The organism is Poseidonocella sp. HB161398 (assembly GCF_005870025.1).
Classification (GTDB): domain Bacteria; phylum Pseudomonadota; class Alphaproteobacteria; order Rhodobacterales; family Rhodobacteraceae; genus Mangrovicoccus.
This window is the reverse complement of the sequence record NZ_VATA01000004.1, coordinates 1-55,938: the sequence shown is the minus strand read 5'-3', so window position 1 is coordinate 55,938 and position 55,938 is coordinate 1. Positions and strand designations below refer to the sequence as shown.

The window sequence follows — 55,938 nt, the reverse complement described above, 5'->3', positions numbered from 1 at the left end:
CGCGCGTTGGGTGGAGAGCGCAAGAAGGTGGCGGTGCTTGAGGAAGAGCTTGGTCTTGGCGTGTCGGCGAATGGAATGCCGGTGCCCGAGAGCATGCATGTGTACTGAAAAGAGCGCACCCTTGCGTCGGGTGCGCGAGGGGTGATGATGAAACCTAAGCGTGAAGACCTCGAAGGCGAGGAAGAACATCAACGGCACTGCGACGAGCTTGAGGCGGAGCAGTACCCGGAAGATGCCGAGCTTGTCAGCGAGATGCTCCACTACGTGGGCCGCCAGACGAATGGCGTGTTCGGCCTGGAGAGGCTGGATCAAGAGGCCCTGGATGTTCCGCCGAACCATAGGTCGCTGGCGGCCTTCGGGGTGATTTTCCTGCAAGAGAAGACCGAGCTTGAGCTGCATCGGTATCACAGCCGCAAGTTCGGGCGCGAGCGGTGGGTCGTGATCCGGCGCTTGGACGCGGAGCAGTGGGTGCCGCTCTGCTGGCCGAATGAGCCGAGCGACGTGGCCGAATGGCTCTTTCATGTCTTCCAGAGCGTGAAGGGAGCGCTTGCAGAAAACCAGGACGGATAGCAGCCGGGACCGGCAAACGGCTGCGGGGCGGGGCGGGATGACATTCCCGCCCCGCTCTATTTTGCGGGCAGGGCGCGGTTGAGCTTGGCTTCGGTCGAGGCCAGCGCGGCGTCGAACAGAGGATCCTGATCGCGCTGGTTCGTGACCGAACGGACTTGGCGGAGGATCGTGGAGGGCTCGACCTTGGCTGCGCGTGCGATGGCGCGCAGAGACCATGAGAGCGTGGTGTGCATGAGGTAGTGGATCGTGCGGTCGGGGATGTGGATTGCGGCGAGCGTGGAATGGAGAATGGCATAGCTCTCGCGCTTGAGCAGGCGGAGATGCGCGGTCATAGCCAGCCTCCGCCGCTGGAGCCGGTGAGCGCGGAGATGACGGTCGGGGCGAAGGTGAGCGTGGGCTCCTGGTTCGCGGCTTCGTCCTGGTCGGCGGCGGGGTTCTCCTGGTTGCCAGCAGGTGAGCTTGCCGCGGCAAGTTCGCGAAGCATGGAAGAGGCGATCTGGTTGTAGGCGTCGTCGGCCTGGGCGGTTGCGGTGCCGGGCGCTGCGTCCGTGCCCATGCGGGCGAGGAAGCCCGCGGTTGCGTCGTTGGGCTCGATGCCGCCGGGCAGGGAGGTCCACGTGCCGGACAGGGAATTGGCCACGCGCAGCAGGTTCGAGGGCGAGGGGTCTTCGAGGTCGGCGGTGAGGTCGCGGCCCGTGCGGCGGCGGTAGTCGTCGCGGGCGAGCGTGATGGCGGCAGCGTCCTGCGAGCGCGGCGAGAAGTCGGTGACGCCCGCGCGCGGCGCGATGGCGTCCCAGGTGGAGGAAAGGAACTGGTAGCGCCCGGCGGCGGAGGTGCGCTGCCCGGTGTTGGGGCCGTTGGCGATGTCGAAGAACTGCCGGGGGTGGTCCGAGAAATCGGTGAAGCGGGCGCCGCCGTACATGGCGTCGTAGCCGGGGCTCTCCGAGCCCGCGATTGCGTCGAGGAGGCGCTGCTCCATGGGGGTCATGGGGGTGGAGGCCATCACATCATCTCGTCGTCGGAGTAGGCCGTCAGGGCGGCGTCGTTGAGGGCCTCGAAGCCGGAGGCCATGGCGGGGGCGAAGGCGCGCAGGAGGGCGGCGCGTGCGGCGACGCGCGTGCGGCGCTTGTGGGCCTCGGGGTAGTAGCCGGGGCAAGTCTTGGCGATGCGCTCGGCGGATGCCTGGATGTCGGCCATGCGGGTGAGCTTGATGATGCAGATGCCGAGATCGGCGAGAGCCTGGATGCCGGGGATGTCTGCGCAGCGCTTGGCGCTCGGGTGGTAGATGTCGGTCCAGATGCCGAAGTGGTTTCGGCGGCACAGGGTGAGCGTGCCGATGATGTCCTCGAAGGTGAAGAGGTCGAGGGGGATCGCGATGAGGTAGCACTCGTCGTCGAGCGGCGGATCGGTGGCGATCAGATCGGGGATGAGGCCAAGGGAGGTGGCGCGGTAGACGCGCGTGCTGCCGGAGGCCATGGCCTGGGCGGCGAAGGGGCAGGGCGAGATGCCGCCATGGGTGGCAGCGGGGGCAGAGAGCGTGGTCTTGCCCCACGCTTCGAGCATGCGGACGATGGGCGCAAGCTCGCGCGCGAAGTCGCGATCCTCTGCGGTGGTGCCGGGGGAGATGTCGAAGAGGTCTTCGTCGCTGCGGATGAGCGTGGCCTTTGGCATGTCGTCGTCCTCGTCGCTGTCGATGTCGCTGTCGATGATCAGGCTGCGCCCCCGCAAGGGGGGCGCAGCCCTCGGCTCATCGTTCTGGCAGCAAGTGGAGCACGTCAGAGGGGTGCCGGTCGTCCGCCTGCTTGGGGGCGATGATCGGCGGGACGCACGTATCCCTCCTGGATGAGCCAAGCCCGGTAGAGGGTCAGGAAGAAATCGAGCGGAAGCTGCACGCGCGCCTCGCCGATGGGCATGCGGGACTTGCGGGCGACGATGACGGGAGCCTCGGGGGCATTGAGCTTGGTGATCGAGGCCATGCATTGGGCCAGCCAGCTCTCGAACTTGAAGGCTTCGCAGCGCTTGGCTTCGACGTGGATGCCGGGCGTGCCGATGAGGTCCGCGCCGCCAGCGAAGAGGCCAACGACACCGCCGCCCGAGAGAGGCGCACGCTCGCACTGGAGGCCGGTGGCTTCGGCGATGTAGGCGGCCAGCTCTCGCTCGAACTTGTCGCCCTTCTGCTTGGAGCCTCGCGGGCTCAGGCGCTTGCGCTTGGGGGGTACGCTCATGTGTCGAGCCTCTCGCGGCAGCAGTCGCAGAAGTAGAGGTTGCGGGGCCTGGGCTTGCGGTCGCCGCAGCCAAGACAGGCGCGCGTCCACATCTTCACGTGTGTCTTGGGGGTGAGCGCGTACTTCGCGCCCTCGAACTCCTGGAGGCCGAGGCGCACCAGGATGCGCCTGAGCGTATCGGGGTGGCACTTGAGGCGCCGTGCCATGTCGGCATAGCTGGCCGTGGCATGAACGGCAGTGAGCCAGCGCGTGTCCTCGGGGCTGATCGCTATCTTGCGTGGCATCGGGTCGTGACCCCTACATGTTGCCTTGGTTCCTGCATGTAGGTGATACGGAGTGACACCTAAAGATCAAGAAAAGACACCGAAAAGGGATTGATTTTTTTGGAAATGCGCGATTAACATTACACCGTTGGGTGTCTTCACAAACGTCTAGCCGCCCAAGACCTATCCGACCGACCGCAAGGGGGCAAGCCCAGACCGCAAGGCGACGGGCCGCCTCCTCCCCCCTGGGGGGGGTCGTCGTCGGGGACCGCGACTGCACCAAGGCAAGCGCCAAGGACCAAGGACCAAGGACCAAGGGCAAAGGCCAAGGGCCAAGGACCCAACGGTGTAATGTTAACCAGTAATAACTTTCTTTCGTGAACCAAAGGAAGGACCTGGAATGACCCCCATCATCGCTCTGCGCTGCACGTCCAACGGCGGCTTCTTCAATCCCGAGATCGGGCACCGCCCGCTCATGCCCTACGATCCCGTGGACGCGCGGCACGCCTACCTGCGCGCGCTGCACGACAAGCTCGGCCCGTCCCTGTGGCTGATGGAGACCGCCGACCTGCGCATGACGCCGAGCGGCGACCAGCAGAGGGCCGTGATCTGGAACATGTACCGGCGGGGCCGCTGGCAGGACAGCATCGAGGCGACCGGTCATCTGTGGTGCGAGGTTCCGCGCTTCAACTGGACAACCGCGCTGCGCGCCAGCGAAGTGGTGCCCGTGATCAAGCGCGGGCTGGCTGCCGCCGCCAAGCAGCGCGGCGAGAAGCGCTACACGAGCAAGGAGGCCCGCGACCGCGAACAACAGAAGCGCGAGCGTGCAGTGTGCGAGGCCCTGCATCACTTCGGGACCGAGTGCATGACGCCGTACCACCTGACCTTCGGCAACGGCTTCCAGTGCCGTGCCTCCTCCAACTTCGATCCGGGCGAACTCTTCGGCGACATCTTCGCCCCGCCGGGCGGGCATTCCGGCCCGGAGCTGCGGGCATGAGCGTGCGCTGGCTGTCCGTCCGCACCTCGGCCCGTGGCGGTTTCCTGCCTTCGGGTGGCGCGTGGGCCAAGATGCCCGCCATCAAGAAGCACACCGGGCCGGAGCCGCAGGAAGAGGTTGCCGCCGAAATCCGCACGCTCATGGCGCGCCTGCTGAGCGCGGAGACGGTCGTGGTGATGGAGAGCCAGCGCTCGGACAACACGCTCTGGCGGCGCGAGCTGGTGCAGAAGCTTGCCGAGGCCAACGGCGCGGGCTGGATGGAGGTGGACCGCTATGCGTGGCGCAAGGGCGCCCTGGCCAGCATGTTCAGGAGCCGCCGGAAGCTGCGCGCGCTGTCGCCCTCCGGGCGGCACCGCACCCCCGCGGAAGAGCGGCTGCTCGCCGAGGGGATGCTCTGGGCCATGGAGCACGCGCCCACGCTCGACATGGTGGACTGCTACTCGGACGGGCTCGACCTGTCTTCGGTGATCCCGAGCCAGTGATTGACCACGCTCATGGGGCGGTTGAGGTAGGCTGCAATCTCGTGCGGCTCGATCCCCCGCTCCCTGTGCATCTGGACGGCGCGCTGGCGCGTGGACAGCGACGACACAACACGGTGTTCTCCGGTGTCGTCGTTGGCCGCGTAGCCGATCCACTGGACCGGATCGTGATTGTCCGACCACTCGCGCACCTTGCCGTAGCGAACCTCGCAGACCATGAGCAAGCGCCAGCCCCTTCCCAGATCGGATGTCTTGGCCTCCAGCCTCGGCCAGATCGGCTCGGGGTAGGTCTCGTCGTGGATGCCCGCCTTGAGCTTGGCCTCGTCCTCCGACTTGAAGACCTGGGCCACCCTGATCTGCGTCTCCAGCACGGTGAGCTGGTTGGTGTTCCCGGCCTCCCGCCCGACGCCGCTCTCGCCCGGCTTGTTCGCGTGGTGGAGCATGATCACGCTCGCGCCCGCGTTGCGCAGGGCAAGCGCGATCTGGTTCACGCGCGCCCAATCTTCGGAGGCATTCTCCTGCAAGCCGGGGAAGGCCGAGCGGATGGTGTCGATCACCACGACATCGGGCTCGTTCTCGTTGCACAGCTTCTTTAGCCTCGACAGGCCGTCCGCCGAACGCAGGTTGATCCCGGCCTCCCCCGTGAGGAACGGGGTCCAGATGTTGAGCCGGTCCCCGGTGTCGCCGTGCGCGGCCCAGAGCGCGTCGAGCCGCCTGCCGAGCGTGGCCATCCCGTTCTCGAAGTCCAGGTAGAGCACGCGCGCGGGCGTCGTGATCCCGAAGGGGCCGAAGGTCGGCTGGCCCGACGCAAGCGCGGCGAGCGCGTGCTGCACGAAGAGGCTCTTGCCATGGCCGCTATAGCCGTAGACCTGAACGATGGTGCGCGGCGGCAGCCAGGGCTCGATCAGGAAGGTGGTGGCCGCGGCCCGCTCTTGCAGGGCCTTGCGATCCTCCATGCGGATGAGGCGCTGGGGAGCGGGCTCCTCCTCCTCCTCCTCCTCCTCCTCCTCCTCGCTGGCCTCGGGCGCGGGCAGGCTCACGCTCTCCTCGCGGGGGATGTACTTGCCATCGGCGTCGAAGCGCTCGGGGTGGTTCCTCCGCTCGGCTTCCTCCATCGACCGGCAGGTGGCTTCGAACTTCTCGGGCTCCAGGTGGTCTTCGAAGAACTCGTCCATGAACGCGCGCACGCGCACGCGCAGGGGCTCGCCGAAGCACCCGGCCATGACCGCATCGCTGGCCGCGCGCATCACGCGCTCGTTCCGCCCGTTCCCCTGGCCGGTGGGGACGAGGCCAGTTTCGGGGAAGTGCTCGCGGATGTAGGTGCGCGTGCGTTCCCATTCGGTCAGGTACTCTCCGGGCTGGGAAGGTTCGAGGTCGGTGAGGTCGAGTGCGCCAAGGTCGAACTCGCCGGGGGCCAGCTCCTCCACGGGAGGCGTCCAGTCCTCCCACATGGGCGCGTCATCCTCGGCGGCCAGGCCGGATGGAACGTCCCATTCGTAGCCGGTCGAGGGGGGCAGCAGGGCGTAGCTTCCGTCGCCCCTGAAATCGAGCCCCGGCACCTTGGGCCAGCGCACGCCGCGCGTGGTCGAGCCTGCTGCGGGTCCGCGCCATTCGCCGTCGCGCGGGTGCTCGAAGTAGAAGTGCCGCCCGCGCTTGGTCCTGACCTGGATCGGCGAGTGCCAGCCGAGAGCGCGTGCGGCTTCGAGGGCATCGGGGCTGTCGCAGTCCACGACGACGAGGCCGCTGACCGCCCCCGTGATGATGGCCATCTCCGCGTCGGGCCATTTGGTCCACCACGCTTCGAGCTGTTCCTCCGTGGGCGGGCTTGTCTGGTAGTCCTTCCACTTGACCGTGGGCTTCTTCGTCTCCGGGTGAATGGGGATGATCGCCCATCCACGCTCATAGTATTGCAGCGCGGCTTCCAGCCGGTCCATACGCGCCAGCTCCCTCTTGTGGCCGTCTCCTTAGGTGTCCCTCAGGTGTCAGGCAGGCTCGAAGTATGCATCGAGATCGAGCGTGGGGCAGGCGGCCTTGATCGCGGCGAGGTGTTCAGCCGCGAGGTATCCGGTCTTGATCCAGCGATAAGGGGCGGTCCTGGATTTTCCAGTGATAATCGCCACTTGCCGCGGTCCTCCACAATCTTCGATGAGGCGCGCGACATTCAGCTTTACGGCATCGTGCATATTTTTCTCCAAGGGGTCTTTACGCGCCTGTCGCACTTGTGGCACACCTAAAGGTGTCAAATCAAGCACCGGAGAAGGAGGCGGCCTTGAGCGACTTGAAAGACCCCTGGTCCATTCTGGAAGACGGCTCCGAAGCCGAGGATGCCCCCGCTCCCGAGGCGGACACGCTCCCCTTTGAGCCCGCGCCCGCCATCATGCCCGACAGCGAGGCGACGGCGGAACTGAAATCCAAGCTCGGCTACATGGCCGGGCAGATGGAGACGCTCGAAGACGAGCTTGCGGCCACCAAGGCCAAGCTCAAGGACCTGAGCGGCGCGATGCTCCACACCTTCGTCAGCGGCACCGGCTGGGACGAGAAGCCCGGCACGTCCCATAGCATCGACACCGGCACGCACGAGGTCGGCTTCGAGGCGCGCGAGCGCGTGCGCTGGGACGGCGACAAGCTGCGCGAGATTGTGGCCGAGAACTACGGCAGCACCGAGGCCATGCCGCCGTTCATCCGCGAGAAGTACGCTGTGGACAGCGACCTCTACGAAGAAATGCAGCCCGACGTGCGCAGCCTCTTCGAGCCTGCACGCTCGGTCGGCTCGGGCGGGATCAAGATCACCGTCAACCGCACGCACACCGATGACGCCACTGCGGGAGGGACTGCCTGATGCTGCGCATCCGCTCCACCGACGACCCGTCCGAGACCAAGGGCCACAAAGTCCTGCTCTACGCGCACCACGGCTTCGGCAAGACCTACCAGTGCCGCCACTTCCAGGCCCGCTACGGGCGCGGCCTGATCATCTCCGGCGAGAGCGGCCTGCGCTCGGTCGAAGATGTGTCCATCGACTACGTGCCGTTCACGAGCTGGAACGGAAAGGAAGACCCGGACACGGGCGAGTATTCCTTCCGGGGGATCATGCGCGAGATCGGCCAGCCCGGCTATCTGGAGAAGCACGGCTACAACTGGCTCGCCATCGACAGCCTGACCGAGCTTGCCGACCGGCTCGGCGACGAGCTGGAAGAGAAGTATCGCGACGAGAAGAACGGCTTCGCGATGTGGAACGAATACGCGCGGGTGATGATGGGCGCACTCAAGTGGGTCCGCGATCTGCCCGTGCATGTCTACGTGTCGTGCCTCGCCCGCGAGGACACGGACATCAACGACAAGGCGCAATACTGGCCGATGGTGAAGGGCAAGCAGGTCGCGAAGCAGCTTCCGAGCATCTTCGACCACGTGCTCTGCGGCGTGCGCCGCACGGACCCGTCCAAGGACGGCCCGCCCACCGTGAGCCGGTACATCGTCACCGACGAGGTGAGCGGCTGGCACGGCAAGGTGCGCGACCCGCGCGGGCGCGTGGCCGCCTACGAGAAATGTGACGACATCACGTCCCTGCTCGAACGCATGGGCATGTCGGATGAAGAGTGGTCGGCGTTCACGACCAAGCTGAAAACCCCCGAAACGGAAGGCGCAGACGCATGAGCTGGAGTGGATTTGAAGACCTCGACCTGACCGATGTGGAACCCGATGACTTCGCTCCGCTGGAGCTGGGCGAGCATATCGTCACGTCGAGCGGCGCGAAGATCGAGGACGTGGCCGATGGCCGAGGCCGCCGCTTGGTGGTCACGCTCAAGAACGCATCGGGCTCGATCACCACGGGCTTCAACATCAAGCACCCGAGCGATCAGGCGCAGGACATCGCGCGCCGCCAGCTCAAGGCTTTCCTGCTGCACGGCGGCCACCGAAACCCCGACAAGCCCGGCTCCGTGGACACGCTCAACGACCTGCGCGTGGGCATCTACATCGGCAACGGCAAGCCTTTCACGAACAAGGAAGGCAAGAGCATCACGCCCCGCGAGGTGAAGCGCTTCTTCGCGCCTGCCGATGCGAGCAAGGACGGTGGCGGCGGGCGCGGCAAGCTCGATGACCACATCCCTTTCTGAGCGCGCGTGAGCCATTCATGGGCACCTTCCAGCAGAACATCCAGTCGGTCGATGACCCTGCGAGCATCCGTCTCGCGCTGGACGTGATGCGCAAGATGGATGCGCTCAAGGACGGCGACGAGGAGGCAGCGGCCTACCGGATTGCCGAGCTTGAGCGGGACCACGCGCGCCAAAGTACCATGAGATGACCTGGGCCTGCCGCCGCCTCCCGCGCCTGACGCGAGCGGCTGGTTCAGGCCAGAGGAAGCGGACCCTGAATGGTCCCCCCCTGAGCGGGGCCGCTTCCTCGCTTTTTTCGAAAGGAACGAGCGCGTGACCATGGAGCCGACCTTTGTCCTGGACCGGATCGACGCGGGCTACTTCGCAGATCAGGACAAGCGCAAGGCACGCGCATATATCGGGGCCTCGGGCATCGGCTCGCCCTGCGATGCCTATCTGGCCTATTCGCTTCGGGGCTTTCCCGACACGCCGCCCGAGCCCAGGCTCGCCCGGATATTCCAGCTCGGGCACAGGATCGAAACCCTTGTCGTGGCCGATCTCAAGCGCAAGGCGCAGATGACGGTTTGGGACCGCGATCCCGAGACCGGCCAGCAATGGACTTACGAGCTTCTCGGCGGGCACATCAAGACGCACATGGATGGCCAAATTGCGCTGGACGACCGGGACGGCGCGGAGGTGCTGATCCTCGAAGTGAAGTCGATGAACAAGGCGAGCTGGAACAAGTTCGTCAAGCACGGCATCCAGAAGAGCCATCCCGGCTACTACGAACAGTTGCAGATGATGATGGGCATGTCCGGCTTCCGGCGCGCGTACTTCATCGCCTACTGCAAGAATGACAGCAGCTACCACGACGAGATCGTGGAGTTCGACCAGCTCGTGTGGTCGGAGCAGTGCTCGCGCATCGAGCGTGCGCTGAACGGCGACGCCGAGAAGGTCGCCGCGAGCGTGGACGACTGGCGGTGCCGAAGCTGCTTCAAGCGCGATGCGTGCTGGGCCAGCGCGGGCGTCGAGGCCAGATGCATGACCTGCGCGCACGCGTGCCCGACCGAGCGCGGCGGGTGGCACTGTGCCCGGTTCGACCAGCCCGCGCCCGGCGAGGCGTGCAGCGCGTGGCGGGTTTACAAAGCTAAGGAGCGATAGCGGAATTCGAAAAGTCGAAACAGGAACTAGTCTTGAGGATTTTCTTCATCTTGAATTAATTCACAGAATCTTTCCAGGCCGTTTTCGCGAAGTAGATGATCCAGGTCCCTGAGGCCTTGTGATTTATTCTTCTTTATTTCTAGGAGCAGGTTGGGGAATTCGAAACTTTCGGTGACTTGGTCATTCTCTTTAGCCGTCGACAGCAATAAGTCTACATGATCGGCACCGAATGAAAGGGAAAAAACTTGGAGAGTGCGCGCTATTCTATTTGCTTGATGATAATTTCGCGATGAATGATATAGCTTGATCGTTCGATCTATGATTTCTTCCGGAACGGAAAATGGGAATATCTCTTCAATATCATCAATGGCCGCAAATTTCACTCTATTGGTTGCGGAGGCGTTAAGTGGAGGAAAGCTCAGAAGAGAGGGTATCATGACAAATTGATCGGTCGGAATTTTCTCCACGTACCTTTGAATTCTGCTTTTCTGCATCACTTCTAGGAAGTCCCATCCGTCACTGAGTTTTGATATTCTGTACGCCACTCGGTGCAAATCCTTATCTGACACCCGTGAAACGATTGCTGGAAGAATTTCCGCACTCCTATCAGAATATACAGTGCGATGCATTGTATTGATGGAGTTCAGTGACGCTACTAACTTTACCATCTGGTCATGGGTTTCGTTCTCTTTTAAGAAAAGATCTTTCAAAAGAACGGAAATTAGAGCTCGCACCAAAGACGGGCGCGCTCTGCGAATTGGACCATTCTGAAACGTCCGAAGTATATCAGTCCGAGAGCTGGGAAAATATTCTGATTGGATCTGAGAAAGAACGCGATCCAGTGCAAATTTTCCCTGGGCAGGTTCATGCTGTAAAAGGTGTGTTACGGCCGAGTGGATATGTAGGCGCGCCAGTTCCGCAGGGGGCGAATACTGTTCGCCTTCAGCATTAAGAGATGGATGTGCGCACCGATGACGATCTTGAAGTATCCGCTTCAAGTCTTCGCATTCAATCGCGGAGATTATCTCAATCTTGTCACGTGCAAACTCCAAAATTTCCTTCTCGAATTTAAGTGATTGCGGTAAGTCGTTGGTGCGGTGTATGCGATCCAAAACCTCTATTTTGTCAGTTGCTTGCTTGTCTCCTGCCAGTGAAAGTTCGCGGAGCTTTTCAATAAGGTCATAGCAAACCGCTACCCAGCACGAGACAATGGATGAGCGGTATGCTTCCGCGCGATAACTCGCAACGGCTTCACGAATGTACTCTCTCGCGCTTCTATTTCGGCATTTTAGAATGAGTTCGTCCAGATCTTCGAGATATCCAGCCACAATTTTCTCTCTTGAAAGGATGAGTTAGTCTAGCACAGCTCTGGCGCGGCAGCATGTTCATTGGTGACCGAAGATTTCCAATACTGCAACTCGAAATGTTCAGAGGTCTATTTTTCGTCGCGGGAGGATGTAGTTTGGGTGGCGATCGGTGGCCCGGTGCATTCTGGGATCTGTTCTGATCTTTGCGGGGCTGGCGCCGCCCTCAATGCTCCAAGCTAACGTCTAGTCGGCGCATTTCCGTTCCACTTGGAGAGCGCTGGAATCCAAGCTTCCATTTCCAATGATCGGTCTTCTCTTTGAGCTTTCTGTAGAGGAACCTAGTTCCTTGCATCAATCCCGCCCTCCAAGCCTGTCCACGATGTTCTCGCGCACGTCGCGGAGGCCACCGAGGACAGGGATGCGCTGCGCGACCGCGCGCACGGCGGCACGCTCCTTCGCGTTGCCGTCCGCCTCGAAGTCCTCGCCCCAGCCCTGGCCGATGCTGCCGATCACGGTGGCCGTGTCGTTCACGAGGCCCACGCTCGGGCCGAGGAGCGTGGACATGATCCGGGTCTGGCCGTAGGCGCCGTGCTCGGCCTGCGTGCCGACCGAGTGCATGGTGTCGGCGATCAGGCCGAAGCCGCCCATGGCCAGCATGCCTTCGAGATACCAGCCGGTCAGGTCGCCCCGGTCGCGCACGCTGCGCGTGGGGTTGCCCTGTTCGTCCTCGCCGCGCGACTGCACGATGTCCTTGAGCGTGAGGGACGCCATGCCGAGCGCCGGGCCGAGCATGGCCAGGTAGACCAGCGGCTTGACGTTGCCGTGGTCGGCCTCGTGCAGAATGTCGCCCGCGAGGCGCTGCATCATCAGCGGGTAGCTCTTGAGCTGGAAGACCATCGCGCCGACCGGCGTCTGCGCCCAGAGCGGCACGTCATTGGGGTTCGGCGCGAAGATCGCGTGGTCGGTGAAGCGGATCACCGCCGTGCGCACGGTGTCGTCGTCGCGCAGGAGCGCCGGGTTGTTCAGGCTCTCGTGCTCGCGCTGCCCGCCGGGCAGGAAGTCCTTGAGGCCGTAGGCGTTCAGGAAGCGCATGGCGCGGCGGTGCTCGCGGGTGCCGGGCTTCGAGGTGGTCAGCTTGCGCTGCATGGCCTTGAGGCTCTCGTAGCCCACGGCAGAGGCCATGGAGCGGTTCATGTCCGTCCAGGGGGTGAGCAGCGTGGCGTGGAAGAAGGCGTTGGTGGTCTTCGAATGGAAGCGCCCGAAGGTGTTGGTGAGCCGGTCGGAGACCACGCTCTCGATGGCGCCGCCCACGCCCCGGATCATGTCGCGGTAGACCGGATCGCCTGTGTACTGCGCCATGGCCTTCGCGTAGGTGCGAAGGGAGCCGGAGCGGATCACCGGCAGCGCGAGGTCGCCCAGCGAAGAGAGCGTGGTGAAGGCCAGCAGGCTGATGCTGTTCACCGAGCGGATGGCCTGCGAAGTCTTGTAGGCCCGGTCGGTGTTCATGCCGCTCTTGATGCGGCGCTTGGAGGCGACGGCCAGAGCGTTCTCCACGAAGGAGAGCTGGTCGGGCTTCACGCCCGCACGCTCGCCGCCGAAGTCCCGCAGCGCGGCCAGGATCGCGTCGGCCCGGCGGATGTAGGGCTCGCCGATGCGGCCACGCAGATCGCGCGGCGCGATGTCCATCAGCGCCTTGCGCGCGGCTGCCTCGCCCTCGTCGGCATAGGTGGCAGCGAGACCCTCGGCGAAGTCGCGCGCGGCATGCGCGTTCGGGAAGGGCATGCGCGTGGCCAGCTCGTACTCGACCATCTTGAGCGCGCCGGTCTTCTCCATGGCCGTCTTGGTCTGGGTGTAGACCCGATCCGTCGAGAGGAGATCAGCGATGCCCTCGGTGCCCTGGTCCACCACGCGCAGGTAGTCATAGGCCCCGTGGCGGTTGAGGCCATGCGCCTTGACCTGGAGGCTGCGGCGCGTGGAGGCGTCGAGGTACTTCGCGACGAGGCCGCCCAGATCGTTTTCGAGGTACTTCTCCAGCGCCGCGAGCTGGTCGCGGTAGGCGGGATTGTCGAGCTGGATCATGCGCGAGAAGTCCGCCTCCTCGAAGGCGGCGCTGCGCGAGCCGCCGCCCGCCGGGACGAACGCGCCCTCGGTGTCCTCGCCCACGAGGCGCGCGTACATGCGGTTTGCGAAGCCGTCCGCCGTGTTGTCGGGATCGGGCGCGCGCCCGGTGTGCAGCTCCTCGGCCCGGTGGTAGTCCGCCATGGCCGCGAGGAAGCCCTGCTTGTCCTTCTCGATGCGCTTCTGGTTCCAGACCTGCGGCACGTAGTTGTCGCGCTTGCCGATGCGCACGCCCGTGGCGCGCAGCTCGGCCAGCTCGTCGGCGAAGAGGCGGCGGAGCTGGTCGAAGACCTTGCGCTCCTCGTGCGAGAGCACCTTGTAGGCGCGGTCGTCCTCGCCCCGGCGCAGCGCGCGGATGATGCGCGTATGGCTGTCGGGCTGCTTGGCGTCGATGCCCTCCACGCCCACGGCGCGGACCTTGCGCGTGTAGCGCTTGAGCCAGTTGCCCGCGTCGGGCAGGGCGGCGAGGGACTTCTCGACCGGCAGGAGCTTCCTGGCGAGGAGCTGCTGCTGCTCGGCGAAGAACGTCTCGAACCAGTCGCCCAGCCAGTGCATGCCCACGCGCTTCATGGCCGCGCTCTGCGAGGAGAGGGCGAGCGTGACCATGTTGCCGAGCAAGCGCTCCTGGTCCTTCGTGGGCCAGCGCTTGCGCAGGATGTTGCGGAGCCCGTCCGTGAGGCGCGGATCGGGCTCGCCGCCGACTTCGAGGATCGAGGCCATGCGCATCGGCTCGATGTCGGCGAGGCTCTGCACGCGGCCCGAGGCCACGAGGTTGGCCAGGCCGGAGAGCGCGCCGGGGGCCAGCTCCGAGGCGTCGGCGGGCGATGCGTCCTGGAAGCGGTCGCTGCCCAGGTGGCGCAGCGCGGTGTCGTTCCACACGACCACGCGCGACTTGCCCACGCGCCCCTCGCCGAAGGGCGCGCGGATGCCGTCATAGCCGAGATCGGCGAGCACGCTGTTGACGAGACCATGCGCGCCCGCCTCGCCGTGCTTGGCGGCCAGCAGATCGGCCAGCTCCGCGCGGAAGTCGGCGCCGGTCATCGTGTCGTTGACGCGCGTGTCGAGCGCGCGGCCCTGCGCGTCGGTGAGCGAGCGGCGCTCGACCAGCTTTTCGAGGAGCATGCGCGGCCAGATCGCGGTGTCGTCCAGCAGGGTCTCGTCCATGGGGACGAGCTTCGCGTTGTGGCGCAGGACCACCGGGGCCACCTTCGCATCGCTCGGCAGCGCGTGCACGGCGAGCGTGTCGGAGATGCGCGCCTCCTGCGCGGCCAGCGCGTTGACCGTGTCGATCATGGCCGGGCGCTCGGCGGCTCCGGCGGTCTCGATCCGCAGGCGGAGCTGCGAGATGTCCCGGCGCAGCCGGTGCAGGTTCACCGCGTCTTCGAGGAGGTCGGCCTTGGCCGCGTCGGTCAGGCCGAGCCCGGCGATGTCGCCCGCAAGCGCATCGCGCGTGGGGCGGGCAAGGCCCGAGGGCGTGTCCTGGATGTAGGTGCCGGGGCCGAGGTCGCCGGGCTGGCGGCCCACCACGGCGTCGGGGTTGCGGCGCTCGCGGTGGGCGAGCGTGTTCGGCACGCGCGCATAGAGCACGTCGATCCGCTCGGCATCGGGGTTGCCGGTGGACCATGCCGCGATGGCCCGGCGGTGCTGGGGCGAGATGTTCCGCAGCAGGTCGTCGGCATGGCTGGCGGCCAGCTCGGGGGAGATGGTGGCGCGGTTGGCGAAGGCCAGCGGGCGCTCCTCGGCGAACATGTCGCCGTAGGTCAGCAGCCGGACAAATTCCTCCTGGCCCCGGCCCGAGGCGATCAGGCCGTTCGTCAGGTAGGCGAGGTGGTCTTCGAGCTGGTCGAGGGCCGGGTCGATGATGCCGCGCGTGCCCAGCTCGGAGAGCCGCGCGGGCTCCACGCCTTGCCAGATGCGGTCCCGGCGGCGGCGGCCAGCGAGGTGGTCCACGTAGCGCTGCGCGATCCAGCGCTCGGCGATTTCGGCGACCGGCGTGCCCGGCGCGTGCTGCTCGATCCACGGCTTCTGCGCGCCCGGCTTCATGGCCTCGAAGGCGGCGGCGATGGCCGCGCGCTGCTCGTCGGACCACGTGCCCCGGATCGTCATGTGCGCGAGGTCGCGCAGCGCGACGGCGGGCGAGTGGCGACCGCTGGAGAGGCCGGTGCCGATGGCGCGCAGGCGCGTGCGCACCGCGTTGAAGGCCGCGCCGCCCAGGTCGAGAGGATCGTCGGCCCCCTCCATCCCGGCGAGCCGGGCGAAGAGGCCATCGGAGAGGAGCGCGGCGGGCGCGTCGTCGGTGCCCTTGGCGGTCGCGCCCATGAGGGCGAGGAGCCGGTAGCCCACGGTGCGCGTGGCGTAGGTCTGGCGCTGCGTGCGGCTCGACATGGCGGCCAGCGCCTCGCGGATCGGCGCGCGGGCGAGGGCGGGCACGCCGAGCTGGCCCGACACTGCGTCGTGGTCGCCCTTCTCGATCTCGATCAGGTCGATGATCTGGGGCGAGCGCGTGGCCTTGCGCTGGCTCGCGGAGAGCGCGCGGACGGCCAGCTCGTAGTTGATCTTCTGGAGGGCCACCGGGTCTTCGCTCGCGGCGTCCTTGGCCTTCTCCAGATCGGCCTTGCCCATCTTCCAATAGGTCCGGTCGCGGACCTTGTTCAGCTTCTTGAGGTCGGTCTCTCCGCCGAGCGCGTGCAGGATCGCCGCCTCCTCGGGAGTGCCCTTCCTGGCCTTCAGCGCTTCCTTCAGCTCGCGCTTGCTGGCCTTGCGCGTGTTGACCGGCGCGCCCTTGGCGGGCTTGACCGGCTCGGGCGCGGAGGCGTTCTCCACGCGCCGCGCGATGGCCGCATCCTCGCGCGCGGCGCGCTTGGCGGCGCGCCATGCCGCCGTCACCTTGGAGCTGTAGCTCTCCCGGCCAGAGGCGCGGAAGTCGTCCAGCCGCTCGGCGGCGGAGGCAGGCACGTCGAAGGGGGGGTAGCCGCCCTCGCGTTTGAGGTAGGCCGCGCTCATGGCGTTGAACACCATGTCCAGCATGGCCTCGGTCGAGGACGCGCCCGTGTCCTTGATCTTCGAGATGTCTCGGTTGGCCGGTTTGAAGCCGGAGGCGTAGCCGTCATAGTACATGTCGGCCAGGATGTCGGCGCGCGCGTGCTGCTGCTCGGCGTCGAAGACGAGGCCAAGGCCATCCTCCTCCGGCGGCAGGTCGGCGAGCTGCTTGTCGGTCTTGAGGCCCAGCACCTCGAACACGTCGCGGCGGCGGTAGGTGATGATCGTGAGCGGCTTGCGCCCGCCCTTCTTCGTCGGCGCGGTCAGCGGCGAGAAGGGCTGCGAGCCTTCCTTCTTCGGCGTGGTCAGCGCGCCCAGCCAGCGCATCAGCTCCACATGGCTGCGCAGGATCAGGTTCGGATCGCCGGAGATCACGGCGGTTTCGATTGCGCTGCGAAGATCGGCGAGCTGGCCCATGCGCGTGACGATGGCCGTGCCGAGTTCGGTCTTGGGGGACTTCACGATACCGGGGCCGGAGACCGCGATCTTGTCCCGGTCGGGGAGGATGCGCTCGAAGAGCGGCTCCAGCTCGGGGTCGATAGGGGCCGTCTTCACGTAGCGCGTGAAGATGGCCTTCACGAAGGTGGCGATGCGCTTCCAGTAGCTCTCGTCCTGGATGATCGAGCCCTCGCGGCGGCCTGCCCACATCTGGAACTGGTTGGCGAAAAGCTCCTGCGGCGAGGCGAGCGCATTCGAGACGGTGGTGCCGCCCGGCACCTTCACGCCCGGCGGCACGGCCACGCGCTGCATGAGCGCCTTCTCGTCGCCCTCGTACTTGGCCACCGCGTTCCAGAAGGTGATCCGGTCGTCGGGCGTGAGGATGTTGAAGTACCCCCAATGCGCCATCTCGTGGTAGAGCGTGGCGATGCGCGGCTGCACCGGCTGGTGCTCGCCCGTGAGCCTGACATTCGCCGAGCCGTCCCGCGCCACCTCGTACTCATTGCCCTGGCCGCGCTGGAAGGCGGGACCGCTGCCCCCGGCAAGCTGGTCCATCAGGCGCGTGGCCTCGGCCTTTTCCTCGGGCGTGTAGCCGTCGATGATGTCGTGGAGCTGCGCGGCGGATTTCTCGCGCGTGATGTTGTCGGGGATGAGGCCAGCGGGGTGGTGCTCGGCGATGGCCGCGTAGAGGCCAGCCATGGCGTCGGCATAGGCGCGCACGCCGCCGCCCGCGGCGACGTTCTTCCAGCCCGCGGTTTCGAGATTGGTAGTGATGGCCACAAGCTCGCGCGGCGAGACTTCGGTGGAGCCGTCGAGCAGGCCCTTCGCGTGCCTGCCCATGGAGCCCACGACCGCCTCGATGGTGGCGCGGTGCTGGTCGGAGACCTTGATGGCCACCGGCTTTGCGCGGGAGACGGAGGTCGGCAGGCGCGGGTCGCGCACGTCCTTCTCGGGGGCAAGGCTGTCCCAGAGCTTGGCGGCCTGGGCGTCGGTGCCGGGGCGCTTGTTCGCGGGCGCGTAGCGGATTTCAAAGTCGGCGAGGTCCGCCTTGCCGAGCACCTGGGCGAGCGTCTGGCCGGGCTTGGCCATGCGGAAGAGGCGCACCTTGCGCGTGCCGCCCTGCGAGCGGCGCTGCCACGCCTCGTCCTTCATGCGCAGGATCGCCACGCGCGGGCCGTCATGGCCCGTCTTCTCGGCGGGCACATCCAGTGCCAGTGTCTTCTGCGCGCGCTTGTCCTTGAGCGCCTTGGCCACCAGCTCCGGGTTGCCGCCGGTCGCGCCGATAGCGCGCGCGGAGGTGGGCATGGTCTCGTCGGCCTCGGGCGCGGAGGTGTCGACGATGTCGGTCTCCGGGGCCTCGTCCTTCGGCGGCGGGGTCTCCTCGATCTCGATCTCCACGCGCTCGGTCGCGTCGAGCTGGTCGCGGATCGCCTCGTCGGCCTGCTCCTCCACGGTCATCTTCGCGAGCTGGTCGCGGCGGATGCCGTCCTCGGTGAAGTATTTCTGCTTGGCCGCCTCGGTCGCGTCGTCGGCATAGGTGGCCGCCTGCTTCTCGGAGACCATGACGCGCGCGCGAGGGATTTTCGTCTTGTCCAGCTCGTGCTGCGGCAACCGGGCGGCCATCGCGTCGAAGCTCGCGAAGGCGCGCGGCGCGCCGTGGCGGTTGGTGAGCGTGCCGGAGACATAGACGGTCTGGCCCGGCTGGGCGAGCACCAGCTTGCCGTCCGCGTCCTCGATCTTCTCGCCGCCGATGGCCTTGAACCACACGGCAGGCTTCTTCGCCTGCTGCGCCATGAAGCCCGCCTGATGGACGGAGAGCTGCTTGGCGTCCACGTCCACGCGCGACCGGCGCGTGGCACGGTTGAGCGTCTCGTCCACGAAGATGGCCGCGCGCTCCAGCATGCCGGAGTTGCTCGACATCCAGAAATTGCGGGCGTCGTCCAGGTACTTGTTCCGCCACTTGCCCGCGAGCACGGCAGCCATGAAGCGGTCGCTGTCGTAGCCGGACAGGCGGGTCGCACCCGCGTCGGTCATGGCCTTGAAGGCGGCATTGGAAGCCTGGGCCATTTCCTCGGGGGTGAAGAGGTCGCTCTCGCCCCGGATCACGGCATCGGCGATCACGCGCGATGCTGCCTCCATGCCGGTGCGGGAGGTGCGCGTGAGTTCGCCATCGGTCGAGAAATCGGGCGTCAGGAGCTTCTGGATGTCGAGGTCGATGGCGTCCCGGCGGAGGGTCTGCTCGCCGTCGAGCGGCAGGCGGCGGGCGGAAGACGGCGCTTCGAGAGTGCCGGTCTTCGCCGCTTCCTCAATCGTGGCATCGAAGAAGTGCAGCAGGTCCGTGCCGTACTGCGAGTAGTCGGGGTGCTGCGACTGGTTCTCGATCAGCGCGCGGAGGTCGGCCAGCGAGGTGGCCTCGTCGTCCTCGGCGATGATGCGCGTGGCCGCGTCCGCCACCCGGTCGGTATAGGCGCGGTCGTTCTCGGGGGCCTTCTCGCGGGCGGTCACGCGCCGGTCGATGGCGGCCACCATGTTCTCGGGGCTGCGGTGGCCGGAGCGCTCGGCGACGGCGCGCCAGTTCACGCCCGCCTTCACGGCGCGCTTCTGGAGATCGGCGGGCACGGCGGCGAACTTGTCGGCGAGCGTGGCGTTCGCCCATGCGTCCTGCTCGGGCGCGAGCGGCTTCTGCTCGGGCGAGGGCGTGGCCTTCGGGATTTCGCCGGCGGTGGCATCGCCCTCCATGTCGAGGCCGGGGCGCTCGGCGGTGGCCTCGGGCTCGGGGAGAGGGTTGGCCTTGATCCAGTCCTGCGCCTGCTTCTTGCCCACGTAGCCGGTGCCGCTGCGCGGCAGCTCGGCCACGTCGCCATCCCAGCCCGCGTCTATCAGCGCCTCGCGCGCGGCCTTGCCGACCTTCGCCTCCTTGGCCGAGAGGCGCGCCAGCGCGTCCGCCTTGCGTGCCTCGGGATTGGGGGGCTCGACCGGATCGGGGGTCTCGGGGGCCGGTGCGCGTGCCTCGGGATCGGGGGCATCGCCCCGCGCCTTGGCAAGCGCGGCGTCGAGATCGGCGCGGATCGAGGCCAGCTCCTCGGGGGTCGTGCTGGCCGGGTCCTGCGCGGCCTTCGCGAAGCGCTCGGTGGCAGAGGCCAGCTCGGCCTGCGCGGCTTTCAGGGATGCGAGCTGGTCTTCGGCGGGGGCAGGGGCTTCGGGCGCGGCGGCGGGCGCAGCGGGCGCGGCGGGTTCTTGGCCGGTCCCTTCCGGCTTTGCCGCCTGCGCACCCGCATCAGGGGCGGCGGCATCTTCCGACGCGGCGCGGGCCTCGTAGTCGGCCAGCATGGCCTTGAGCTTGTCGAGGGCTTCGAGGTCGTTCTCGGTGTCGTCGTCGGCAACGGCTCGGGCTGCACTGTCGATGGCCTCCTGTTCGGCTGCGGCTGCATCGGCGGCGGCTTGGTCTCCCGCCTCGGCGGCGCGTGCGGCCTGCTTCGAGATGCGCGCGCTCACGCGCCCGAGCGTGGTCTCGGCTTCGGCAAGGCTGGCGTCATGCGCCCTCATCTCGTCGGTGGAAACGCCGTCCGCCTCGGCGTCCGAGATCGCCGCCCTGAGTTCGCCGCGCAGCTTGGCCAGCGGCGGTTCCTCGGCCTCAATGATGACGGCGGGAGCCGCGCCCGGCGTGGCAGGATCGCCGGGCGCGGCAGGCGCACCGGAGGGGCCGGTGGAAGCCGCCATGCCCGCGCGCATCTGCTCCAGCATGCGCGCCGTGTTCGACGGGTCGAGCGCGCTGGTGATGTCTTCGTTCGACATGCGCTGGAGGTCCTCGGGCTGGAAGCCGTAGGATTTCAGGCGGGCGATGTCGTTCTGCCCCAGCCGCGCGCCGACAAGCGCGGAGGGAATGTTCATGAGGCCACCGGCAGCGCCGCCGATGGCACCGCCGAGTGCGGCAGCACCGCCGAGCTGGCCCACGGAGAAGCCGTCCTGCCGCCCCAGCTCGATGTCGCGGGTCTGCTCCAGCGCGTTGGCCACGCCCTCGGTGGCGGCGGAGACCGCGCCCTCGGTCACGGCGGCCTTGGCCACGCCCGCCTTGAGGCCAGCGGTGACGGCCTTGCGCGCGGAGACCTGCGCGCCCTTGGCGGCTGCGCGTGCGGCTGCCTGTCCGCCCACCTTGCCCGCCACGCCTCCGAGGAGGTTGGCCGGGTCAAGGATCAGCGCCGCGCCGTAGTCGGACACTACGTCGCCAAGGGACCGGTCGGGATTCGAGGTGAAGCCGGGCAGCGCGTCGTAGACATCCGTAAGGCGGGCGAGGCGCTGCTTGCGTTCGAGGTCGGCGTTCGTCGCGCGTGCGGCGGAGATGCCGATGGAGACCGTGTTCGTCGCCTCCCATGCGCCCCGGTTGTAGAACTGCTCGCGCAGCTCGTCGTCGCTCATGCCGGAGGTGGCGACGCCTCGATCCTCAAGCTCCTGCCGCCAGTCGTTCAGGAAGCGCGGATCGTGGAGGGTGTCGAGGCCAGCCCCCTGGGTGTAGCCGGTCTCGCCCCACTTCTCGTCAAGGGCCGCGATGTTCGAGGTGCTGCTCTGGAGGCTGTCGAGTAGGCGGCCCAAGGGTCATCTCCTGTTGTCTCTGGCCACCATAGGCGCGTGCGCGTGCGCGGTCGTCCTCACGGAGAGAGGTGGCAGGGAACAGTGCAGAACCATGTGGGAGGACTGGCCGCGCGGCTGCGGGTTGGGCTGCGCTTGGAGGCCGTTCCGCGAGGGACAGAAAGACGATCCTTCGGGGAGCGCTGCAACCGGACCTTCACGCCCACTCGCGCGAAGTATCGACTAGAGCGGGCAGCGGTCCACTTGGCGATTGCAGGTTGAATTACAACTCAACTTGATCTCAGTTTTCAGAAAGACGCATGACATGGAAAGGCAGTTTGAAAAGATATGTCTCATCAAAGTCGGAAGGGATTGGTTTCGTTACGGTGACTTTTCCAAAGTTGGTCGCGAAAGACGGTAAAGCTAGTTCGGGAAGCTCCTCGTCAGGGCTGTGCCCCTCAAATCTCGACACTCCAGAAACGATCACTAGCCAGGACTGATCGCAGGTCTCATATCGCTTCAGTCGCTTGTTCTTACTTTCCAGGATTGGCAAAAGAACACTATCGTCGAAGTCGGGCAGTATACCGCCTCGACCGCCCAATACCTTGATGCCGGACACATTGTCCCTAATGACACAAACGTTCTGGATAAACTCGGGCAACGGAGCGGAAGTTTCGCGTTTACCTTGCCCCATTTTCGCGTCTTTTCGCCTCCGCGCAACTTCTTCTGCCCAGATCGTAATCGAACCTGGGTCTGGAAGCGAAGCGGCTATATTAAAGACACACTGCGCCAGCTCCGGCAGTGTAGCCGTGTCTTTTTTTTCAACGGGAACCCCGTCTTCGAAGGCAAAGCATATCGCCATCCCCACGCCACTGTCTTTTGCTTGGTATTCGAGACATTTTTTAAGTCCTCTCGCATACATGCTTTGAGCGTGCTCGATCTGAATTGCCCCGAATTTTACTACTTCGTGCCGAGCAGTCGTCAATTCGATGCCGATAGTCTTTCCTTCAATGACGGCAATGAAGTCCGGGCACTCGTGGGGATCGAGCGCTTGCGGAGCGATTTTTGCGGCTCGAAAAAATTCCAAGAGTTGATTGCGCTCTATATCTTTGGGATTATTCATCGTTCAGTTTTCGCTCCTTCGGAATCGGGATCATGTGAATACACTTTCGCAAGACAAGGTATGCAAGTCTTCTTAGATGTGAACAGAATATTCCGATAGAGACCTGATTTTATCTCTTCCTGGCGCCGCGAGAACCCGGTTTTGCGTCGCCAATCTCGCCCGTATCACAACTAGATTGACTGCCGCCTGCATCACGGGTGCTGGTGGCGCTTGCCGGGACCAGTCGGCGGTGCCCACGGGTCTTTGACTTGCGGTGCGTCCCGCTGCCGCCTGCCGCTTTGCGTGACCGGCGTGGTGGGCGCGGCAGGAGCCGAAGCGGCAGGAGAGGCGGCAGGCGCGGCCTGCGAAGCCTGGGCGGCCTGTGCCTGCTGCGCGGCGGTGCGGAGCTTGCCGATCTGCTGGAGCCGCTGCTTCACCTCGCGCTCGGCCTGCGCGATCACGCGCTGCATGCCCACATCGTCGTAGGTCTCGCCGATCTTGAGGAAGCTGTAGGGGTCTGCCTTGTCGCCCGCATAGAGGGTGCGCATGCCTTCGAGGAGCTGCATCGCCTGCGCCTCGGCTGCGTCGAGATATTCGAGCGTGGCCTCGGGCTGCTGCTGCCCGGTGGCCTTGGCGATAGTGGCGTCCACGCCGCTCTTGCCGGTCAGCACTTCGGTCACGTCGCTCTGGTAGCCGGTCAGCACGTCCGCCATGATCATGGGCTTGCCCGCATCGCGCGGCAGGCGGTCGTTGACGAAGCTCTCCTGCGCTTCCGACTGCGACACGAGGCCGAACTGCGTGACCATGGCGTCCATGGCCTCGCGCACGTTGTCGAAGCCGCCCGTGCGCAGAGCGTCCGCCACGCGCACGATCTGGTCGGGCGTCATCGCGTGAGTGCTGCCGAGCATGGTGAGCGCGGCCTTCGACACCTCGTCCTTCCCGAGACTGTCGGCGACGGCGCGGACATTGGCGTCCTGCTCTTCCTGCCGCTTGGTCCAGAGAGCTTGGCTGTCGGTTTTCGTCTTGTCGTAGGTGGCCTTGCGCTGGTCGGCCTGGGCAAGCTGCGCGCTGCGGAGCTGCCCGCCGATCAGCTCATCCACCGTCGTGCCGGGGCGGAAGGCTTGGGGCACCGCGTCGAGCATCTGCTGCACCAGCCTGCGCGCGCCGTCGATGTCGCCAGCCTTGAGGAGCGCCGCGACGGCAGGGTCCTGGTCGATCCTGCCGCGCAGCTCGGTGAGATGCTTCTGCTTCTGGCCCGCCTCATGGCGATTCACGTGCTCGTCCAGCACGCTCTGCGGCAGAATGGTGTCGGCGTCTGCGGGTTCGATCCCGAGCACGGTGATCGCGGCCTCGCGCATGTCGATGCCGTTCGACTGCGCATAGTCATAGACGGTCTGGATGTTCTTGAAGAGATCGGACTGCGCTTGCCGGGCGCGGGCGGACTTCGCGGCCTCGCGGTCCTCCGCCTCGCGCGCCTGCTCGGTCTCCACGCGCTTGAGCAGGGCTTCGGCCACCGGCTTGGGCACCCCGAGATAGCCGGACAGGTCGTCGGCGGTCAGGCCCTCCTGCACTCCGGCCAGCTCCATGGCTTCGCCCAGGTGCTCCTGCGTCTTCTTCTGGAGCGTGCGCTGGTAGTTGCCCTCCGTGAAGATGCCCGACACGTCGAAGCCGTCCAGGTTCTCCATGCCGAGATCAGAGGCGAAGCCCTTCATGGCCTTGCCCATGTCGCCGCCGCTGTCGAGGATGTAGCTCTCCGCGCTCTCGCGCAGGCGGCCAGCGAGCGAGTTGCGCGCGTCGAGGTCTTCGATGGCTTGGCGGCTCTGGTCGCGCTGCTTGCGCTTGGCGTTCTCGTCGGCGATGCCTTGCAGCACCGAGCCGGAGGGAGCCCCCGCGGCGATGTAGTTCCGGCCACCGGCACGGGTGTCGATCCAGCTCTGCATTTCGGCGAGCGTGGCGTGCGGGTTGGCCTGCTTGTACTGCTCCCACGCCTGCGCCAGCTCCACGCGCTTGCGCCGGTTGTTCTCGATGCCTTCGTTGAAGCCGGAGACGGCGCTGCCCCAGGGGATGTACATTCAGGTTCTCCTCACGCCCACATGTGCTGCCACAGGTTCTTCGTGGCCACGCCATCGTTCCCGGCCTTGTCGGCCTGCCACGCGCTCCAGCCCGTGTCGAAGGTGTCTGCCAGCCCGGCCACGTTGTTCTTCATGAAGCTGCCCCACGCGCCCTGCGCCTGGCCCTCGTAGGAGTTTGCCCGGTCCTGCGCGCTCGCATAGTTCGACTGCGCCATGTTCGCGGAGTTCTGGAAGAAGCCCGACGGGTCGAGCTGCTTGGTCGCCTGGTAGCCGGTGATCGCCGTGTCCACGCCGGAGCCGAAGGCGTAGGGGTTCGCCACGCTCGTGCTGACCTGGTAGTCCGAGAGGCGCGACGCGGGCGCGTAGGCGGCATTGTCGTAGATCGCCGAGACGCCGAGCGGCACGTACCCGAGGTTCCCGCTCTGGATGCTGCGCTGGACATTCGCGGAGGGCGCGGCGGAGGCGAGCTGCGAGAGGCCAGCCAGGGTGGTCACGTCAGGCATTCCCATGAGCGTGTCGAGGCCAGCGGATGCGACGCTGCCGATCTCGTTCAGCACGTTCTGGCGGTGCCCCATCTGCGCATTGTAGTCGGTCAGGAAGGCACCCTGCTTGCCGGTGATGAAGGCCAGCGCGTCGTCATAGGCGCGGTCGCGCGCGCTCTGGTACTCGTCGGCGATCCGGCGCGTGATGTCGCTGCGCTTGGCCGTGCCCGTGGTCGAGGCGTCGAGGCCAGCACGGATGAGGTTGGCCTCGTTCTGCGAGGCCACGCGCGTGGCGGCGCGGTCCACGTCCGACTGGTAGCGCTCCACGCGCCCGGCGATCTCGGCGTCAAGCTCCTCGCGGGAGATGGTGGGCACGTCCGGCACCGAGCCAAGCTCGACCTGCGCGCGCTTGAGGGAGCGCTGGAGCTGGTCGGTCTGGCCGAGGATGCGCTCGTTGAGCTGGAGGTCGCGCATGCGGTCCTCCTCCATCGAGCGGCGGGCGGTGCTGTACTCGCCCAGCACGAAGTCGCGCTCCTGCTGCGCGATGGACTTCTCCTCGTAGTAGCGGCGCATGTCGTCGTCACGCTCGCCCTGCGCAAGCGCCTGTGCCTGCGCGAGCTGCTGCTCGGCATACTTGCGCTCCTGCGCCGTGAGCCGCTGGTTCTGGAGGAGCTGCTGGTATCGCATGGCCTCCACGCGCGCGGCCTCCCGGTCCATCTCGACCTGCCGGTCGATCTCGTACTGGCGCTCGGAGGTGAGCGTGTCGCGGAACTGGCCCATCTGTCCGATCTGCCACTCGCGTTCCTGCTCGGCGAGGAGCTGGTCGTTCTGGCGCTTCTGCCGGATATAGGCGTTCTCGGCGTTCATCTGGTTCATGGCCTGCATGCCCATGAACTGCTGGTGCTGCATCTGCTGGCGCATCAGCCCGTATTGCTGCGCGGCCTGCGCCTGCGCAGCGCTGGCCTGCTGGCCGGATTGCCATGCGCCGAGCGCGCCCATTCCGAGACCGATGATCTGGCTCCACATGTCAGGCCACCCCGAGAAGCTGCGAGAAGGTGCCAACTTCGCCATTCGCGGACTTGGCCGCGTCGCGGAAGCTGGTGATGAGCGCAAGGATCTGATCTTCCGTCAGCGTATCGCTCTTGAGCATGCTCTGGAGCTGCTGGCTGTTCGCGCTGGCGGTTGCCTGATCGCGCGCGGCAACGTTGGCCGCGTCGTTCTTGATCCGGTTCGACTGCTCGGCGAGATAGCTCTGGATGGAGGCCACCTCGTCGTCGGCCTGTGCGGCTCCGTATAGATCGCGCTTGCCGGTGATCTGGTCGAGGAGCGCCTGCTGCGCGTCCACGTCCGAGGCCGAGAAATAGGTGCCGGTCTTCACCGCGTCGAGGAGCGATTGCGCGTCGGTCTCCACGCCCGCACGCTCGGTGCCGAGCTTTTCGGTGTTGGCGTCGAGCGATTCATAGAGGCTGGAAAGCTGAGCGCGCGCGGCGTCGGCGTCGCTGCCGGCGAAAAGTCCGAGATCGCCGTAAAGCTCGTCCAGCGCGGAGGTCGCCGTGCCGGAGCCTTCGGTGTCGTAGAAGTCGAGGCCATTGACGGTTCCGCCGAGCGTGGCGAGCTGGGCAAGGTAGGGCGACATCGCGGCTGCGCGGTCGGAGCGGAGCTTGTCGATCTGCGTCTGGACCGAGCCGAGCGTGGTGTCCACGCCTCCGAAGTCGGGGTTCAGCGCGGAGGAGAAGCTGCCCATGTCGCCCTGGAGCGCCGCGAGCTGTTCTTCGAGCGAGGTCAGGCCGTCGAGGCTGTAGATGTTGCCGCCCTTGGCCGCGCCGAGAAGCTCCGCGGCGGCGGTCGAGAAGCTCTTGGACGCGGTGTCCACGCGCGACTGTTCCGCCTCCCGCTGCGACTGGAGCTGCGAGAGGCGCGACCCCAGCGAATTGAGATAGGAGGTCTCGCCCGAGAAGTCGTGGGGCATGTCGCTTTTGAAGCGGGAGATTTCGAGGAGCCGGTCGGCGATGGCCTGATCGGCAGCTTCGATCCCCGCCTCGTCGGCGATCCCCAGGCCGCGCACCTGTTCGGCGATCCCGTCCGAGGAGGACTGGAGGCCGGAAAGGAAGCTGTCGATCCGGGCCTGTTCGCCCGTGCGCGCGTCGCGCAGGGCGGTGAGCTGGCCTTGCAGGTCGTCGATCCCGAGCCCCTGCTTCCAGCCCGCAGCGACTTGGCCCATGATCGGCGAACTGAAATTCCCGATGTCGGTCTGGAGCTGGCGCAGAGCCCTGTCGTTCGAGTTGATCGAGGCGAGGTCCGACATTTCGGTGGTGTCCAGGTTCCAGCCCAGATCGGAGAGCTGGGACATCACGTCATCGCGGAAGGCGTTGATGCGCTTCACCTCGTCGGAGCGCTTGGCCGTGAGGTTCTTGACCTTCTGCTGCTGCGCGGCCAGCTCGCGGGAGATGCGCGCGTAAAGCTCCTTCTCCGCATTCAGCGAAACCTGCGGCGCGGCGAGCGACTGGTAGCCCGCCGGAGAATAGGCGCTGGTCGCGTAGCCGGGCGTCTTCACGCTGCTGCGGTCGAGCGTGGCGAACTTGTCGGCGAAGCCGCGCACGGCGGCGGAGTAGTCCGCGAAGCGGTTCTCGTTAACGTCCTCGGTCGCGGGGTCGTCCCACAGGTCGCGGATGTCGAGGCCGTTCTCGCCGGTCCAGGTGCTCTTGAAGTCCTCCCATTCGCCCGCGAGGCCGCCGCCCGTGACCAGCTCCTCGGAGTTGTCCCAGGTCGTGTCGCTGGGATCGAAGGTGGTCATGGTCTGGGAGAACGGGGACTTGATGTCCCCCGAGGTCCAGCCGTCCCCGAGAAGCTGGTTGTTGAACACGCTCACATCATTGTTGAACTGATACCATTTGTCCTGGTTCGAGGAGATCGCATCGGCTCGGGCCTGCGCCGCTTCGGCGGTGTAGCTGGGGGTCTTGGGTGCCTTGGCTCCGTAGCCCATGTCATTCGCCTTTCGTCTCTGCCATCGGCGGGCGGGCCTTCGCTCCGCGCATCCTGATCCTCGCGGTTTCCTCCTCGAAGTCGGCGAAGGTCTCGCTGTTCGTCTGGTCGTTCCTGATGTGCGCCAGGGTCATCGCATGGAGCATGTGATCGAAGCCGCCCGTGATGCGTGCGACCGTGGCCAGCACCAGATGGGTGTGCTCGCGCATGACGAAGCTGAACATGCGCGTCTTCTCGTTCGGATGAGTGCGCCACGTGTCGCCGAGGGTCCAGCCTGCGAGGGCCAGCGCGTGGGCATTCGAGAGCGCCAGCGCGTGCTCGCGGAAGAAGGGGTTCTGCGGCATGTCCACCGAGAGCGCGGTGGCGATTTTCAGCATGTCGCCGGGCACGTCCGTGCTGTCGCCGTCTGCGATGTCGTCGATCAGGCGGGCCACGCGCATGAACAATGCGAGGTAAGCTCCAGCCTCCGCGTTGCCGTTGGCGATCCTCTCTGCAAGGGCGTCCAGCTCGTGTTCGGGAATGGACATGGCTCAGCTCTTGATCTTGACGGCCAGCGAGACTTCCAGCCCCGCAAGCGAAGACGGCGAGGAGACGATAACGCCCACCCCGATGGAGGCGAGCGTGGCGTCGGCGGCGACGGGGGAACCGATGGTGATCTCGTAAGGGGCCGTGGCGGCAGAATAGACCGGGCCGGTGCCAACGCCGTTCAGGGCGAGCTGCACGTTGCAGGTGCCGGAGGTGGTGCGGATGGCAATGCCGGTGATCGTGACCGATTGCTGGAAGATGCGGTTGAGCGAGTAGCTGCCCGCAGCAGCCGTGCCCAGGTCCCGGTAGTAGGTCGCGGAGCCCAGCAGCTCGGGGAGCTGCGAAGAGGGCAGGCGGCCCGAGGCGTCGAGCGCGGCCACGCCATTGGCCGCGCCGCGTTCGGCCCGCGGGATGACGGCGGAGAGGTCGGGCGTCACGAACTCAAGCGCGGTGCCGGTGCCGTTCACGCGCAGGTACTGCTCGGCGTTCGAGGTGGAGTACGAGGGGAGCGTGTTCTCCGGGCTGGTCATCAGCCACTCGATGCCGTTCCAGACCTTCACGAGATTGGGGTTGGACGCGATGTCGAACCAGAAATCGCCCGTGGCCGGTTCGACCGGCGAGGTGGTGGAGACGGTGAGGTTGCCCTTCTTGGCGAGCGTGCTGGCGAGGTCGATCACCTTGGCCTGCGGGAAAGAGCCGTCGGGAATGCCGATGCGGTCGAGCCGGATCAGTCCGGTGTCGGGCGAGCAATAGCTGGCCTCGGTCATCAGGCCGGAGACCACCTGCGCGGCGGTGGATTCCACGGTGATGATCGTGACGATGTTGCCCGCCGGTACGCTCGTGTTGAAGGAGACCTGTCCGACCGAAGGCGTGGACGTGTAGTCGTAGGTCAGGCCCTCGCGCTGGAGGATGCCGTTGAGGTAGACGTTGAGCTTGTCGCCGCTCTCGTGCGCGAAGGCGAAGTTGAAGGTGTCCCCGATGGTCTCGTGGTCCACGCGCACGTAGTTCGAGATGGCGTTCGCGCGCACCCGGTAGAGCGTCAGCGTCTCCGTGCCGGTGAAGGGCGTGACGAAGGTCACGCTCCCGTTGCCTGCGACGCCGCCCGTGTTCTCGAAGGTGTAATCGGCGTCGGGCACCGCGAGCACACCGTCCACGAAGACAAGCAGGTCTTCGTCGGCCTCGTGGGCATACTCGATTTCGGTGGCGCCGTTGCCGGGCACGATGTCGTAGCGGCCATAGATGACGGGAGCGTCCACTTCGCCCAGGTTCGCGCCGGGCACGCCCTTGATGTCCTCGGCGGAGGCGAGCGTGACCCAGCCGTCGGTGTCGAGCGCGTACTCTCCCACGCGGTACTTGATCGAGCCGTCCAGATCGCGGGTGAACTCGATGGGGCCATGCCACTGGCCGTTGTCGTCGAAGAGCTGGCCGACCAGCTCGCCCAGCGTCTTGTTCCCCAGCTCGGCGGCGTTCATGTACCTGATGACGTTCTCGAACTCCGCCGAGATGTTGGGCGAGGCGCGGTAGTTGCCGGGATATTGCTGGCGAAGTCGGGCCATCAGTCTTGCCTCGTGGTCACGGCGAAGCCCGAGATGCGGACCAGCCCGTCGGATTGGGTGATGCGGAAGTGGTATTGGGCCGCGAGGTAGCGAACCTGCCACATGCGCTCGTACTGGCGGGAGAGTGGCACGGCGAAACTGTCGGTGTCGTCCGCATCGGGCGCGATCTCGAAGGCCATCGAGCCAAGCACGCGCCCCTCCAGATCGGTGGCCCACATCTCGACGATCCCCGAGCCGCTGGCCTGGAGCGTGAAGCTATGGGTTCGCTTCGCCTCGACCAGCGAGCCGTGCCAGAGGAAGGGCGTGACGATGTAGGCTTCGGGGGCTACCGCAGTTGCAGGCAGGCCGTCGCGGTTGCGGTCGCGCACGATTTCGTAGAGGCCGCCATTGGTCCCGTAGACGAGGCGGCCCGCAAGCGCGTCGCCGCAGCGCGCGTCGAGGAACGTGCCGCCCGAGTAGCGCGCGCTGTCCTCCTCGCCGGGAACGGGCGAGAGAGTGAGCGTGAGGCGGCGCGCTGTCCTGTTGCCGGGCTGCGGGAAGAACACGTGATACTGGTTCGCGTCCTGGTCGTAGACGGCGGACATGGCCGCGGGGTCCGACATGTTCTCGAAGCAGTGCCGGTAGAGCGTGTCGATCTTGAAGGAAAGCGAGACAGTCCCGAGCAGGATGCCGTTCTGCGAACTGCGGCGGATCGAGTGCACGCCCTGCCGCGAGCAGAAGAGGAGATCGGTGCCCGCGGGGCAGATCGTGTTGTGCGACACGCAGCCCACGCGCAGGTTGGCCTGCGCGTCGATGGTCCAGGCGTCGATGTCGGGGTCCAGCCGGTAGACCACCGCGCGGTCGGAGGTGAACACGACAAGGCCATCCTGTTCGAGCTGGCCCAGCCCGGTGATCTGGTCGGCGGTGCCGATCAGGTTGGCCACGTCGATGATGCCCGCGCGCAGCACGCTCTCCTCGGCGGGGTCCTCGTCGCCGGGAAAGACGGCGGGGCTGTCCACGCGCGAGATGTGCACCTCTGTCTCGAAGCCGGTGATCCCCGCCACGCACAGGCGGCGCTGCACGGTCGTGATCATGCTGGGGCGCAGCAGCGACATGGAGGGCGAGCTGTTCTGGTGGAAGAGCGCGCCGTCGTAGTAGCGCATGCGCGCGCCCTTCGCGGCCACGTGCACATTGCGGTTGAAGATGGTCGAGGAAAGGACCGCATCCTGGGGATAGCGGAAGGCATCCTCATGGCCTTCGGTCGAGGTCAGCCGGATGCCGTCGCCGCGGCGCTCGCCATATACCACGCGGTCGGTGTCGAAATGGCGCGCGTGGACGACCTGGAGAGAGCCGTGCACGGGCCGGGCGGCGGGGCCGCGCACGACCTGGCCGCGCCAGTCGCAGTAGGCATTCTCGATGGTGGCGAAATGCTGTTCCCGTCCCGTGTCCATCGCCGTGATGTGGCGCGATCCGTCGAGCCCCATGAACGTGTCGTAGGCGTGCGTCTTGAGCTTGAGCTGGGCGGAGGAGCGGATGCCGGACATGGCGGATCAGTCGAGCCTCTTGCCGGTGATCGGGTCGGTGCGGTGCGAGCGCGAAGGGCCTTCGTCCAGCGCGCTCAGCGAGATCGGGCCGGAGCCCGAGAGGTCGTGCCAGAGCGTGCGGTTGAGGAGCGACTGGTAGCGCGGGACGTGCAGCCCCATCTTCTGCGAGCCCTGCTGCACGCAGTAGTAGGCCAGGAGGCCCTGCGTCATCACCCGGTCATGGACCGGGCGCGCATCGTCGATCTGCGTGTAGTCGTGAAGGACGGGGGCGTCGGCGAGAGAAGTCCAGTAGGGGTGCGTGCGGTAGTCGTCCAGCACCGTGTTCCCGAGCCCGAGCATCATGAGCGCAAGGTCGCTGTCGATGGTCGAGGGATGGTACTCGCCATAGACGCGAAGCGCGTCGATCACCAGCTTCGAGAGGGGCGAGCTGCCGTCGCGGATATGGGGGTTGCTGCTGACCAGCGCGGGCATGGGATCAGTCCCGCTTGCGGATCACGCGCCCGATGGTCACGTGATGGTGCTTGGCGAAGCGGTCGGCGTCGTCTTCGGGGACGTGCCACTCCAGCTTGCCATTCCCGAAATTGCGGATCGAAGTGTAGCCAGCGATGGCGAACTGCTTGGGCTCCTTCTCGCGGCTTTCGAAGACAGCGATCTCGCCCGTCGCGGCGGTCTTGGCGGTGGCGGTCTCGTTCTTCGCGGCAGTCTTGGCGGTGGCGATGGGGGAGCGTGCCATGGGTTTCTCCTGAGCGTGGGGCGGATGCGAGAGGGGCGCGCCCTGACGACGCGCCCCCATCATGACCCCTCGGGCGGTGCCGGTCGTCCCGGCCCGGATCACGACGCGATGCGCGTGTTCCAGCCCTTGATGAACGTGTGCACCTTGTCCTGGAGGAGTTCGAGACCGCACTCGGTCAGGTACTCGTCCTTGCGGCCATCGGTGCCGGGAGCCTGCACGTTCTCGCGCAGGCCGGTGTCCCGGTTCTGCATGTGCCGGTAGGTGATGTAGGGCATGTCGAGCACCAGCATGGCGTTCTTCATGTTCGGGATTTGGCGGAACTGCGGATGCAGGTGGACCATGAGCGTGCCCGCGAAGGTCTTGTAGCCGGTCAGGGCCACGCCGTAGGTGCCGTCCACGCTCTCCGGGCTCCAGCGGTCCTTGCCGATGGCCTGGAGCTGGGCGGCCACGGTCTCGCCGACGAAGGCGATCTTCTGCTTCGAGCCGTACTTGAAGACGTTCGAGATCAGCAGGCTGTCAAAGCCCTCCTCGGTCATCTCGCCCGCGGCAGTGCCGCCATGGCTCGCGAAGTCCGTGCCGAGGTCCACGACATTCGAGAGCGTGGTGGTCAGGCCCCCGGTGTAGCGGCGCGGCTGCGCGGAAGTCCCGTTCTCCTCGGCCTTGATGCCGAAGAAGAAGGCCCGCTCGATGTCACTCATGTGCATCTTGAGGCCCTTCTCGCGCTGCTCCTGGAGCTTGTTCCCGGTGCGCAGGTAGGTCTGGTCCATGGTGCCAGTGACCGCGAAGCTGTTGCGGAAAATCTGGCAGTAGTTCGAGACGACGGTCGGGTCGAACGCGACGGGGGTCGGGGTGCCCGCACCTTCCTCGTGGGCCGTGCCAGCGATGAACAGGTCATCGTCGTCGGCGATCACGTGCGCGGTGCCGCCGATGTTGCGGACAACGGTGAGCGTGGTGCCGGTCGTGTCGGCGGTCACGCGCATCACCTCGCCGGTCGCGCCGTTGATGATGATGGTGCCCGCGACCGCGAACTTGGCCTCGTCGGAGGCGTCGATCACCAGCGAGGTGGCCACGGCGGTGTAGCCCGCGCCGTTGTTGATCTTGAGCACGCGATCCGGCAGCTCGTCGCGGAAGTTCTTGTACTCGGGATCGTCGGTCGGCGAGCTGGAGCCCATCGACAGGAGCGCGTTGAGCGGCGCGTCCCCGTTGGGTTCGAGCATCGTGTAAAGCTCGCGGTAGTTTTTCGGGCGGAAGTCTACGCCGAACTCGCCGGAACCGCGAAGACCCTGGATGGCAACAGGCATGGTCCTGTCCTCTCATGTGCGCGCGTGGGCAAGGCCCCGGCGCGGGGGATGTCTTGGGGGTTTTCGGGGTCGCGGAATTGCCGTCGCGACCGTAGGGGGGGCGGACTTGCGGGCCGTAGCGCGCTGCCGATGTTGACGAAACTACCACCCGCCTTGCCGGTTTTCGTCCGCATGCCGGCAAAAAACTTGCGACCTGAACTGCCTGGGTGATGGTGCGGGGGAAGCTGGTACTGAAAGGAAGACGCGATGCCCGAGCTTTTTCACCCCGACGTGCGGCAGATACTCGAGAGCGAGATGGCGCTATGGGTCTGCAAACGGATCGAGGCGCTACCGGAAGAGGCCCGCTATTCCGCGGCAAACGCAGTACGAAACCTCAACTGGGCCGGAGGCATCGCCACTTTCGAGGACTCAATATACCGCGAGGGCGAGTGGGGTTTTCGCGTGCCCGCCACGTTCCTTGCGATGCATGCAATGGAGGAGGCCGTGACCGCACTTGTCATGAGCGCGAAATGTGCAGGTTTCGGGAGGCTCGCGAGGGACGTTAACATCCACGATCACTATCACAAGACTACGCTCGCGTGGGTGTGCGGCCAGGTGGTCGAGATGGTGAGGGAGCCGATCCCTCCCAAACTTGGGTACGACCCGGCCCGTGACGCGATCATTCTGCTAATTGAGGAAGACGAGAAGAAATTTCACCAGATCGCCACGCTCAGTCTTCTGGGGTGGCTTGACGAGGACGGGAACCCGGTGCCCTCGCTTGCGGAGAGGCTTTACGAGCGGAATGGGGGCAAGGACAAGGTTGCAGAGATCGTGAAGTTCAATGGGTCCGCGCGGAACAAGCTCATGTACGCCAGCAAGCACGGGTTTAATCGCGGTCCAGACGACCTTGTGCGGAATCTTGTGGGAATGAGTACAAGCATCATGGGCGTACTCTGGGCGGCTGTGGACATTACTGAGAATGCCGAAAAGGCTGGGAAGCGTGCGCAGATTGCCGAGGTGGTGCTGAGAACAACCGCCGAGCTGAAAAGGGCGGCATTCCCGCCGCGCCAGAAGGTTGAATGCCCTGCCGGAAAAGACTGCCCCGCCGCAGCGGGGCAGTAGGGAGGTCGTCGAGCGGATGCGGCGGCAGGCAAGCCGGGAACCAATCGGACTGCTGGCCGGGCGAAGGAGCCCCGGTCAGCCGCCCTGCCGCCGCGACATGATACTGGCAGCCATCTGGTCGAGGGTCGTCCCCTCCGGTGCAGGAGCGCCAGCCCCGCCGCTGGGCGTCTGGCCCATGGTGCCCGTGAAGGCTTGGCGGCGCTGCGCCATCTGGCGCATGCGCTCCATCTCCGGCGAGGCGCGCTGGTTGCGGAAGTCGGTCATCACGCGCAGCGTCATGTTCGGGTCCACGAAGTCTTCGAGCGTGAAGCCGCGCTCGGCAGCGAAGATCATGAAGTCGTTCGCCGCGTCGTCCGGCAGCCCGAGATGCTGCTGCACCCGGTCGATGTTGTTCGCGATCTGGCCCTGGATGGCCTGCACGCGCTGCGCCTGCGCGTCCTGCATGCCCTGGCGCGAGGCGTCGGCAGTGCCCCCGGCGGTGGCAAGCACCTGGCCGAGCATCCGCTGCATCTGCTGGAGCTGCTGCTGGAGGCCAGTGATCGTGTCTTGGCCGCTGGCGCGAGAGGACATGAGGTCAGCGTAGCCCGGCGGGAGCGTGGCCGCATTGTCCTCCTCCCACTTCTTGAGAGCGGCGGAGATGTCCTCCGCGGACTGCTGCGGCGCTGTCGCGTTCTGCGGGCGCGTGCCCGCGTTGTCGCGGCCATCATCGCCCATGGTCGGGTTGTGCTGGTTGGCCTGCGCGAGCAGCGTGGCCTTGAGGGCTTCGGCCATCTTCGCGGGGTCGGCCAGGTCGGGGTTCGACTGAGCGTACTGCTGGAGCACATGCGCCACGGGCGTGAGCTGCGCGTGCTGGTGGTTGAGCGCGGCGTAGCGCTGGAGCGTGCCCGCGATCTGCTGGGGCGTCATCTTGCGCGTGCTGTTGCCCATCGGGATGTCGTAGACCACCGCGTCCGCCTTGGCCGCGTCGCCCTCCGTTTCCGGCGATCCCTTCTCCGCGGCAATGTCCTGCTGCGTGTCCTTGGGCGCAGCGGGGGCGGCCTGCTGCGGAGCGGCCTGCTGCGGAGGCGCGGCCTGGGGCGGAGCCGCCTGCTGGCCCTGCACGGCGTCGGTCATCTGCGAGAGGATTTCGTCACTGGTGGGAGGCATGGGGCGGTTCCTTGGTTTGGGCCACGCGCTTCTCGAAGGCGTCTTCGGATTCGAGCTTGGAGGCCAGTTTCTCGGGGAGCGAGAGCAGGGAGATCGCGGCATGGAGCTGGCCGCGCTTGTAGTGGATGTCGTCCGGCGTCACCGGGCCGGGGGACGCGAGCTGCTGCATGACCGTCTGGATTTCGGCCTGCATGACATCGCAGAGCACGCGCCAGCCGCGCGTGCGCTGGAGCGTGTTGAGCGCCTTGATTTGCTCGGCGCGTTCGCGGGGATCGGGTTCGGTGGTCATGTTGCGGATATTGGACCGATCGTTCCCGGTTTTCGTCCCTGTCGCGCCCGCGCATCGGGGAGACTGGGCCAGCATGCGCGCGAGGCCGACATGAACCGCATGTCACGCGATCCTGCGCGCGCGCAGCACGAACTCGGCGGCGCTGTCCGATCCCTGGCTGGAGGCGGAAAGCTGGAGAGTGAGCGTGCCGTTGGCCGTGCACGTGAAGTAGCCCTTGCCCACGTCGTTCCACTGGTGCGTGGCCTGGTGGTTGTCGTCGAAAATCTTGAGGTTCGAGCCGATGTCGGTGCTGGCCGACACGCCGGTCATGACGATGGAGATGCGCGTCTTGCCCGAGGTCGCCCCCTTGGTGATCTGGAAGATGGCCTCGGCGGCGAAGACCATGCCCCGCTGGACGGGGATGTCCATCGAAAGCTGCGCGGTATTGGCCGCCGGGACCATGACGGCACCCGTCGAGACGGTGATGCCGTTGCCGACCGGCGTGTAGGTGCGCACCTCGGATTCCGGCGCGGTGGTGATCGTGACGAGGTTCGAGACCGGATCGCTGGTCATCGAAGGCGTCTGGATCGCGAGGTCTTTCGTGTTCGTGCCGGAGACTTCGAGCGGCTGCTCGCAGTTGATCGCGTTGGTGGGGCCGATCTGGCCGCGCTTGCAGTCGATCAATGCGCCGTGCCTGTAGGTCTGCGATCCCGCGGAGAGCTGGCCGTTGACGTTGATGTCGCTGAGCATGAACCGGTCCACGCCCGACAGGTAGAAGCCCGTGAAATCCACGTCCGTCGCATCATTGAAGCGGTAGAGCAGCATCTTGGAGATGTGCACATGGGCCGCGCGCGTGACCTTGAGCGGATAGCGCGAGCAGTTGGAATGGCCGTTCGAGATGTTGACCCAGGGGTCGATGGGGTCGGGCGTCTCGATGAGGTCGGTGAGGTCCACGTCGATCCCGTCGCGGCAGGCCACGATGATCGGGTGTTCGACCAGGATGCCCTCCATCCGGCCCCGCACCTTGATCGCGGTCTCGGTGTGCTTCACCTGCACATGGCGCAGGCGGATGTTCACGGGAGAACCGTCGTCGGTCGAGGTGATGTGGATCGCGGTCGTGCCAGTGCGGAAGATGCGCGCGTCGGTGCCGATGGCCTGCCCGAGATCGCGCTTGCCGACGAGGTGGAGCGCCCCGATGAGCGCGTTCTGCGGGTTGTCGAGGTAGAGCGCCGTCGCCCAGGAGCCGGTCTCGATGCCGACACCGCCGATAGTCACGTTGTCGCCCAGGCGGATGAAGACCGAGCCGCGGAACGCAGCCACCACATCGGCGGTCCACGTGGCGCGGATTCCGTGGCCGGTCGTGTTGACCGACTGGAGCACGTCGATCTCGTCGATGTCGATGGTGGTCAGGGCCGTGGTCGATACGTTCGCGAAGTTGAGGCCATGGGTGGCGCCAGTGAAGCGGTGGATGCCGCCGCGCAGGTAGACCGAGCCCGCGTCGGGGACGGCCACGACGCCCGTGCACTGGTAGATCGCATTGCGCGGGTTCATGATCGGGTGCCCGGACTTGAGCGCGTTCGTGATCGCAGGCGCGTCATTGGTCGCGCCGTTGCCCGCCGCCCCGAAATGGCCGTAGGTCGCGGGCCAGACGGGAACCAGATTGTTCACGGCAAGGTCGTTCGTGCAGCACCGGACAGTGGCGCCAGCGGTCGTGTCCACGCGGTACGCGAGGCCAGCCATGATGCCGGTGGCGCCGTTGCCCAGGGCGGCGATGGCAGCGGCGTTCGCGGCATCGCGGGTCTGGTAGACGGGCGGGATCGCGGACGGGAGCGCATAGCGCGCGTCGCCCCGCGCGCGCGTGACGATGGAGGAGGCAGAGGGCAGATCGGTCGCGGTCGTGTAGTCCAGATCGGCAGCATGCGTGGCGTCGGCGGGACCGATGCGGCGGAAGCTGACGGCGCCCGAGGGATCGAAGGCCATGCGGGAGCGCAGAGTGGCCGAGGCGGCGACCGGCCCGTCGATGATGAAACTGTTCGAGCCGTCGATGACGGCGCGGCCGATGATCGTGTCCGAGGCGTTGGCGAGCGCGAGGCCCTTCTCGCCGGAGGTGCGCTTGACGGTGAGGTCGGCGTCGGTGATCGCGAGAGGGCCGGTGAGCGTGCCGCCGGAGAGCGGCAGGTAGGTGGCCGCGGCATCTGCCTGCGCGAGATAGAGCGAAGAGGCGTCGGCCTGCGTGAGATAGGTGGAAGCCGCGAGGGCGGACTGGAGATAGCGCGCGTCGCCGCGCTCGCGCGTGACGATGGAGGACGTGGAGGGAAGGTCCGTGGCCGTCGTGTAGTCGAGCCACGCGCTCCATAGATCGTCGGCCGTGCCGATGCGCCGCATCTTCACGATGCCCGAAGGCTCGAAGAGAATGCGCGAGGAGAGCGTGGCGGAGGGCGTGACCGGGCCGTCCATGTAGAGCTGGTTGGCGGAGGACAGGAGGAGCTTGCCCTGGAAGACGCCGCCGCTGTCCTCGAAGTAGACGCCGCGCGGCGTGCCGGTATCCACCGTGACGTTGATGTCGCCGCCGCTCAGGTCGATGTCCGCGTCCGTGATGTCGAGCTGGCCCGTCATCTCGCCGCCCGCGAGCGGCAGGTACGTGCCCGCGCCTGCGGCGCCTGCGGCGGCCTCTGCGGCAGCCTGCGCTTCCTCGGCGGCGGTCTGGGCGGCCTCGGCATCGGTGGCACTGGAGGCCGCGCCAGAGGCGCTGTCGGCGGCGGAGGTCTCGGATGCGGCGGCATCGGCGGCAGCCGCTTCCGCGTCGTCCTTCGCGGCAATCGCGCCGAGCCTCGCGGCCTCCGCGCCCTCCTTCATGATGATGGCGGTTATCGAGGAGGCTTGCGCCGTGTCCTTGAGGGCCTCCACGCTCGTGTAGTCGAGGATGAGCTGCTGCCCGGCGGCGACGTAGGCGGTCTCGTCCGCGAAGCTGCCCGCGGTGTTCGTGAAGTAGAGGTTGCCGTTGGAGAGCTTCACCATGTCGTGGATGGCGTAGGGCGTGCCCGCGACGAAGGTGCCCTTGGGGCGGAAGAAGTAGTGGATGTCAGTCCAGCCCGCCTCGGGGTCCACGAAGTCGCCCGCGCGTGCCTGGAGCATGTAGTCCGCGGTGTAGCGGTGCTGGATGATCTCGCCGCGGAACTGGCCCGTGGCCGCGTCCCAGACGTCGGTGAGGATGTCGGGGAGCGTGCGCCCGCCACGCTCGCAGGCTTCGAGGTACGTGTCGAGAACGTGCTCGCCCGTGGCCTGCGAAAGAAACCGGAGCTGGTCGGTGATGGGGCGCGTGCGGGCCATGGCGTGTCAGCCTTCTTCCTTGGAAATCTTGAGGAGAGCGCGCTTGAGAGCGGCGCGCGAGAGCGTGAGGTTCGCGGCGTCCTTGAGATTGTCGATCTCGGCTTCGAGCGCGTTCACCCGGCGGTTCAGGCTGCGGATCACGGTGCGCTGCTCGCTGATCGCAGTGCGGAGCTGCGCAGGAGACAGCCCTTCGTCGAGCTGGCTGCGCCGGTCCTGCTCGCGTGCCTCTTCGATGAGGCCAGCGATGTAGTCGCGGAGCTGGGGGGGAAGGGACTTGGCGAGGGCGGCTATGCGGCGGCGGCTCATTTTCGGTTCGATCCTCCTGCGGTCTGTGCCCCCCGGCGGCCATCGACGGCGCGCATGGGCACGAGGTTGCCTTTCTCCACTTCGGACATGACCTGCTCCTGCGGCTGCACCGATGCGCCGCGCGCACGCTCCATCATGGAGAGCTGCTGCTGCGGGGAGAGCTGCTGCTGGCGCTCGGGAGAGATGCGGAAGCGGTCGAGGTCCGAGACGCCCATGGCGCGGATGGCCTCCTCGGCCATCTGTCCGAGGTCGTACTCCATGTTGAGCCCGGTCTGGTTCGCGATCTGGAGCATGTTCATCCACGTCTCGGCGTTGCGCGTGGGCTCCAAGGGGAGCGTGCCGTCGATCACGAGGTAGTCGATGTCGCCCTGGAGGGCGGACACATCGAAGTCGAGGTAGCCGTCCTGGATGGACGAGGCGAGCGGGTTCGGGGTGTTGTCGTCCTCGATGCGGATCGAGCCGTCGTAGGAAAGCGCGTCCTGGATGTTCGTGACCATCATGCGCACGAGGGGGCGGATCGTGGTCGCCGACATGACGCGGGAAAGAACGCCGAGGCGCTGCGAGCCGAGCTGGGTGAGCCGCTGGATTTCGGTGGCGGTGCGGATGCCGTCCGAGGTCGGCATGCCCTGCTGCGCGTCCGAGGCGGCAGACACGCGCTGCTTGAGTTCGGAGAGGGCCTGGATGTCCTGGAGGTGGCCGCGCGTGACATCGGGAACCTGGGCGATGAAGACGCCCTCGCGCGGGTTGCCGCCGGGGAGCGTGCGCACGACGCCCCAAGGGTTCCGGTCGATGAGGTCGGGGATCATGATCTGCGAGGGGTCGGCGAAGATCAGGTTGTTGAGGGCGGCGCTGATGTTGTCAATGCGCGCGCGCATCAGGTAGGTGGCGATGTCGTGCATCGGCAGGAGGAGGTCGTAGAGGCCCTGCCCGAAGGTCTTGTGGAGGTCCTGATGCAGCGCGCCGGTCACGACCGGGAACTGCTGGCCGTAGGGGTTGAGGGACAGGCGGATGATCGTGTCTTCGTCAAGGACCGTAGCCACGAGGTAGATTTGCCGGATTTGCGGTACGCCGATCTCGTGGCCCGCGAGCGTGAGCCAGGTCTCGTCCACTACGCGCGCCGGGCCGAGCGTGAAGAGCTCGGCGGAGTTGGAGCCCGCGCCTGAGGCCATGCCGGTGTCGGAGCTGGTCGGGTCGATGCTGTGGCCGCGCCCGGCCTCCTGATGCCAGCGGTGGCCGCTCCAGCCGATCTTGGGGGGAGCGGAGCGATAGGCGAGCTGGGGGAAATGGTCGAGCTTCGGGTAGAGGCCGGAGCGGCGGAGGGCCGAGAAGCTGGAGAAGTCGGTGAACTGGATGAACTGCATGGAGGTCCAGTCGCCGAAGGACACGCGCGGGTCGGGGAAGACGCGGCGCGGGTCGAAATTGACGATGTGGTTCTGGTTGGTCTTCGGGTGCCAGATGAGCTTGGTCGGCGCGTAGCCGTAGCGGACGGAATCGAGGAGGAGCTGCGCGAGGCGGGCCTCGCCTGCGGTGCGCCGGAGTTGCTGGTGGAGCACGCGCTCCAGGATCAGGGCGGGCTTGCGGGAAGTGCGGTTGAGCCCTTCGAGCTGGAACATCGGATTGCGGCCAGCGAGGGCCGCCATGAGATAGGTGATCGTGGTGTCGGCGATGGCGCGCGTGTCGGGGATGACCGCCTTCTCGCGGAAGGACGTGGCGTCCGGCGGCACGTAGACATCGTGGGCACGGTCGGCCTCGCGCCAGTGGTCGTAGCGCCGGGAGATGGCCGAGTAGGACATCTCGTGCGCGGCCTTGAGCCAGGAGACGAGGCGGCGCTCCTGCTCTTCGGTCAGGAGATGGGAAATGTCCTGGTAGTCGAGGAGACGCTCGACGTGCTCGGACAGGTCCACGATCACGCCGTCATGCGTGGGCGGCGTGTCCTGCGCGTACCATTGGGAGAGGCCAGCGTTTTTCATGTGCGGAGCTTACGGCCAGGGCGGGGTGCCGGTCGTCCGCGTCAGGCCGGTGACGCGGGACAGGAGAGCGTGCGGGATGAGGCGCGCGGCGACGGAGGGAGGAATGCCCTTCGCGGTCGCCTGCAAGTAGGCGAGCTGGGCCGTCTCGAAGACGTGGCGCTGCGCGTCGAGGAACCACGCGCGCAGCTCCTCGTCGGCATCGGGGAGGTCGAGCGGGTCGATGTCGGGGGGCAGCAGAAGCGCCGCGCGGAAGGGATCGCCGGTCATTGGCCCCAGCCCTTCCATTGCGACGCGGGGAACAGCTCGGTGCGGAGGCTCTTGCCGTAGCTGGCGGCAAGCCCGCCGAAGCTGTCGTGGCCGATGGAACGGTTCAGGGAGAGCGCGGGGTCGAGCGAGGCGGCCCAATCGCCGGGCGTGAGCGCAGTGCGCGAGAGGGCGTCGAGCACGATGACAAGGGCGTCCACCTGATCGTCATGGGCGCCGGAGGGAAAGGTGATGATCTCGTCGATCAGGGCGTCGAGCCAGGGGGCGGCGTCGGGAAGGTACACGCGCCCGCCTTCGATGAGGGGCGTGACGGCAGTCGCGCGGGCGAGCTTGTCGGTGACGGCAGGGTGAGGGATGACGGAGATGCCGGAGTGGCGGCGGAGCGCCTGGATGAGCGGCGTGCCGGAGGCTTTGTCCTCGATGTAGAAGCCCCGGAGGCCCCGCCCGCGCCACGTGTTGTTCAGGTAGATCATCCGCTGGCGCAGGTCGGGAAACTCGTATTTCCCGCGCAGCACGTCGAGGATGTAGATGTCGCCCTCGCGCGTCATGCCCGCAGTGATGGCAACCGAGTAGTCGGACTGCTCGCGGGTCTTGAACGCGGTGTCCACGCCGATCACGACCATGGCGAACTGCGGCGGCAGGAGGTCCGGCGTGTACTGGCGGAACCAGTCGAACTTGATGCGGTTGCCGCCCTCCACATAGGGGGACTGCTGGTAGAGAGAGGCGAACTCGCGCGGGTTCAGGCGGCGGCGGCGCTGGAGATCGTCGAGCGGAAAGCGCTTGGGCCAGAGAGAGGCTTCCTCGTCTTCGACGATGTGGCGCTTGGCAGGCGTCACCTTCCTGATGTCGGGGATGTAGAGCGGGTGGTCGGCAGGAAGGGAGGAGCGCGGGATGCGCTTGCCGGGGCGCGTGACGATGCCCTTGTAGTTGACGTGGTGCCAGTGGCCCTCCTCCCAATCCTCGGAGCGCATCAGGCGGCCCGCCACGTCGTCGGGGTGCCAGCGCGTGAGCACGACAACCTGGATGGGAGGATTGCCGTTCTCGTCGGGCTGGAGGCGCATCGCGAGGGCCGAGGTGTAGTAGTTCCAGACCGAGTTGCGCTTGACCATGCTCTCGGCTTCGTCGCGCGCCTTGATGGGGTCGTCGAGCACCAGGAGGTTGGCGGGGCGGCCCGAGGTCGTTCCGCCGAGGCCAACGGCGAAGTAGGCGCCGCCCATGGTGGTGTGGAAGGTCTCGGTGCCGCCCGAGGAGATGGAGAAATCGGGGAAGACCGGCGGGATGCGCGGGTCGGTGGCGAGGGCGTTGACCTGATGGCCGAACCCGATGGCCAGCTTCGCGTTGTAGCTGCACGACATGGTGAAGCGCGACGCGAGGCGGCCCATGAAGTACGTGGGGAAGAACACCGTGCAGTAGGTGGACTTGGCCATGCGCGGCGGCATGGTCACGAGGACATTGCGGGGGCCGAGCGTGTTCTTTTCGAGCGCGTCGAGCGTGTCGATCAGCTCGCCCTGGAAGTAGGGGATTTCCCACGCGGGCTGGAGATAGCGCACGTAGCCGCCAAAGGATTCGGATGCGTCCCGGAGCTGGAGCAGGCGCCGCGCCGCGTCCGCCCGCGACACGCCGTGGGGCGGCGCGGCGGGGCGGCGGTGGGTGCCTGACGTGAGCGTGCGGGGAGGCATGCGCAAATGACCGTCAAATGTCGCGCGGCGGGCCGTCGAGAACCACGCGCGTGAGCGCGTGCCGGTCGAGGATCGTGGTCGCCATGATGCGGGCGAGATGCTCGCGGATCGCGGCGGGGCGCTTGTGGGGAGGGATCGAGGCGAGATCGAGCGCGGACATCGCGTCGGCGAGCTGCTCGGGCGTGATCGAGCTGCGGAGCGCGTGGGTGTCGCGATGGCGCTGGCTGTTAAGAATGAGGGTCATTTGCAAGTGGCCTCAAGCGAAAAGGCCACCATGATTGCGGCCCAGGTGATCCACGAGACGGCGGAGACGATCAGGCCGAAGGTGGCGAGGAGGGCGGTGGTGGCAGGATCGGGGGTGATGCCGAAAACGCCCGAGCGGCGCGTGGAGAAGAGCGCCGGAAGGAAGGCGAGGAGAGTGGCGGCGAGGGGGACGAGATAGGTCATTCGGCAGCTACCGGCTTGGCGGAGGAAGCGCGGCGCTCGTCCTCGGCGGAGATGATGGCCTCCAGCTCCTCGCGGGAGAGATCGGCCAGGGGGCGGTCTTCCGGCTGGTGGTGGAGATGCTCGGAGGCGGAGAGGTTGGGGAGAACCTTGTCGATCAGCTTGCCGAACAGGCGGACCTGCGTGGAGGTCCAGACGCGCGTGCCGCGGATGACTTCGTGGGCGTCGGCGAGGTGCTGCTCCACTTCGGTGATGAGGCCAGCGCGGAGCGCGTTGACCTGCTCGTGCGTGAAGGGCGTGGTGCCCGCAGGGGTCTCGGAGGCCGGAGGCGCCGCGGTGGCAGAGGCCACGGCGGTGGTGAGGGACGCCTCGGAAGCGGCGGTCTCGGGATCGGCCAGCTCGGCCTCGCGCGCCCGCGCCATGCGCTTGCGGTGGAAGCGCGTGCGCTTGGGCGGCGCGCCGGAGGCACGCGCCGCGGCCTCCTCGACGGTCTTCTGGCGCTTGGCCTCGCGCGCGGCCTGGCGCTCCTCGAACTCGGCGAGCGTGCCCGTCTCGATGGCGTATTCGCGGGTGAGCGTGCGGGAGCGGCACGCGCGCGAGCAGAAGCGCACCGTGGACTGGTGCTTGTCGCGGAAGGTGGTCTTGCACACCTTGCACTCGAACAGGGACGTGCCGCCATCGCGGGACTTGTTCGGCAGGAAAGTGTCGGGGACGCGGGCCATTCGTGGGTTTGCCTTGGATTTGGTTCTGAGCTTGCGGAACTCTCGCACGTAGGGAGGTGACGGGTCGTCCCACGCGCGCGCGGCGGGATGGCCTCCCGCCCCCCATCCGGGCAAATTCCGGGCAAATTCCGTGGCAAACAGGGGTGGTGGGATTGATTTTAAACGAAAAAATCGGGACGATTATGTTTCTGCCGGGGAATGCAACTGCGGGATTTGCGCGTTTTGCGCGTGTGCGAGAAATCACGCGCGTGTGCCGAAGGACCTTAGAGCCGATGCCCCAAGACAAGGCTCGGCAAGGTGCCGGGCTCGGACGCGGCGCGGTGAGCGTGCGCAGTCCGAAGGACCTTAGGGGTGCTGCCAACCAAAGGAGATTACCATGGCAAACGCACAAGCAACCGCACCCGTCACCCTGAAAGAAACCGCCAGCGCACTGCTCTCGCGCACGAAGGCGACGCGCGAAGCCGCGGAGGCGCGCCTCGCGTCGTACACGGGCAAGAAGCGCACGTGGGAGCGCCTGCGCGAAGCACACGCCGCGGGCGACCGCGAGACCATCGCCAGCATCGCCGAGAACGGCCTCAAGAGCGCCATCGTGCACCTCGCGAGCGAGGGCAAGCTGCGCGGCCAGCAGGCGGACGCGCCCGCGAAGCCCGCGCCCAAGCGCACCGCCGCGAAGGCGAAGCCCGCGGCCGCGAAGAAGCCCGCGGGCGGGTTCGCGACCACGCGCAGGAAGCCGCAGGCGGGCGGCGCGCTGGACGACCAGTTCGGCGACCTCGCGGCCATGTTCGTGCAGGTCACGAGCGTGCTGGAGCACCTCGGCGACCGCATCGCCAAGCTCGAAGGCCAGCCCGCGCCCAAGCGCGCCCGCAAATGACCCGCAAGCGCGCGTCACTCCCGCGAGGGGGCGGCGCGCCTATCGGCAGTTCCGCGCCCGCATGATGGAGACACGTATGAGGCCACGACGCATGTGGGCCTAGACTATCGATGAGCTGCAGATGCCGGAAGTTTCCGTATTTTTCTTTTCGTATCCGAAGACTGGTGCGATCCGCGTAGCTGTTGGTCCAATCGCCTGCGGAAGCTCACTGCGTCTGCGAAAAAAATGTTGGCGCCGCTGCACCATCAATTGGCACATCCCGGACTGGATTTAGTATCTGAAGCCTTAGTATTTATTGTCATCTTCGTCCTCATCGGCGCGGGCCTCAAAGTCTTCCCTTATCTGATCTATTAGGTCTTCCGTAATCCATTGGGAGCCATACGGATGAACGTTTTTGAAGTGTCGTCTCTTGAACGATTCCAAGGCAGATTCAAATTGAACCATCACAAGCACAGCGTCGCTGACCTGAGGCAGTTCATCGTCGTCAAGAATTTCAAGGTACTTAGCGTCGGGCTGCCCCTCCAGTATCGTCAGCAAGTTTTGAAGAACGCGGTTCACGATCTTTACCTTGCCTGCACTCATGCATGCGTCTGGCTTCTTCCTCGATAACTCCTTTACTTCCCGGAGCAGAGAAGCGAATATGTCTTGGCTTGCCTCGTATTCCTTCGTCTTTTCATAGGTCGTGATGTTTTGGAAGTTGTGCAACTCCTCAAACGTCATCGCTTTCTCCCGATTTTTGTCGGTGGTCCCGAGCGAACGTCGCTTTCTTCACCCTGAACTACATAGTACCAGCCGCCGTATCCACTTTTGACGTTGTCAGACCGGAAGCGTTCTGCTTCTTCCATGTACTGAGAAATTAACATCGTTACATCACTAGTCGAGGGCGTGTCATCTGCATCAAATTGATCGAACTCATCAAATGGCTTATATTTTTTGCCGAGAACATCGTTTCCCAAAGCGAGAACTTTGTTTATGAGTTTGAGCTTGAAAGGGTTTACCGCATCGTTGGGGCTCTTTTTCGCAAGCGCCCCTATCTCCGTATGAAGTCCTTGGAGCTGACCAACTAACTTTTCAAGGCGCTCGACGTCTTCTTTGCTATCCACGCTAGTCTCCTATGGGCACGCGCGCTGAAATTCGCGGTACTTTTTGTTGACGATATCCAGCGGGTCGCGCTGTCCGCTGACAAATACTTCGACCATCTGCTCAAGGTCGGAATCTGTAAGCGCAATTACTGTTTTTCGTTGGCCCGCCCAGAGATTTACCGTGCGAGTAAACTCTGCTCTCTTCAGCGGATTCCGGGTAACGAATAAGCCGAACTTACCTAACTCATCGGTCAAGTAGCGGTTCAATTGATCAACGTGCGTCCGACCGATTGAATCTACATTCTTCATTTCGAACGTGATTTGGCGAGACGAATAGTCGTCCATTAGTTCCTGAAGTAGGGGGGTCGAGCGGGTGTTGTAGAATATGAGGTCGCGAATGGAGACGCCATCGTCTGTGCGTGCTTGCTCCTGAGCAAAGTCGAGCTTTGGATAGAAGAGCGATGGCAGCAACCGGCCCACGAGTTTTTCGTACTTGGAATCAGATCCATTATCCTTGCCAGATGGTAACTTTTTGATCTGAGCAATCACTCGCTTGGCGGACGTCACTGGAATCTGCGAAAATAAGGGGTCATTCACGCAGTCTTCGAAGGTCAGTTCCTTCGCTTGAACGTAACGGTCCACCGCTCCATAGTTGTGCCGATTGTAGGCGAGAACCTTAATTCTTGTTAGGTCGTCGGGGTTGTGGGAAATCTCGTCCTGCGGGCAGTGCTTTTCGAAGTAATCATCATAGTTGATCCATGGCGCGAACCTCAACCATCGCTTTGGTACAAGAATAATAGGATCACCGTTCTCTGGATTTACAGGTAGTCGGATATTATCTTCAGTAGTGAACTTGTTAGCGCGGTAGTCATAGATATATTTCACTTGGCACGGCTGCGTTGGTATGCCGTGTTTCTCACACTGGTCTATGGTGAAGTCTATCAGGAAAGACTTCAGAAAATTGCAACTAATGTCTGAGATGCGATCTTTGGAGATGCCTTCAACAAAGAATTGAATCTCTTCAAAATGTCGGAAGCCATTCTGCTGATACTGCGGTATGATCTGGAAAAGATCTAGAATTTCCTTGGCTTTGTCGCGGCCAATCCGCTTCCCTTTTCTGGTTAGTGATGTTCCGAGACCAACCTCTTCGCATTCGGAGGCGATTACAAGCGTTTCAGTTGCTTCTGCCAGCCGTCCCTGTGACGCCAGATACCCTAGATGGTTGAAGGCGTTAACGAGGCCAGTATGCAGCATTTGGTCTTGTTGAGACGGTGACCGCCAGAGCATGAATGGATCAAGGTAAAGGGGGATGTCTTCATCCAAGAACGGGATAGCGAAGTCTAGATCGACTTGCGCGGCATGTATTCCGTGATAGTCGGTAAGTCTAGGACGTATGAGCAAACAAGAACCGCCGAAAGCTGTGGGACGCTGCTTGATGGATACCAAATATAGTACCAGCTTGGCAATCTACCGTTTTGATACGATCTGCCTCCTAACCCAGGCTAGAACGGAAGCCTTGGCGTGTCGGAGATGGTGTTCAGGACTACGATTTTTACTCCCTGAACGTCGCAGTTCAGCGAAGAAAGTCGTGGCGACCGGCAGCTACAGGTCGGTCACTCCGGTCCAGACGGTTGCTGGACCAGGCCTTGCGAAGTCAACTTTCGGTGCTGAGCAGTAGCAAAGGGAAAAGATGTTCAAGGGTTCATGTTGCTAGCTCAGCTTATCCGGCATCATCATCTCTGATCCAGGTGGCGAGCGTGGATCCGACCCATACCAAGCGAAACCGAAAGATTAGGCCATCCATTGACCGCGTGCGGGAAAGCGCGCGCAGTCCGAAGGACCTTAGAGAGATAGCCCGGCGGTAGTTTCCCGTCTGCTGGGCAGTGCCCCGTCGCCGCAAGGCGGCGGGGCCTTTTCGTTTGGGAACATCAATCACGTACATGAATGGAGAAAGACCATGGCGAAGCTCATACTTGCGAGCCAGATGAAGAAGCTCTTGGCGAATGGGGCCAAGACGGTAGAGGCGGACGAGCGTGGCGCTGACACGCCCGATCACGTGCCGGTGGTGAAGATTTTCAATCCCTATGGGTCGCAGACATGGCTGCTGTCGGAGATTGATCCGCTCGACCCGGTCCGTGCCTTCGGGCTGGCCGACCTGGGCATGGGCGAGCCCGAGCTGGGGTGGATTTGCCTGCCCGAGCTGGTGAGCTGGAAGAACCGCATGGGCTTGGGCTTCGAGCGGGACATGTACGTCACGCTCGACAAGCGCATCAGCGAGTACGCCGGGGCCGCCCGCAAGGCAGGGAGGATCGAGGCATGACGTTTCCCCTGCGAGTTCTGGTCGGCTGCGAGCGCAGCGGCACGGTGCGCGATGCGTTCCTGCGGTTGGGCCATGATGCATGGAGCTGCGATCTTGCGGCGGACGAGCGGCGGAGCAACAGGCACATCCGCGATGACGTGCGGCGCGTGATGCATGACCATCCTTGGGACATCGTGTGCGTGATGCACCCGCCTTGCACGAGGCTCTGCGGATCGGGCGTGCGCTGGCTGAGCGTGCCGCCTCCGGGGCGCACGCGCGAGGAGATGTGGCGGGAGCTGGACGAGGGCTGCGCTCTCTTCCAGGACTGCCTCGATGCGCCTGCGCCTTTCGTGGCCGTGGAGAACCCGGTCATGCACGGCCATGCGAAGGAGCGCATCAACTTCGAGGGCACGGAGAACTTCTACGTGCAGCCGTGGTGGTTCGCCGACAGCGACGACAGCCTCGACAACGAGAAGAAGCGCACGGGTTTCTGGGTGAGGAACCTGCCGAAGCTGGAGGCCACCGGGAGCGTGGACGGCACGACAGCGAGGAACCGCGTGCACTTTGCCCGCCCCGGCAAGGACCGGGCGGTCGAGCGCAGCCGGTTCTTCACGGGCATGGCCGAGGCCATGGCGGAGCAATGGAGCGCGCATGTGCTGGCGTGCATGGGACATGCGGGGATTGCGGCATGATCCTGAAGGCGGGCGCGCCAGATAGTCACGTATTTCAAAGGTTAATGTGGCAAGGTGGTGTCATGGGGGCGCTCAGAAGGAGCGCAGGATCATGAGCGAAACTGGCGACAAGAGACCGAGCTGGGCGGTGCTGGTGGGGGCGTTCACCGCCATCATGGCCACCATCCTGGGCGTGGGCACCGTGTTCGTTGCCGCCGTCAGGAGCTACACCTCGCTGGAGCTGCTGCTCCACAAGCTGGACAGCGACATGGGCGCGCTCGAAACGCGCATCAAGTCCATCGAGGTCCGCAATGCCACTGTGGGTTTCGACAAGGGCGATCTTGCCGCGCTTGAGCGGGACATCGGCAGGCTCCTGGCAGCGGAGCGGGCATATAGCCGGTCTCTTTGCTACGCCTTGACCACCGTGCAGGAAGAGCTGACCATGCCGGTAACGAACGACTGCGACCGCCCGTGAGGGCGGCGCTTGCGATGGAGAGGATACCCCATGACAGAGACGGACGATCAGGGCGCGATGGACGAGGCCATCCGGGGGGCCGACCGGGTGCTGGCGTCGATAAAGGGGCAGGGCGGAACGCCCGCCTTTGACGATGGGCTGGCGCTGGAGAGGGCGCTCAAGCTGCTGGAGAGGGTGCCCGAACGCCTCCCCGATGTGCTGGCCATCTGCGACCGCTTCCAAGAGGCGACGGGAGACGCGATGCCGAGGGTACGGGACGAGGCGGTCTACTATGCCCAGCGAGGCACGGATGGAGCTTGACTACCTCGTCTGGAGCAATGAGCACCGGCGGTGGTGGGGCAAGCGCAAGCGCGGCTACGTGACCGAGCTTGCGGAGGCCGGGCGGTTCACGCGCGCCGAGGCCCTGCTGAAATGCGCTGACGCCATGGGCGGGATGGCGCTGGACGCTCCGCTCGCAGAGGTGCCCGTCAGGATCGAGGATGTCGAGGCCATCCAGGCGGAGTTGCGCGCCCGGCGCAAGGGGTGGCAGGGCGTCGTGCCGTGAGCGTGGGCTCGCGGATCGGGGCAGCGCTGCGGCCTGCGCAGGCAGGCAGGCGCGCGGGGTCCGAAGGACCTTAGGACAAGCGGCAGAAGGCTGCATCGGAAGACAGGGAAGCCCCGGCGAGAGCCGGGGCTTTTTCTTTTCGTACTATCAACAACATAGGAGAACGCAATGAGCGTGATGTTCGTGAGCAGGGACAGCATCGACAACATGGTGACGTGGCTGGTCGATGCGGGCCAGATCGTGGGCGGCGATGCCGTCTCGATGGGGCGGCGGCTGTGGCAGTTGAACCTGGACGTGTTCGTCTGGCGGTACGGCCCGGCGGACGACGAGCAGCAGGACATGCAGAGGGCGGTCGATGCCTATGCGTGGAAGCCCCAGAGGGACGACACCGAGGGCAGCGTCAAGAGCTGGGTCTACCAGTGCTGCGAGAACACCTTCGACCGGCACCCCCTGTTCATCTGGATTGCCGGGCTGGCCGAGAACGAATGGCCGAGCGCGGCCACGAAGATGGCGAGGGAGCGTGCCGGGGCCGAGGCTGGCGGGGCGGTGGACGTGATGGGTTTCGCCTCCCGGCTAGGAAAATGACTGGCATGTGTGTGCCAGATGTGAGACACCTAAAGGTGTCGATCAGATAACCCGGAGGCCATGCAGGCTGCGCGCGTGAAAGCGGGCGCAGTCCGAAGGACCTTATGCGGAAAGGCTCTGCTTCGGCAGGGCCTTTTTCTTTTTGGCGAAAGGACGGATCAATGAAGAAGGAAGACATGAGACAGGCGCTCGCCGATGCGCTGGCGGTGATGCCTGCGAAGGTGAGGCGCAGCGAGGTGAGGCGGCTGGCGACGATCCGGCTGCGCAAGCTCACCAGCGATGGCGATGTGGCCATGCTGCTGGCGGCAAGCCCGCTGGTGGGCGAGCGCGAGGGGCAGTTCGACATCAAGCGCAGGACGATCAGCGCGCTGCGGGACTACCTGAGCGAGATCGCTCTGGCGAGCTTGGTGATCGGGGACGAGGAAGCATGGCGGCTGATGCAGGAGGCCATCGTGGACCCTGCGGAGCACGGCGTGCCGGTGCCCGGCAGCAAGTGCGGCTATGCGTTCGGCCAGCACAAGGCGGTGATGCACCTGGACGAGATGCGCGCCGTGCTGCCGAGCCCGGATGCGGCGGCGGTCGAGGCCATCCAGGCGGCGGCCAAGGGCCGGGCAGGCAGCAAGCCGAGGAGCGGCGAGCCCGAGGGCGAGCGTGAGCGTGAGCCCGTGGCGCGTGGCGTGCGGCTGCCGCCCCTCAAGGACGACTTCGATCACGAGGGACTGGCGGCGAGCCTGAACACCGACAGCCTGATGATGGCGGTGAGCCTGTGCCGGAGGGCGCTGGCCGAGGGGCTGGCCCACCGGGTGAACGCGCTCGACGTGCTGCGCTGCGGGATCGCCGAGTGCGAGACCGAGGCGGGCAAGGCCCGGCTCAGGAGCGGCGTGACCATGCTGGAGACCATGAGCCCGGCGGACGTGGACGCGCTCAGGGAGAAGGCCAGCGCCGTGGCCGAGGCCGATGGCTGGTCGATGGCGGAGAGGCACATGGCGGCTTGGCTGCACCGTGCCGTGATGAACGAACAAGCAGAGAAGGAAGAGGCCAGCATGGCGACTGCGAAGACTGAAGACACGGCGGCCATCCCGGCGGACAAGAAGATGATGCTCGATCTGGCGCTTGCGGGGATCGGCATGCCCAAGCTCGATGACATCATGTCGGACATGCTCAAGGGCGAGCTGGCCAAGGCGCGCTCGAAGTACACGGCGGAAGCCGGGCGCGAAATCGCCGTGCTGCGGACGGAGCGTAACGAGGAGCGCGCCGAGGTCGAAAGGCTGCGCGCCGAGCTGGATGCGAGCAAGCTGGTGGCAAGCGCCACGATGGCGGCGGCCAGCGGCCATGGCATGGAGGACTGGCCGAAGGGGAAGGTTGATCTGCGGCCTGCGCATGAGGTGTTCGGATTGAAGCGTGCGCACGACACCTTCGGCTTCAAGGTGCCGGTGTGGACGTGGGATAACGAGCACCCGCATGTGCCCGAGGCAGACGAGGGGTACATCTTCCGGCCCATCGAGCTGCTGATGGTGCTGGTGAGCTTGGCCGAGGGCAAGGCGAGCTGGCTCTATGGCCATACCGGGACGGGCAAGACCACGCTCCTGGAGCAAGTGGCGGCGCGGCTGCGGTGGCCGTGCTTCCGGCTGAACTTCGACAGCGAGATTACGAGGGCCGACCTGATCGGGCGGGACGTGCTGCGCACGGACCCGGAGACGGGCCAGACGGTGAGCTTCTTCGAGGAAGGGGTGCTGCCGATGGTGATGCAGCGGCCCTTCATCCTGATCCTGGACGAGCTGGATTTCGTTCGGAGCGACGTGGCCTACGTGATGCAGCGGGCGCTGGAGCAGGCCGGGCTGGTGCTGACCGAGGATGGCGGGCGGATCATCAATCCGCATCCCATGTTCAGGATGTTCGCCACGGGCAACACCAAGGGGCAGGGCGATGACAGCGGGCTGTACCAGGGGGCGCGCGTGCAGAGCGTGGCCCTGCTGAACCGCTTCTCCTACTGGATCGGCGTGGACTACCTGGAAGCGGGCCAGCGGCGCGAGCTGATGGAGGCCGCCAAGGGCAAGCTCGCGAATGGCGAGGTGCTGACGCTTGCGAACTACGTGACCGAGCACATGGAGGCGTTCAAGGCGGCGAAGGTCGTGCAGCCGATCAGCCCGAGGGACTACCTGAGCTTGGTCGGGCTGGCGAGCACGTTCGTGCAGACCTTCCCGGCCAGCAAGCGGAAGCACGCCATCTGGCAGGCGCTTGAGGCCACCGTGCTGAACCGTGCGAACGATCAGGACAGGGCGGTGCTGGTGGGCATCGCGGATCGCTGCGTGCCGAAGGCGTGAGCCCGAGGCACGTGGAACTGTGAGACAAGCCGGGTCATTTGGCCCGGCTTCTTCGTTCATATGAAGGAGCAATGCGATGAGAAGCGAACTGTTTCAGCACGAGATGGCGCAGACGAGTGCGGTGTTCGGACGGGAGAGCGGCGTGCGCGTGGTCTTCCGGGGCGAAAGCGCCGGGACAGACGGGAAGGTTGTCTTCCTGCCCGCCCTGCCTGCGGGGCGGGAGGTGAGCGTGGACACCGCGAAGTACATGCGCGGCTTCGTCGATCACGAGGCCGGGCACCTGCGGCACAGCGATATGCCGCTGATCATGGAGAAGTACCAGCAGTACGGGCGGGAGCGGCGGCCCTTCGCCAAGATGATGCACAACGCGCTTGAGGACGTGTGGCTGGAGCGGCGCGTGATCCGGGAATATCCGGGGGCCGAGGCCAACCTGCACGCCACGGCGGACATGCTGGCGCAGAAGCTCAAGCGCAACCTCAAGAGCGATCCCGAGACACGCGCGCGGCTGGCGAAGCCGGAGGTGATTCTGCCGCTGGCGTGCACGTGGGTCGGGCGGCTCGGGTATGGCGGCGACGGCAACGCCGAGCTGGTGGCGGGGCTCGATCCGAGCTTGCGCAAGATGTGCGACGAGCTGGTGGCCGAGGTGCTCAAGGCCAGGAACTCGGCGGACGTGTTCAGGATCAGCGAGCGTGTCGAGCGCGAGCTGATGAAGGAGCTGGCCGACAAGGCCATGGAGGAGATGATGCCGGAGCCGGAGCCCGAGCCCGAGAGCGGGGAGGGCGAGCCGGAGCCGGGCGACGGGGATGCGGCAGGCGACGGCGCGTCGGCCAAGCCCGAGCCGGAGGGCGAGGGCGAGAAGAGCGACGGCGCCGCCGGGAGCGACGGTGAAGACGGTGGAGGCGAAGCCCCGGAGGTCGAGCGCGAGCACGACGGCGAGCGTGGGGTTGAGGGCCTGCCCGGCGAGGACGAGGACGCCGATGGCGAGGACGATGGCGACGGCGAAGGCGGCGAGGACGAGGCCAGCAGTGGCCATGAAGAGACCGGCGAGGACGGCGACGGTGGCGGCTTCGAGGATGACGGCGAGATGCGCGAGGCCAAGGAAGGGGCAGGTGAGCGTGCGGGGGCGGTCGGCGAGCCGGGCGACAAGGAGCTGGAGGCCAGCGAGCCCGGCGGGACCGACGAGGCGGGCGCGGGGAGCAGGGCCGAGCTTGACCTGGATGCGCTCCGGGAAGCCGCCGAGACAGCGGCGAGGAAGGCGATGGAAGGCGTGGCGGAGCTGCCCGAGATCGGCGATGCGCTGAAAGACAAGCTCAGCGAAGAGGGCATCACGCGCAGGCGGGGCGAGGATTGCTACGTGCCCTACTCGACCGAGGGCGATGCGTGGTTCCGCGAGAACGGGCCGCACGATCCGCTCTACCGGCCTGCGAGCTTGGCCATCAGGGATCGCTTGGGGCGGCACGACAGGGTGTCCGTGTATCAGGCCATCCTGGAGGGCATGAGCGGCAGCGTGAATGTCCTGAGGCGCACGCTTGAGCGGTGCCTTGCGAGCCTGGAGCGGAGGGATTGGGACTTCGGCAGGACGCATGGAAGGCTGGATAGCCGGAGGCTGGTCGCTGCGGTGGCAGGCAGGGAGACGGTCTTCAAGCAGCGGGCGGATCGGGTGGAGCCGAACACGGTCGTGAGCATCGTCATCGACCTGAGCGGCAGCATGTCGGGCAGCCGGGCGCTGATGGCTCAGAAATGCGCCATCGCGCTGGCCGAGGCGCTGGAGCGGACGAGCGTGCGCTACGAGATCATCGGGTTCAGCCAGCCCTTTGCGGACCACAGCGAGCGGAGCGATGCGCCGAGGTGGGCAGCGAGGGTCGAGGCGCTTGCGGCCATCGAGTTCAAGGCGGTGGAGGAACCGCTCTGGCGGGCAAAGCACAGGCTGGCGAGCCTGGACCTCGTGGTCGGTGGCAACAACTGCGACGGCGAGAGCTTGATGATGGTGCACGCGAGACTGCGCAAGCGCAGTGAGCGCCGGAAGGTGATGCTGGTCCTGAGTGACGGGTCTCCGTGCTGCGTGAGCCCGGCTGGCAGCGAAGTTCTGGAGAGGCATCTGCGGGACACGCTCGCTTTCATCGAGAGCGAGGGCGTGGAGACGGCGGCCATCGGGATGCAGACCACGGCGGTGGAGGACTACTACCGCAAGTTCGCGGTCGTGCATCTGATCGAGGACCTGAGTGGCGAGGCACGGCCTTGTTGCACAAATCGGGGGCTGAGCGCGGTTCCCCTTTCCCCGGACGGACTTATCCTACGGCCACAGTGACGGGTATGCCGAGCGCGGT

At 65.8% G+C, this 55,938-nt stretch carries 51 protein-coding genes (1 of these 51 only partly in view); 19 read left to right on the top strand and 32 right to left on the bottom strand.

Annotated elements, in window-relative coordinates; genetic code table 11:
• Both FGX59_RS04730 and FGX59_RS04725 read left to right on the top strand, forming a co-directional pair.
• On the top strand, window positions 1-108 hold the end of the coding sequence (locus FGX59_RS04730; RefSeq protein WP_138465377.1) for a hypothetical protein. 495 nt of this gene lie to the left of the window's left edge; 108 of the gene's 603 nt are visible here — the last part of the coding sequence; its start codon lies beyond the left edge, outside the window; its stop codon occupies window positions 106-108.
• A gap of 36 nt (window positions 109-144) precedes the next feature.
• On the top strand, window positions 145-570 hold the full coding sequence (locus FGX59_RS04725) for a hypothetical protein (protein ID WP_138465376.1): 426 nt from the start codon (window positions 145-147) through the stop codon (window positions 568-570).
• A 56-nt stretch (window positions 571-626) separates the two neighbouring features.
• On the opposite strand, the gene FGX59_RS04720 is transcribed toward FGX59_RS04725, so the two are convergent.
• The 5 genes from FGX59_RS04720 to FGX59_RS04700 are packed head-to-tail and all read right to left on the bottom strand — an operon-like array spanning window position 627 to window position 3,079.
• Entirely contained in the window at window positions 627-902 is a 276-nt protein-coding gene (locus FGX59_RS04720; RefSeq protein ID WP_138465375.1) for a hypothetical protein, read from the bottom strand.
• On the bottom strand, window positions 899-1,573 hold the full coding sequence (locus tag FGX59_RS04715; protein ID WP_138465374.1) for a glycoside hydrolase family protein: 675 nt from the start codon (window positions 1,571-1,573) through the stop codon (window positions 899-901). The genes FGX59_RS04720 and FGX59_RS04715 overlap by 4 nt, the downstream gene beginning before the upstream one ends.
• Window positions 1,573-2,298, bottom strand: coding sequence for a hypothetical protein (locus FGX59_RS04710; RefSeq protein WP_138465373.1), 726 nt, complete (start codon window positions 2,296-2,298; stop codon window positions 1,573-1,575). The genes FGX59_RS04715 and FGX59_RS04710 overlap by 1 nt, the downstream gene beginning before the upstream one ends.
• A 47-nt stretch (window positions 2,299-2,345) precedes the next feature.
• On the bottom strand, window positions 2,346-2,795 hold the full coding sequence (locus tag FGX59_RS04705; protein WP_138465372.1) for a hypothetical protein: 450 nt from the start codon (window positions 2,793-2,795) through the stop codon (window positions 2,346-2,348).
• On the bottom strand, window positions 2,792-3,079 hold the full coding sequence (locus tag FGX59_RS04700) for a hypothetical protein (protein WP_138465371.1): 288 nt from the start codon (window positions 3,077-3,079) through the stop codon (window positions 2,792-2,794). The genes FGX59_RS04705 and FGX59_RS04700 overlap by 4 nt, the downstream gene beginning before the upstream one ends.
• 379 nt (window positions 3,080-3,458) lie before the next feature.
• On the opposite strand from FGX59_RS04700, the gene FGX59_RS04695 reads away from it, so the two are divergent.
• Together FGX59_RS04695 and FGX59_RS04690 are read left to right on the top strand one after the other, a co-directional pair.
• Entirely contained in the window at window positions 3,459-4,055 is a 597-nt protein-coding gene (locus FGX59_RS04695) for a hypothetical protein (RefSeq protein ID WP_138465370.1), read from the top strand.
• Complete coding sequence (locus FGX59_RS04690; RefSeq protein WP_138465369.1) at window positions 4,052-4,537, top strand: hypothetical protein; 486 nt, start codon at window positions 4,052-4,054, stop codon at window positions 4,535-4,537. The genes FGX59_RS04695 and FGX59_RS04690 overlap by 4 nt, the downstream gene beginning before the upstream one ends.
• Here FGX59_RS04690 and FGX59_RS04685 read toward each other — a convergent pair.
• Window positions 4,492-6,468, bottom strand: coding sequence for a bifunctional DNA primase/polymerase (locus FGX59_RS04685; protein WP_138465368.1), 1,977 nt, complete (start codon window positions 6,466-6,468; stop codon window positions 4,492-4,494). The two genes, FGX59_RS04690 and FGX59_RS04685, sit on opposite strands and share 46 nt — an antisense overlap.
• A 48-nt stretch (window positions 6,469-6,516) precedes the next feature.
• Entirely contained in the window at window positions 6,517-6,717 is a 201-nt protein-coding gene (locus tag FGX59_RS04680; protein ID WP_138465367.1) for a hypothetical protein, read from the bottom strand.
• A gap of 86 nt (window positions 6,718-6,803) precedes the next feature.
• Between FGX59_RS04680 and FGX59_RS04675 the strand changes: the two genes are divergently transcribed.
• The 5 genes from FGX59_RS04675 (at window position 6,804) to FGX59_RS04660 (ending at window position 9,786) form a co-directional block, all read left to right on the top strand.
• Window positions 6,804-7,373 carry a hypothetical protein gene (locus tag FGX59_RS04675; protein ID WP_138465366.1) on the top strand — a complete coding sequence of 190 codons (570 nt, stop codon included), beginning with the start codon at window positions 6,804-6,806 and terminating at the stop codon, window positions 7,371-7,373.
• Complete coding sequence (locus FGX59_RS04670) at window positions 7,373-8,185, top strand: AAA family ATPase (protein ID WP_138465365.1); 813 nt, start codon at window positions 7,373-7,375, stop codon at window positions 8,183-8,185. Before FGX59_RS04675 ends, FGX59_RS04670 begins: the two co-directional genes overlap by 1 nt.
• Window positions 8,182-8,646, top strand: a complete 465-nt coding sequence (locus FGX59_RS04665) for a hypothetical protein (protein ID WP_138465364.1) — start codon at window positions 8,182-8,184, stop codon at window positions 8,644-8,646. Before FGX59_RS04670 ends, FGX59_RS04665 begins: the two co-directional genes overlap by 4 nt.
• 17 nt (window positions 8,647-8,663) lie before the next feature.
• Window positions 8,664-8,834 carry a hypothetical protein gene (locus FGX59_RS37465; protein ID WP_171060512.1) on the top strand — a complete coding sequence of 57 codons (171 nt, stop codon included), beginning with the start codon at window positions 8,664-8,666 and terminating at the stop codon, window positions 8,832-8,834.
• 124 nt (window positions 8,835-8,958) lie between these two features.
• Window positions 8,959-9,786 carry a hypothetical protein gene (locus FGX59_RS04660; protein ID WP_138465363.1) on the top strand — a complete coding sequence of 276 codons (828 nt, stop codon included), beginning with the start codon at window positions 8,959-8,961 and terminating at the stop codon, window positions 9,784-9,786.
• Between the two features lie 26 nt (window positions 9,787-9,812).
• Here the strand turns inward: FGX59_RS04660 and FGX59_RS04655 are convergent, their stop codons facing one another.
• From FGX59_RS04655 to FGX59_RS04600, 12 genes are all read right to left on the bottom strand, one after another.
• Complete coding sequence (locus FGX59_RS04655; RefSeq protein ID WP_138465362.1) at window positions 9,813-11,114, bottom strand: hypothetical protein; 1,302 nt, start codon at window positions 11,112-11,114, stop codon at window positions 9,813-9,815.
• A gap of 330 nt (window positions 11,115-11,444) precedes the next feature.
• Window positions 11,445-21,278 (bottom strand): hypothetical protein, encoded by a 9,834-nt coding sequence (locus FGX59_RS04650; RefSeq protein WP_138465361.1) that lies wholly within the window; start codon window positions 21,276-21,278, stop codon window positions 11,445-11,447.
• Window positions 21,279-21,555: 277 nt separating this feature from the next.
• The gene (locus FGX59_RS04645) at window positions 21,556-22,377 is read right to left on the bottom strand and encodes a hypothetical protein (protein WP_138465360.1); all 822 of its coding nucleotides are present in this window, start codon (window positions 22,375-22,377) and stop codon (window positions 21,556-21,558) included.
• Window positions 22,378-22,568: 191 nt separating this feature from the next.
• Window positions 22,569-24,428, bottom strand: coding sequence for a hypothetical protein (locus FGX59_RS04640; RefSeq protein WP_138465359.1), 1,860 nt, complete (start codon window positions 24,426-24,428; stop codon window positions 22,569-22,571).
• Window positions 24,429-24,439: 11 nt separating this feature from the next.
• Window positions 24,440-25,936, bottom strand: a complete 1,497-nt coding sequence (locus tag FGX59_RS04635) for a hypothetical protein (RefSeq protein ID WP_138465358.1) — start codon at window positions 25,934-25,936, stop codon at window positions 24,440-24,442.
• 1 nt (window position 25,937) lies between these two features.
• The gene (locus FGX59_RS04630) at window positions 25,938-27,893 is read right to left on the bottom strand and encodes a hypothetical protein (RefSeq protein ID WP_138465357.1); all 1,956 of its coding nucleotides are present in this window, start codon (window positions 27,891-27,893) and stop codon (window positions 25,938-25,940) included.
• 1 nt (window position 27,894) lies between these two features.
• On the bottom strand, window positions 27,895-28,419 hold the full coding sequence (locus FGX59_RS04625) for a hypothetical protein (RefSeq protein ID WP_138465356.1): 525 nt from the start codon (window positions 28,417-28,419) through the stop codon (window positions 27,895-27,897).
• A 3-nt stretch (window positions 28,420-28,422) separates the two neighbouring features.
• On the bottom strand, window positions 28,423-29,973 hold the full coding sequence (locus tag FGX59_RS04620; RefSeq protein WP_138465355.1) for a hypothetical protein: 1,551 nt from the start codon (window positions 29,971-29,973) through the stop codon (window positions 28,423-28,425).
• Window positions 29,973-31,496: a hypothetical protein gene (locus FGX59_RS04615; RefSeq protein ID WP_138465354.1), complete on the bottom strand. Its 1,524-nt coding sequence runs from the start codon at window positions 31,494-31,496 to the stop codon at window positions 29,973-29,975. The genes FGX59_RS04620 and FGX59_RS04615 overlap by 1 nt, the downstream gene beginning before the upstream one ends.
• 6 nt (window positions 31,497-31,502) lie before the next feature.
• Entirely contained in the window at window positions 31,503-31,967 is a 465-nt protein-coding gene (locus FGX59_RS04610; protein ID WP_138465353.1) for a hypothetical protein, read from the bottom strand.
• 4 nt (window positions 31,968-31,971) lie between these two features.
• Window positions 31,972-32,229, bottom strand: a complete 258-nt coding sequence (locus tag FGX59_RS04605; protein WP_138465352.1) for a hypothetical protein — start codon at window positions 32,227-32,229, stop codon at window positions 31,972-31,974.
• 98 nt (window positions 32,230-32,327) lie between these two features.
• Window positions 32,328-33,446 (bottom strand): DUF5309 family protein, encoded by a 1,119-nt coding sequence (locus tag FGX59_RS04600; RefSeq protein ID WP_138465351.1) that lies wholly within the window; start codon window positions 33,444-33,446, stop codon window positions 32,328-32,330.
• A 330-nt stretch (window positions 33,447-33,776) separates the two neighbouring features.
• Between FGX59_RS04600 and FGX59_RS04595 the strand changes: the two genes are divergently transcribed.
• Window positions 33,777-34,631 carry a hypothetical protein gene (locus FGX59_RS04595; protein ID WP_138465350.1) on the top strand — a complete coding sequence of 285 codons (855 nt, stop codon included), beginning with the start codon at window positions 33,777-33,779 and terminating at the stop codon, window positions 34,629-34,631.
• 75 nt (window positions 34,632-34,706) lie between these two features.
• On the opposite strand, the gene FGX59_RS04590 is transcribed toward FGX59_RS04595, so the two are convergent.
• From FGX59_RS04590 to FGX59_RS04545, 10 genes are all read right to left on the bottom strand, one after another.
• The gene (locus FGX59_RS04590) at window positions 34,707-35,777 is read right to left on the bottom strand and encodes a hypothetical protein (protein WP_138465349.1); all 1,071 of its coding nucleotides are present in this window, start codon (window positions 35,775-35,777) and stop codon (window positions 34,707-34,709) included.
• Window positions 35,761-36,066, bottom strand: a complete 306-nt coding sequence (locus FGX59_RS04585; protein WP_138465348.1) for a hypothetical protein — start codon at window positions 36,064-36,066, stop codon at window positions 35,761-35,763. Before FGX59_RS04585 ends, FGX59_RS04590 begins: the two co-directional genes overlap by 17 nt.
• A gap of 102 nt (window positions 36,067-36,168) precedes the next feature.
• The gene (locus FGX59_RS04580; protein WP_138465347.1) at window positions 36,169-39,375 is read right to left on the bottom strand and encodes a hypothetical protein; all 3,207 of its coding nucleotides are present in this window, start codon (window positions 39,373-39,375) and stop codon (window positions 36,169-36,171) included.
• Between the two features lie 6 nt (window positions 39,376-39,381).
• Entirely contained in the window at window positions 39,382-39,681 is a 300-nt protein-coding gene (locus FGX59_RS04575) for a hypothetical protein (protein WP_138465346.1), read from the bottom strand.
• A complete protein-coding gene (locus tag FGX59_RS04570; RefSeq protein ID WP_138465345.1) occupies window positions 39,678-41,651 on the bottom strand; it encodes a hypothetical protein in 1,974 nt (657 codons plus the stop codon). The genes FGX59_RS04575 and FGX59_RS04570 overlap by 4 nt, the downstream gene beginning before the upstream one ends.
• A 9-nt stretch (window positions 41,652-41,660) precedes the next feature.
• Entirely contained in the window at window positions 41,661-41,918 is a 258-nt protein-coding gene (locus FGX59_RS04565; protein WP_138465344.1) for a hypothetical protein, read from the bottom strand.
• Entirely contained in the window at window positions 41,915-43,594 is a 1,680-nt protein-coding gene (terL, locus tag FGX59_RS04560) for a phage terminase large subunit (protein ID WP_138465343.1), read from the bottom strand. The genes FGX59_RS04565 and terL overlap by 4 nt, the downstream gene beginning before the upstream one ends.
• Before the next feature lie 13 nt (window positions 43,595-43,607).
• The gene (locus FGX59_RS04555; protein ID WP_138465342.1) at window positions 43,608-43,838 is read right to left on the bottom strand and encodes a hypothetical protein; all 231 of its coding nucleotides are present in this window, start codon (window positions 43,836-43,838) and stop codon (window positions 43,608-43,610) included.
• Window positions 43,835-44,041 (bottom strand): hypothetical protein, encoded by a 207-nt coding sequence (locus FGX59_RS04550; RefSeq protein ID WP_138465341.1) that lies wholly within the window; start codon window positions 44,039-44,041, stop codon window positions 43,835-43,837. Before FGX59_RS04550 ends, FGX59_RS04555 begins: the two co-directional genes overlap by 4 nt.
• A complete protein-coding gene (locus FGX59_RS04545; RefSeq protein WP_138465340.1) occupies window positions 44,038-44,760 on the bottom strand; it encodes a hypothetical protein in 723 nt (240 codons plus the stop codon). Before FGX59_RS04545 ends, FGX59_RS04550 begins: the two co-directional genes overlap by 4 nt.
• A gap of 376 nt (window positions 44,761-45,136) precedes the next feature.
• On the opposite strand from FGX59_RS04545, the gene FGX59_RS04540 reads away from it, so the two are divergent.
• Window positions 45,137-45,631, top strand: coding sequence for a hypothetical protein (locus FGX59_RS04540; RefSeq protein WP_138465339.1), 495 nt, complete (start codon window positions 45,137-45,139; stop codon window positions 45,629-45,631).
• 285 nt (window positions 45,632-45,916) lie between these two features.
• Here FGX59_RS04540 and FGX59_RS04535 read toward each other — a convergent pair whose 3' ends face one another.
• The 3 genes from FGX59_RS04535 to FGX59_RS04525 are packed head-to-tail and all read right to left on the bottom strand — an operon-like array spanning window position 45,917 to window position 48,159.
• Window positions 45,917-46,351, bottom strand: a complete 435-nt coding sequence (locus FGX59_RS04535) for a hypothetical protein (RefSeq protein WP_240722247.1) — start codon at window positions 46,349-46,351, stop codon at window positions 45,917-45,919.
• A complete protein-coding gene (locus tag FGX59_RS04530) occupies window positions 46,348-46,734 on the bottom strand; it encodes a hypothetical protein (protein WP_138465338.1) in 387 nt (128 codons plus the stop codon). Before FGX59_RS04530 ends, FGX59_RS04535 begins: the two co-directional genes overlap by 4 nt.
• A gap of 9 nt (window positions 46,735-46,743) precedes the next feature.
• Window positions 46,744-48,159 carry a hypothetical protein gene (locus FGX59_RS04525; RefSeq protein WP_240722246.1) on the bottom strand — a complete coding sequence of 472 codons (1,416 nt, stop codon included), beginning with the start codon at window positions 48,157-48,159 and terminating at the stop codon, window positions 46,744-46,746.
• 511 nt (window positions 48,160-48,670) lie between these two features.
• On the opposite strand from FGX59_RS04525, the gene FGX59_RS04520 reads away from it, so the two are divergent.
• From FGX59_RS04520 to FGX59_RS04485, 8 genes are all read left to right on the top strand, one after another.
• Window positions 48,671-49,033: a DUF2958 domain-containing protein gene (locus tag FGX59_RS04520; protein WP_138465337.1), complete on the top strand. Its 363-nt coding sequence runs from the start codon at window positions 48,671-48,673 to the stop codon at window positions 49,031-49,033.
• The gene (locus FGX59_RS04515) at window positions 49,030-49,704 is read left to right on the top strand and encodes a hypothetical protein (RefSeq protein WP_138465336.1); all 675 of its coding nucleotides are present in this window, start codon (window positions 49,030-49,032) and stop codon (window positions 49,702-49,704) included. Before FGX59_RS04520 ends, FGX59_RS04515 begins: the two co-directional genes overlap by 4 nt.
• 91 nt (window positions 49,705-49,795) lie before the next feature.
• Window positions 49,796-50,158 carry a hypothetical protein gene (locus FGX59_RS04510; RefSeq protein ID WP_138465335.1) on the top strand — a complete coding sequence of 121 codons (363 nt, stop codon included), beginning with the start codon at window positions 49,796-49,798 and terminating at the stop codon, window positions 50,156-50,158.
• A gap of 30 nt (window positions 50,159-50,188) precedes the next feature.
• The gene (locus FGX59_RS04505) at window positions 50,189-50,458 is read left to right on the top strand and encodes a hypothetical protein (protein ID WP_138465334.1); all 270 of its coding nucleotides are present in this window, start codon (window positions 50,189-50,191) and stop codon (window positions 50,456-50,458) included.
• Window positions 50,448-50,702: a hypothetical protein gene (locus tag FGX59_RS04500; protein ID WP_138465333.1), complete on the top strand. Its 255-nt coding sequence runs from the start codon at window positions 50,448-50,450 to the stop codon at window positions 50,700-50,702. The genes FGX59_RS04505 and FGX59_RS04500 overlap by 11 nt, the downstream gene beginning before the upstream one ends.
• Window positions 50,703-50,870: 168 nt before the next feature.
• Complete coding sequence (locus tag FGX59_RS04495) at window positions 50,871-51,287, top strand: hypothetical protein (protein ID WP_206078284.1); 417 nt, start codon at window positions 50,871-50,873, stop codon at window positions 51,285-51,287.
• Window positions 51,288-51,448: 161 nt separating this feature from the next.
• Window positions 51,449-53,611 (top strand): MoxR family ATPase, encoded by a 2,163-nt coding sequence (locus FGX59_RS04490; RefSeq protein ID WP_171060511.1) that lies wholly within the window; start codon window positions 51,449-51,451, stop codon window positions 53,609-53,611.
• Window positions 53,612-53,687: 76 nt separating this feature from the next.
• Window positions 53,688-55,919: a VWA domain-containing protein gene (locus FGX59_RS04485; protein ID WP_138465330.1), complete on the top strand. Its 2,232-nt coding sequence runs from the start codon at window positions 53,688-53,690 to the stop codon at window positions 55,917-55,919.
• The last annotated feature ends 19 nt before the right edge of the window (window positions 55,920-55,938 follow it).

Excerpts from the sequence above, each read along its gene's own strand:
- FGX59_RS04725 (WP_138465376.1), top strand. The coding sequence starts at position 145 with ATGATGAAACCTAAGCGTGAAGACCTCGAAGGCGAGGAAGAACATCAA.
- FGX59_RS04720 (WP_138465375.1), bottom strand. The coding sequence starts at position 902 with ATGACCGCGCATCTCCGCCTGCTCAAGCGCGAGAGCTATGCCATTCTC.
- FGX59_RS04715 (WP_138465374.1), bottom strand. The coding sequence starts at position 1,573 with ATGGCCTCCACCCCCATGACCCCCATGGAGCAGCGCCTCCTCGACGCA.
- FGX59_RS04705 (WP_138465372.1), bottom strand. The coding sequence starts at position 2,795 with ATGAGCGTACCCCCCAAGCGCAAGCGCCTGAGCCCGCGAGGCTCCAAG.
- FGX59_RS04700 (WP_138465371.1), bottom strand. The coding sequence starts at position 3,079 with ATGCCACGCAAGATAGCGATCAGCCCCGAGGACACGCGCTGGCTCACT.
- FGX59_RS04695 (WP_138465370.1), top strand. The coding sequence starts at position 3,459 with ATGACCCCCATCATCGCTCTGCGCTGCACGTCCAACGGCGGCTTCTTC.
- FGX59_RS04690 (WP_138465369.1), top strand. The coding sequence starts at position 4,052 with ATGAGCGTGCGCTGGCTGTCCGTCCGCACCTCGGCCCGTGGCGGTTTC.
- FGX59_RS04685 (WP_138465368.1), bottom strand. The coding sequence starts at position 6,468 with ATGGACCGGCTGGAAGCCGCGCTGCAATACTATGAGCGTGGATGGGCG.
- FGX59_RS04680 (WP_138465367.1), bottom strand. The coding sequence starts at position 6,717 with ATGCACGATGCCGTAAAGCTGAATGTCGCGCGCCTCATCGAAGATTGT.
- FGX59_RS04670 (WP_138465365.1), top strand. The coding sequence starts at position 7,373 with ATGCTGCGCATCCGCTCCACCGACGACCCGTCCGAGACCAAGGGCCAC.
- FGX59_RS04665 (WP_138465364.1), top strand. The coding sequence starts at position 8,182 with ATGAGCTGGAGTGGATTTGAAGACCTCGACCTGACCGATGTGGAACCC.
- FGX59_RS37465 (WP_171060512.1), top strand. The coding sequence starts at position 8,664 with ATGGGCACCTTCCAGCAGAACATCCAGTCGGTCGATGACCCTGCGAGC.
- FGX59_RS04645 (WP_138465360.1), bottom strand. The coding sequence starts at position 22,377 with ATGAATAATCCCAAAGATATAGAGCGCAATCAACTCTTGGAATTTTTT.
- FGX59_RS04640 (WP_138465359.1), bottom strand. The coding sequence starts at position 24,428 with ATGTACATCCCCTGGGGCAGCGCCGTCTCCGGCTTCAACGAAGGCATC.
- FGX59_RS04635 (WP_138465358.1), bottom strand. The coding sequence starts at position 25,936 with ATGTGGAGCCAGATCATCGGTCTCGGAATGGGCGCGCTCGGCGCATGG.
- FGX59_RS04630 (WP_138465357.1), bottom strand. The coding sequence starts at position 27,893 with ATGGGCTACGGAGCCAAGGCACCCAAGACCCCCAGCTACACCGCCGAA.
- FGX59_RS04625 (WP_138465356.1), bottom strand. The coding sequence starts at position 28,419 with ATGTCCATTCCCGAACACGAGCTGGACGCCCTTGCAGAGAGGATCGCC.
- FGX59_RS04620 (WP_138465355.1), bottom strand. The coding sequence starts at position 29,973 with ATGGCCCGACTTCGCCAGCAATATCCCGGCAACTACCGCGCCTCGCCC.
- FGX59_RS04615 (WP_138465354.1), bottom strand. The coding sequence starts at position 31,496 with ATGTCCGGCATCCGCTCCTCCGCCCAGCTCAAGCTCAAGACGCACGCC.
- FGX59_RS04610 (WP_138465353.1), bottom strand. The coding sequence starts at position 31,967 with ATGCCCGCGCTGGTCAGCAGCAACCCCCATATCCGCGACGGCAGCTCG.
- FGX59_RS04605 (WP_138465352.1), bottom strand. The coding sequence starts at position 32,229 with ATGGCACGCTCCCCCATCGCCACCGCCAAGACTGCCGCGAAGAACGAG.
- FGX59_RS04600 (WP_138465351.1), bottom strand. The coding sequence starts at position 33,446 with ATGCTCGAACCCAACGGGGACGCGCCGCTCAACGCGCTCCTGTCGATG.
- FGX59_RS04595 (WP_138465350.1), top strand. The coding sequence starts at position 33,777 with ATGCCCGAGCTTTTTCACCCCGACGTGCGGCAGATACTCGAGAGCGAG.
- FGX59_RS04590 (WP_138465349.1), bottom strand. The coding sequence starts at position 35,777 with ATGCCTCCCACCAGTGACGAAATCCTCTCGCAGATGACCGACGCCGTG.
- FGX59_RS04585 (WP_138465348.1), bottom strand. The coding sequence starts at position 36,066 with ATGACCACCGAACCCGATCCCCGCGAACGCGCCGAGCAAATCAAGGCG.
- FGX59_RS04580 (WP_138465347.1), bottom strand. The coding sequence starts at position 39,375 with ATGGCCCGCACGCGCCCCATCACCGACCAGCTCCGGTTTCTTTCGCAG.
- FGX59_RS04575 (WP_138465346.1), bottom strand. The coding sequence starts at position 39,681 with ATGAGCCGCCGCCGCATAGCCGCCCTCGCCAAGTCCCTTCCCCCCCAG.
- FGX59_RS04570 (WP_138465345.1), bottom strand. The coding sequence starts at position 41,651 with ATGAAAAACGCTGGCCTCTCCCAATGGTACGCGCAGGACACGCCGCCC.
- FGX59_RS04565 (WP_138465344.1), bottom strand. The coding sequence starts at position 41,918 with ATGACCGGCGATCCCTTCCGCGCGGCGCTTCTGCTGCCCCCCGACATC.
- terL (WP_138465343.1), bottom strand. The coding sequence starts at position 43,594 with ATGCCTCCCCGCACGCTCACGTCAGGCACCCACCGCCGCCCCGCCGCG.
- FGX59_RS04555 (WP_138465342.1), bottom strand. The coding sequence starts at position 43,838 with ATGACCCTCATTCTTAACAGCCAGCGCCATCGCGACACCCACGCGCTC.
- FGX59_RS04550 (WP_138465341.1), bottom strand. The coding sequence starts at position 44,041 with ATGACCTATCTCGTCCCCCTCGCCGCCACTCTCCTCGCCTTCCTTCCG.
- FGX59_RS04545 (WP_138465340.1), bottom strand. The coding sequence starts at position 44,760 with ATGGCCCGCGTCCCCGACACTTTCCTGCCGAACAAGTCCCGCGATGGC.
- FGX59_RS04540 (WP_138465339.1), top strand. The coding sequence starts at position 45,137 with ATGGCAAACGCACAAGCAACCGCACCCGTCACCCTGAAAGAAACCGCC.
- FGX59_RS04535 (WP_240722247.1), bottom strand. The coding sequence starts at position 46,351 with ATGACGTTTGAGGAGTTGCACAACTTCCAAAACATCACGACCTATGAA.
- FGX59_RS04520 (WP_138465337.1), top strand. The coding sequence starts at position 48,671 with ATGGCGAAGCTCATACTTGCGAGCCAGATGAAGAAGCTCTTGGCGAAT.
- FGX59_RS04515 (WP_138465336.1), top strand. The coding sequence starts at position 49,030 with ATGACGTTTCCCCTGCGAGTTCTGGTCGGCTGCGAGCGCAGCGGCACG.
- FGX59_RS04510 (WP_138465335.1), top strand. The coding sequence starts at position 49,796 with ATGAGCGAAACTGGCGACAAGAGACCGAGCTGGGCGGTGCTGGTGGGG.
- FGX59_RS04505 (WP_138465334.1), top strand. The coding sequence starts at position 50,189 with ATGACAGAGACGGACGATCAGGGCGCGATGGACGAGGCCATCCGGGGG.
- FGX59_RS04500 (WP_138465333.1), top strand. The coding sequence starts at position 50,448 with ATGGAGCTTGACTACCTCGTCTGGAGCAATGAGCACCGGCGGTGGTGG.
- FGX59_RS04495 (WP_206078284.1), top strand. The coding sequence starts at position 50,871 with ATGAGCGTGATGTTCGTGAGCAGGGACAGCATCGACAACATGGTGACG.
- FGX59_RS04490 (WP_171060511.1), top strand. The coding sequence starts at position 51,449 with ATGAAGAAGGAAGACATGAGACAGGCGCTCGCCGATGCGCTGGCGGTG.
- FGX59_RS04485 (WP_138465330.1), top strand. The coding sequence starts at position 53,688 with ATGAGAAGCGAACTGTTTCAGCACGAGATGGCGCAGACGAGTGCGGTG.